This window comes from Marinomonas ostreistagni, from assembly GCF_016461785.1.
Taxonomy (GTDB): domain Bacteria; phylum Pseudomonadota; class Gammaproteobacteria; order Pseudomonadales; family Marinomonadaceae; genus Marinomonas; species Marinomonas ostreistagni_A.
The window spans coordinates 57,672-115,342 of the sequence record NZ_JAEMUH010000004.1; the positions used below are offsets into that span (position 1 = coordinate 57,672).

Consider the following 57,671-nt stretch of genomic DNA (forward strand, 5'->3'; position numbering starts at 1 on the left):
GGCAAATGTCCGATACAAGTGGTGCCAGGGATTTCCAGCATTCATGCGGCGGCTGCTGAGCTTCAGCATCCATTGACGGTATTAAAAGAGTCCTTTTGTGTGGTGAGTGGTCGTCATACAGAGCAGCAACTTGTAGAAGCGCTGCACTTGCATGATTCGGTTGTGATTATGAAAGCAGGCCGTGCCCGCCCAACGATTATGAAAGCCTTAGCTCTCACCGAACGCATAGAAGACGCTAAATATGTGGAATACGTGGGGCGAGATAATCAGTTGGTAGAAAATGATGTGCGCCGCCTGCAGAATGAGTATGGACCATACTTTTCGCTGTTTATTGTTTCACGCAAAGAGCGCGGCACACGATGATTCGTATTATTGCGTTAACTGATGCAGGCCAGGCGCTAGGAAAGCGTCTGGAAGCATTGTTACCAGGCAGCCAATTACATTTTAAGCCCAAGCCATTTACTGAAACCGTTCAAGGCTTTTTTCGCGAAGGCGATCCGCTACTCTTCATTTGCGCTACGGGCATTGTCATGCGTACGTTGGCGCCTGTCATAGAGAGCAAGTTAAAAGACCCACCGGTATTGGTATTAGATGAATTGGGGCGCTTTGTGATTCCTCTATTATCTGGTCATGAAGGTGGCGCTAATCAATGGGGCAGTGAGGTAGCTGAGGCGCTGAATGCAGAGTTGGTGATGACCACAGCTAACGCCTATTTAAACCCGGTCTATGCCCTTGGTATGGGCTGTGAGCGAAACTGCCCACTAGAATATCTGGAAAGCTTGATGCTCGAAGCGCTGGAGATAGTAGGCTTACAGCCAGATCAGATTGCAGGGCTTTACAGTATCGATATTAAAGCTGATGAAATCCACTTGATTGAGTTAGCAAAGAAATATCAGTGGCCTTTTATTACCTATGATGCAAATGCACTTAAGAATGTAGAGCCTTTATTGAGCATGCGTTCTGAGTATGTTTTCAAAACAGTTGGAGTGTATGGCGTGGCTGAGTCGGCGGCGCTTCTGGGTGTTCAGAATTTGACGCACGGGAGCCCAGAACTTTACTTAAACAAGATCAAAAACCCTAAAGCCACCTGTGCGGTGGCTCGGGCGTATCAGGCTTAAATCCTTAGAGAGTAGTAAGGTGTTGCGTCGCTGCACTCAGTGTGCTGGCTTGCTTGGCAAAACAGAAGCGAACCAAACGCATATCTTCAGGAGGCGTTTGGTAGAACACAGAAATCGGAATCGCTGCGACACCAGCGGCTTCAATTAACCAAAGCGCAAACTCAGTATCCGGCACATCTTTGATGGCGCTGTAATCCATTAATTGGAAGTAAGTACCAGGTGATGGAGTGAAAGTGAAGCGGCTTTCACTCATGGCCTTATTGAATAAGTCACGTTTTTGTTGGTAGAAACTTGGCAGCACTTCATCGTGTTCAGGGTGAGCATCTAAGAAATCCGCCAAAGCGAGTTGCATCGGTGTACTGGTACTAAAGGTCAGGTACTGGTGCACCTTACGTACTTCTGCCATAAGTGGCGTCGGCGCAACACAGTAGCCAATTTTCCAACCTGTAGTGTGGTAAGTCTTTCCGAAAGACGATACGACCACGCTGCGCTTCGCGAGTTCTTTGTGGCGCAACACGCTTTGATGTTCAGCACCTTCAAACACAATGTGCTCGTAGACCTCATCGGATAGCACCAACAAATCATGTTGATCAGCAAGACTGTACAGCGCTTCTAGATCATTAGCCGAAAATACTGTGCCCGTTGGGTTATGAGGAGAATTGACAATGATGGCTTTGGTCTGGGGGGTAATCGCGTTCGCGACCGTTTGCCAATCAATCGCAAAACTTGGTGGCAGCAAGGCGATATGCACGGGTGTACCACCATTTAAGCGAATCGCTGGGTCGTAAGAATCGTAGGCAGGGTCAAATACAATCACCTCATCGCCAGGGCGCACAAACGCAGAGATAGTGGCAAACAAGGCTTCGGTGGCGCCAGAGGTAACCGTGATGTCTGTATCAGCATTCGCTTGATAATCATAGCAACGAGCCAGTTTAGCACTGATGGCTTGGCGTAATGATGGTACGCCGGTCATCGGAGCATATTGGTTAGCGCCTTGCTGAATATAGTGATCCACTCGACTTAGCAGCTCGCTTGGCCCGTCAAAATCAGGAAAACCTTGTGATAAATTGATGGCGTGATGCTTGGCGGCCAATTCCGACATTTGCGTAAAAATGGTCGTGCCGGTACTGGGAAGTTTGCTGTCGAACTGGCGCATGAGTGGTTCCTATCTACTGCGTATTAAAATCAAGAGTTCAATCCTAATGCAGTGGCAACACGAGATAAAGATCCAATATGCGTCCGTCAAACAGGTTTTTAAAATCGAAGGTTAGATCATTCTTTTGCTGAATCTGGCGTTTAGCTCTGCTATAACAAACAGATAACTGGAACCAAGAGGTGTATGGATGTCCGACGAAAAAATGCAAACCAAAGGTCGTTTAACAACGCGTACTGTCGCCATGCCTGGTGACACCAACCCTGCAGGGGATATTTTTGGTGGTTGGGTGGTGTCTCAAATGGATATCGCAGCAGGAATTTGCGCTGGTCAGCGTGCACAATCCAGAGTTGTGACGGTTGCGCTGGATAGTATGAGTTTTATTCGTCCCGTGAAAGTAGGGGATATATTAGGTGTATATACCTACGTCGAATCTGTTGGACGCACTTCCATGAATATCCACGTTGAAGCATGGGTTCGCCGTGGTCGCATTGGCAAGCGTGAGAAAGTGACGGAAGGTATCTTTAAATTTGTTGCCATTGATGAAAACGGTAAATCTATGCCTATTCCGGCAGAAGAGGATTTACCCGATTATGTGCATGAAGCTATGAATGAGCTTTATTAGTAAATTAGATTAATGAGCATAAAAAAAGCAGCCAGTTGGCTGCTTTTTCGTAATTAATTACGAGGGCATATTACATCATGCCAATCGCAAGTTGCTCATTGTCTGCGTCAATCATTTTATTTAGATCTAGCAAGATAACCAACTCTTCATCTTTTTGGTATACACCTTGGATGAACATTAGCGCTTCGTCATTACCGACACTTGGACTTTGCTCTATCTCACCTTGATAAAGGTAGAATACTTCTTTTACAGCATCTACCAGCATACCAATTTGCTCACCATCGTGCTCGATAATGATGATACGAGTGTCATCTGAAATAGTGCATTCAGGTAGACTAAAGCGTACGCGAGTATCAATCACTGTAACAACATTACCACGAAGGTTCACGATACCTAAAACATACGATTGTGCACCTGGTACGGGAGCAATCTCATTGTAACGCAGTACTTCTTTAATCTGCATTACGTTAATTCCGTAGGTTTCATCCAAAAGCTTAAAAGTAAGGTACTGTAAAAGTTCACCTTTTTTACTTTCGGTTGGTAAATTTCCTGCTTCTTTGATTGTCGCTAATTCAGACATGGCTCTACACCTATTATCAATCCGGTGATATGCGCATACGCGCTGCTCGTTTATCTAGTAGAATAGACGAATTACAGCGCGATGGCTTGATAAATTAAGTAACAATTAGTTGTCTTGTTGTATGCCAACAATTGTCCAATTGCCACGAGCGTCCTCAAGGTTTTTCTCTAGGTGCCAGATCTCGTTAGTTTCATTGGTTTGATCACCTTCTTTGATCCAACCCGTGAAACGTAGAGAGATAGAAGCGGTAGAGCCGATAAACTCACCTCGCACTAAGTCTACCATCAAGGAGACAACTTCAGTACGTGGTTTATCTGAACCGTATTTCGCTCGTTCTTGACGCAACATATCACAAAGATCTTGACTAAAGTAGTCATCGATCTCATCGAAGTTGTTGTCATCCCAAGCTTTTTGCAAGGTCACGTAGTGATTCTTTGCTTCTGCAATAAATGCTTGCTCGTTGAAGCCAGGTGGTAATTGAATCTCTGGTTGAGCACCAAAACCTGACATACCAGCCATTGGCGACGGTTGTACATTATCGCGAGTTGAATTTGGCATTTCACGGTACATGCCTTGCGCCCCCGCAGCTTGCGCTGCTTGACGTTTCTTGGCGAAGAAAAATTTATAAACCAAGAAGCCAATAAGAGCGAAAAGTAGGATGTCACCAAAAGAGATGCCGTCAAAGGCGCCACTACCCATAAGCGCAGCGAACAGACCACCAGCTAACAAACCACCAAGAAGCCCGCCTGCTAGACCACCAAAAAGCCCTGACTTTTTGTTAGTGCCAGCAGCCGCTGCAGTGTTTGTTTTTGATGTTGTGCTGGTTGCACTAGAACTAGTTGGACTTTTGCTTACAGAGTAGCTTTTACCAAAGCTGCCACCGCCGCCCAATTTTTTAGCGTGAGCATCGGCTGCAAAGCCTCCAGCTCCAATTACTAAAACAAATGCCATTAAAAAGGCATAAACTGCTGATTTCACGTCGTTTCTCCAAAAGTTAGACGAAGTTTACCAAACCTACTGCATTACGAAGGTCAGAGATCAGAGCTCGTGCTCGGGCACGGGCTTTTTCAGCACCGGCCTGTAAAACTGCTTCGATTTCGGCAGGGTTCGCCATAAGCTCAAGATATTTTTCTCTTGGCTCAGCTAGTTGACCATTGATCAGTTCAAAAAGTTCCTTCTTTGCTTCACCCCAAGCGATACCATCAGCAAATTTTTGACGCATTTCTGCGGTTTGCTCGGCTGTTGCAAAGGCTTTATAGATGTCAAAAACCGTAGAGCCATTTGGATCTTTTGGCTCTCCAGGCTCAAGAAGGTTAGTAACGATCTTGTTAATGCCTTTTTTCAGCTTTTTCTCGGTATCGAAAAGAGGAATGGTGTTGTTGTAACTCTTACTCATCTTACGGCCGTCTAGGCCCTTAAGAATTGCGCTGTCATCTTCTGCCACGACGGCTTCAGGCAGTACAAAGTGTTGGCCAAACAAATGGTTGAAACGCGCAGCGATATCTCGTGCCATTTCAATGTGCTGAATTTGGTCACGACCAACAGGTACTTTGTTGGCATTGAACGCAAGAATATCCGCAGCCATAAGTACTGGGTAGCAGAATAATCCCATTGTGACACCGTAATCAGGGTCTTGGCCGTTGTTGACGTTTTCATCAACGCTGGCTTTGTAGGCGTGGGCGCGGTTCATTAACCCTTTACCTGTGACGCAGGTCAGCAGCCAATTAAGCTCTGAAATCTCAGGAATATCAGATTGACGGTAGAAAGTTGCTTTGTCGGTATCAAGGCCGCACGCTAGCCAGGTTGCGGCAATCTCTAGACGAGACTGTTTAACACGCTCTGGATCTTGGCATTTGATTAATGCGTGGTAGTCAGCCAAAAAGAAGAAAGACTCGGTGTCTTCACGACGGCTTGCTTCGATAGCGGGGCGGATAGCGCCTACATAGTTACCAAGGTGAGGTGTGCCTGATGTTGTAATACCGGTTAAAACAATTTCTTTACCCATTTTCCCTTACTCAATCATATAAAAAGGTGTGTGTACCCTACCATAAAAAGTAGGGTATACGTAGCTTAAAAAAAGCCTAATGTACTACTAAGGTGATACGGTTTGAATTTGCCGAAAAGTCAGGTTAATCCTGAGCGAGTTAACCTTTTTTGTTGTGGGTAAAGAATGTAGCCAGTGACTCTGAGTTTCACCTTGCATAACAAGTAAGCTGCCGTGTTCAAGCTGAACGGAATGGGTTTCTTTACTGGACTTATGTTTGAAGGCAAATTTTCGTTCAGCTCCTAAGCTGAGTGACGCTATGGTACCGTTTACCTCCAGCTCTTTTTCTGCGTCACTGTGCCACGACATGCCTTCTGCTCCATCATGGTATAAATTCAGCAAGCACGAGTTGAATGATGTCTTGCAATGCTGCTCGGCCAGAGCTTTTAACTCTAGTAGTAAAAGTGTCCAAGGTTTCGCTACCTTGGTGGTTTTGGAATAGGTATAGCGAAAGGCTTGGTCGGCATACCATGCTACTTTGCGCTTTGTGATAATGTGTTTGCCATAGATAACCGCTTCATCATGTTGCCATTCTATATCACTTAGAAGATCACGGTAGTAGCGATCAGCTTGTGCTGTTGGAATGACTGGGCCATGATAGAGCACCGAACCATCAAAAGGTAATAGTTCCAATACTGGTGCTGGCTGCCCTGCAAACAAATCGTCAATCATTGCTTTGTACCTGAGATGATTCCCAACCCACCATAGCGGTTTTTCTTAAACTGCCCCAGCGGTAGTTACCTAATTCGCCAGTGTTTCGGATCACTCGATGGCAGGGAATGATGTAAGCGATAGGGTTGTTGGCTATGGCTGTACCCACCGCCCGCGCCGCTTTTGGCTGGCCAATACGTTCAGCAATCTGTGCATAATTTAAAAGCTGTCCTGCCTCGATGCTTAATAGGCATTGCCATACTTTCAATTGGAATGGGCTTGCTGCGACATGAAGTTTAATCATCGAAGGTGATTGATCTAGCGACTGAAAAAAACCGAGCCCTTGCTGATGTATCGGATGAGGCTGTTTGAAACACTCGGCGTTCGTAAAAAATGTTGTCAGTTCTTGCTCTGCTTTGTCACGGTCATCATAAAAGGCCATATGGCAAATACCAATATCAGTTGTAGCAATGATAAGGGGGCCAAATAAGGTTTCATAAAAGTCGTAATAGATTTTTAGTCCAGAGCCAGAAGTTTTGTACTGCCCCGGAGTCATGCCCTCGATAGAAACAAAGAGATCATGTAGTCGCCCAGTTCCGGATAGTCCCACTTCAAGAGAGGTCTCTTGTAAGCTTTTATGGTTTTCCAATAACGACTTTGCATGCTCTACGCTGATAAATTGTATGAATTTTTTGGGAGAGACGCCTGCCCACTTTTGAAATAGGCGTTGAAAATGATGTGGGCTAAGATGAATTGCTTGGGCTATTTCATTAAGCGAAGGTTGGTTCGGCCTTGCCAAAATAATGAATTCAATTGCTTTCTGAATACGAAGGTAATCACGAGAGTCAGTCATAAAGATTATTGTATACCAATGAAAACATATGTTCATGGTAGCGAATTCTATTGAAAGATCGACCCGAAAATTGTGAAGTTAAAACTTTACAGGAGGGTGTAACGCATAAGTGGTGAGATGAATTTGGTGGAGCTAAGCGGGATCGAACCGCTGACCTCTTGCATGCCATGCAAGCGCTCTCCCAGCTGAGCTATAGCCCCAAGTGGGCGTATTTTTAATATTTCCTATAGGTATGTCAACAATAAAGTATAGTCTTTTGGCGTTTTTGCATAATATAGCCTTATAAAGCATTAAAATATTGATATTTATGCAATATGTGCGTTAGTTTTGGGGAAAAGAGTAGGCGGGTAATAATCGCCCAAGGCTGGTTTCAGATGAGCTCTAGGAAGTGTTTATGGAGTTAGATGTAAAGGGATACGATGAATTAATGATGGCGCAGCAGCCTATTTTTGATCGTCAAAAAAAGCTTTTTGGTTATGAACTTCTGTTTCGCGGTGATCAAGAAAGTGTTGCAATATTTGACAACCATGAGGTGGCCACTAGTCAAGTTATTGTTAATCTTTGTATTGGAATCAGCAAACTTGAGGCACAAACACGACAACCTTTTTTTATTAACATGACGACAGAGCTTGTCTTATCTGATGCTTTTTTTCCAATTTCTCCAGATACAGTCTACATAGAAATACTAGAAGACCAGAAAATCACCCCTGACTTTGTAGCAGCCGTAAAACGATGGCACGAAAAAGGTTTTCGTTTTGTCCTGGATGATTACCACTTTACTCCCTCCTATGATCCTCTTTTACCCTTCATGTCTATGGTGAAAGTTGATGTTTTAAACACTCCTCCATATACAGTCATTGATGAGATTGAGTCTTTAAAGAGAAGCGGTATTGAGCTGGTTGCTGAGAAAATAGAGACAGAAGTTATGTTCGAGCATTGTGTGGAGCTCGGATTCCATTACTTTCAAGGCTACTATCTAAAGCGACCCGAAATAATAAAGGGTAAGAAAATTGACTCCGATGTTCAGGGGGCACTAAAGATCGTCAATGCTCTTCAGTCCACCTCGATTACCATTGATCAAGTGGCTGATCTGGTAGGGCAAAACCCAACTATTTCTTACCAGATGCTACGTTTATTGAATAGCCCTGTTGTAGGACTTAATCGTAAAGTTGAGTCTATAAAGGAGGCGGTTGTTTATCTTGGTCTAGCACAAATCAAGCGTTGGGCGATGTTAATAACATTGAGTTCTCAACGCTCAAGTAACCCAGAAATGTTAAGGGTTTTATTGATTCGAGCGAAGTGTTGCGAACACCTAGCGTCGAAAGCCAATATGATTTGTTTAGAGCAGGCTTTTACTGTTGGACTAGTATCTGGGCTGGATCAGCTATTACAGATTTCACGTAAAGAGTTACTTTCTCAAATTACTCTAAGTGATGATATTCAGAAAGCGATTTTAGAATTTGGTGGTCCGTTGGGAAGAATTCTGTTTAGTGTAACCTCTATTGAAGATGAGAATTGGGATAGTATTTCTAAGTTGCCAGTCAAAGTAAGAGCGTCTGTCAATGAAGCGTTTTTTGAATCACTAAAATGGGTCAATCAAATAACAGGCGCCATAAAATAAATACAACTAAACCGTTGACACTAAAGTTAAAATCACTAAAATGTGCTCCACAATTTCAAAGCCAGTGTGGTGGAATTGGTAGACACGATGGATTCAAAATCCATTGCCTATAAAGCGTGCCGGTTCGAGTCCGGCCACTGGTACCATATTAAAAAAGCCGACTTCCTCAAGTCGGCTTTTTTATTTCTATCTTGCCCAATAAGCTTGTTCTAAGCTGTCTTCTTTTTCAGGTAATCCTTTTGATAGCCTTGGTGAATGTTGACTAAGAATTTCGTAACTCACGCGATTTGCGTATTTACAGATCTGCGCAAAGGAAGAATAAGCGAGATGGTTCTCGCTGTGTTTACTGCTGTGAGGTACCTGCTGCTGGTGGAAGCTGTTCGCGGCAATGTCGTGTAACAGCGCGGATAGGGCGCCATCGCCTGCACCATTTGTATTGCGAATGCGCTCTGGGCCACCCATGTAAGGGTCAATGTGAGAGTAAACTTTTATAGGGTTTTCACAGTCGTGTTTACGTTGTGGTCGTGAAAACTCCCACTGGTTAAAGTCAGCGATGTCTTGAGATTTTATGGGGTGTGTCGTGCCGCGTTTGAACTGATCATCTGTGTATCCACACAGATACAACCCGATTGGGCCTGCTGTGAGTAACACCATGTCACACCATTCTAGTGTTTTCTCGGCCGCTTTAAGTACTTTAGCTTCACCTGTAAGAGCTTCAGCTTCTTGTTCATTCATGGCGACGACCGACGCGTATTCTTCAATAATTTGCTGGATCTCATCGCGGTACTCTTCTACGAGGTGTTGTGTGCCTAATGTAATAATGACGGGGACGTGATGTTTCTTCGCAAGTTGTAAACATTTCATCAAGGTGGCTTTAATTGGCTTGCCTGCATGGCGCAAAGGGTATGCGCAAGTCACAAAAGCCGCAGCATTGGCGATAACGTCTTCATTGACGCTTTCAGGCTCTACATCGTCCATAGCATTCGGTGCGATAGCGAAAGTGCGTTCACCGTCTTCAGTGATGAGAGTAATACCGCGTCCAATATCACCCGCAACGCCTTGCAAGTGATTCATGTCGACTTTGCTGCTGGTGTCACAAATGTAGTGATACTCTGGTGATTTGAGGCTGATCTGATTTGACATGACACCCAATAGAACAGATTTATCATCCGCTAATACTGAGTAGTTGTGCAAAGTGTTGCCGATGGTGCCGCCTGCGAAATGGTCTGAAATACGCTCTTCTGTGACCAACTCTTGGTAGATCGCACTTGCGGTCTGGGGATCGACTAGGTTTGATAGTCCTTTTCGGATACTATGTCGCGCCAGAAAAGCGTCATCCACCTTAGCGATAACATCGACAATGGTTTCATCTAGGCCCACGATATAAGTGTCTTTAGTGGGTTGGACTTCTGACTTTGGTAAGCCATTGTTTGCCTGTGCAACAGGAAAGTAGTGTTTGATCTTACGGCGACCGGGAAATTTCATCGTTGTTATCCAATGTTTAAGTGTGCGCATTTTAGCAAAAATATTGACCAAACGGGCAGGAAATAAACGGTATGAACGAACAGTCATTGATGCGTTATAGCCGACAAATACTTCTTACCAACTTTGATATTGAAGGTCAGATGAATCTATCTGGCAAGCATGCTGTGGTAATTGGTGCGGGTGGGCTTGGCAACATTGCTGCGACTTATCTTGTTGGCGCGGGTGTTGGGGTGCTTTCTATCATTGATGATGATGAGGTTGAGTTGAGCAATTTGCCACGCCAAGTGCTTTATACTGAGCATGATATAGGTAAAGCAAAAGTACAGGCCGCAGCGGCTCAGTTGCAAGCTCGAAACTCTGATGTGACGATTAAAGCGCATCAGTTAAGGTTAACCACAGACAATATTGATCAGTACTTAGCGGACTGTGATGTTATTTTGGATTGCTGCGATAACTTTTCGACTCGACAAGTGGTGCATCGTTGGGCGCAGCAACATCAGGTTCCTTTAGTAAGTGGTGCCGCGATACGCTGGGAAGGGCAGTTGGTGGTGTTTCGTTATGATGAACAGACAACGCCTTGCTACGAATGTTTATATCCAGATCTTTCTGATCAGCAGTTGAGCTGCAATACCAATGGCATTATTGGGCCTGTGGTGGGGGCAATTGGAGTGCAGCAAGCCTTGTCTGCGATTAAGTTACTCAGTGGTAAAGGCACGGTGAAGCATGGTGCGCTGCAGCTATTTGATGGCTTGAGTGGTGATTGGCGTAGTATGCGTTTATCACAAGACCCTGAGTGCCCTTGTTGTGGCGCTCAAAATTCATAGAATACCTCTATTTTCTTAATTAATTTTCTTCGGTGTCTATTTGTTAGCGGTTTCTTTATCCTATGCCCATAACGAAGCCGTGTTACACCTCGGCTAGGATATCTAATCTAAGGAGCATTCCAAATGAGCGATGTTAAGCACGCTAAATTAATGATCTTGGGCTCAGGCCCTGCAGGCTACACTGCAGCGGTATACGCAGCACGTGCCAACCTAAATCCGGTAATGATTACTGGTATGCAAATGGGTGGTCAGCTGACAACAACGACAGAAGTTGATAACTGGCCGGGTGATGTTCAGGGTGTTCAAGGTCCTGAATTGATGGAGCGTATGCGTCAGCACGCTGAGCGTTTTGAAACAGAGATCGTATTTGATCATGTGAACAAAGTGGATCTTCAGAATCGTCCCTTCCGTCTTGAAGGCGATAGCGGTGTCTATACTTGTGATGCGTTGATCATTGCAACGGGTGCTAGCGCTCAATACCTTGGAATGGAAAGTGAACAGAAGTTCATGGGGCAGGGGGTATCCGCTTGTGCGACTTGTGATGGTTTCTTCTACCGTAACCAAGACGTAGCGGTTATCGGAGGTGGTAACACGGCCGTGGAAGAAGCACTTTACCTAGCGAATATCGCTAAGTCCGTTACCGTTATTCACCGTCGTGACAAATTCCGTTCTGAGAAAATCCTTGCGGACAAACTGCTCGACAAAGCAGAAAACGGGAATGTTAAGATCGAATGGCACAGCGAACTAGATGAAGTGCTGGGCGATGACGCAGGGGTAACCGGTGTTCGTATTAAGAACAACCAAACGGGCGAAACCAAAGAGTTGGCTGTGGCAGGTCTGTTCGTAGCGATCGGTCACAAACCAAACACTGATATCTTTGCTGGTCAGCTAGATATGAAAGATGGCTACCTAACGGTTCAGTCTGGTACACAAGGCAATGCGACTCAAACAAGCATTGAAGGTGTGTTTGCTGCGGGCGACGTAAGCGATCATATTTACCGTCAAGCGATCACGTCTGCAGGCACGGGGTGTATGGCAGCCCTAGATGCGGAACGTTTCTTGGATGGTCTAGAAGGCTAATTTAAGCCAAGCGTTACAAACGAAAAAGCCGATCAATTGGATCGGCTTTTTTATATTCGTTGTAATCGAAAGATTACTGAGCGTTGTAAGCCTCTACGCCTTCAACTAAGGCTTTGCGTGCTTCTTCAGCATTCGCCCAGCCTTCAACTTTAACCCACTTACCTTTTTCAAGCTTCTTGTAGTTTTCGAAGAAGTGCTCGATTTGGTCACGTAGAAGTTGTGGAATGTCGTTCACGTCTTGGATGTGACCGTATTCTTTGCTTAGCTTCTCGTGTGGTACTGCTACAAGTTTAGCGTCCATACCTGCTTCGTCAGACATGTTTAGTACGCCAACTGGACGGCAGCGAATGACAGAACCTGGAACCACTGGGTAAGGAGTGATCACTAGAACGTCAACTGGGTCGCCGTCGTCAGCTAGAGTGTTATTTACGTAACCGTAGTTTGCTGGGTAGAACATAGGCGCAGTCATGAAACGGTCTACTACTAGCGCGTCCATATCTTTGTCTACTTCATATTTAACTGGGTTTGCCTCAGCAGGGATTTCGATGATTACGTTGATATCGTTTGGCACATCGCGGCCAGCAGGGATGTCTTTGAAACTCATTTTTATATTTCCAATTATGTTAAGGAATGGCGCCAATTATAGAAGTTAGCACTTTGGGATGCTAGTCATAGCAAAGTTTAACTGGAAATAATCGATATATAGCCTCAAAAAAACCATGAAAAATAAGGCATTTCTTTCATAAGTTATTGCTTTCTTTCTAAATTTAGCTAGTCTAAAGGTGTGATCAAATTATAGTCGAGAGGGCACTGATGACTAAATCTGAACTGATAGAAATGCTTATAGACCAGCAGCCTCATCTACCAGTTAAAGATGTTGAGTTGGCGGTTAAGGCAATGCTGGAGCATATGTCTGAAGCACTTGCGAATGGTGAGCGTATTGAAATTCGTGGCTTTGGTAGTTTCTCTCTGCATTATCGTGCGCCTCGCGTGGGTCGTAACCCCAAAACTGGTGAGTCAGTAGAGCTAGGCTCAAAATATGTTCCGCACTTTAAACCTGGTAAAGAATTGCGGGAATTAGTCAATTCTGTCGTAGATAGTGAAGAGTTAAGTTAATTTTGTATCGAAATTTTTCTTGCTCAACGGCATAATGAGCTTAATTACGCAGTATATAGGTGTTCTATGCTTAAGTGGCTTAAGCGGGCTATACTTCTTGTTGTATTAGCTTTCTTTTTGTTTGTTGGTCTTTTCTTTGCCATTAGAAACGGTCAAGTCATAACGTTAGATTTAGTGCTTTGGCAAGCTCCTGAGCTCAGTGTTGCTTTGTATATGATCATTGCTTTTGCCGTAGGTGTTGTGCTGGCATTATTATCTTCTGGAGCATTGTTGTTGCGTTTAGAAAGCAGGTTGCGAAAGCAGAGTAAGCGCCTTGTTAGACAGCAAGCGGAATTGGATAACTTGCGTAAGGTTAATCTTTCTTCCGAGTTGGCTGAACGGGAGTAGTCTTTGACCGAGTGGGGCCTGTTTGCAGTTCTGTTTATAGCGCTTTTCGTTGGTTGGCTGTTAGGGCGTCAACGAGGAAGGAAGCCGCATAACATAGAAGAGCTGAAAAAAGTCCCGAATGATTACTTTCGAGGCTTAAACCACCTTTTGAACGGTCAGCAGTCTGAAGCGATTGATGCTTTTGTTGATTCTCTTGAGGTCAATTCCGATACGTTCGATATACACTTAACCTTAGGGAACCTCTTTAGAAAAAAAGGGGAGATCCAAAAAGCAATAAACATTCATCAAAGCTTATTGGCGCGTCCAGATATTTCCCCTCGAGATACTCGCTTAGTTCAATTAGAGTTAGCCAGCGACTTTATGTCGGCTGGGTTGCTGGATCGGGCGGAGCGACTTCTGCTTAACATTGCTTCTAGAAAGACTGAGTTTCAAAAAGAAATTTTCACTCTGTTGGTGGATTTGTATGAATTCGAACAGAGCTGGGATAAGGCTATTAGTATTGCTCATCAATTGCAGCTAGATTTCCCGAATCGCCGGCATGCTCAAAGGCTAGCCCATTTCTATTGTGAATTGGCTGAGGAGGCTGCTAAAAAGGATCAGCTGACACAGGCTTTTCAAAAGTATAAGGCAGCGATAGATGTGGATGTTGACTGTGTTCGTGCCAGTATCGGCTTAGCGGATTTATATATTCACCAAAAACGCTTTCGTGATGCGATAAAAGAGTTAAAATCTGTCGCTGATCAAGATCACGAATTTCTGCCGATTGTTATACCTAAATTGCGTGATTGTTATCAGAAGGTTTGGAGTGGTGGCGGCTATATTAAATTCCTACAAGAGCAGCTAAAAATGCATCCGTCAGCTACTTTGATTCGTGCATTAACAGAGCATTACGCCATAGATGACAAAGAGTTTGCAGAACAGTTTATAATTACTCAACTAAGAGCCCATCCAACAATCAAAGGTTTTCAAGAATTAATTGATATGCAGCGTTCTGACTCTCGCGGCCATGATCAAGAAAACCTGAGTGTGTTGTTTGAGTTGATTGAACAATTAACATCTTCTAAACCGAAACATCGATGTCGACAATGTGGTTTTTCGGGTCATCAACTACACTGGCAATGTCCGAGTTGCAAGAGTTGGGGGACGGTGAAACCAATACATGGTTTAGAAGGTGAATGACTAAATATATAGAAGGAAAATCAATGAGTTGCCAATCTCCTATCGTTGTAGCATTAGACTACCCAACTATTGAACTGGCTACAGCGATGGCAAAACGCTTGGACCCAAAGTTGTGTCGAGTAAAAGTGGGTAAGGAGTTGTTTACTAAAGCTGGGCCTGCGATTTTAGACGAACTTCATAAGCTTGGATTTGATGTATTTTTAGATCTTAAATTTCACGACATTCCAAACACAGTAGCGAATGCTGTATCGGTTGCAGCAAAAGAAGGCGTATGGATGGTAAACGTTCATGCCAGCGGCGGCCGTCGTATGATGGAGGCGTCTGCTAATGCTCTGTCTCAAATTCACGGCCATAATACATTGTTAATTGCTGTTACCGTGTTAACAAGCATGGATGAGTCGGATTTATCAGAGATTGGTATTGATCTGTCCCCGCGTGATCATGTGAAGCGTTTAGCTGCACTAGCTCAGTCTTCTGGCATGGATGGTGTGGTTTGTTCCGCGCAAGAGTCTTCAATGCTTTCTGAAACATTAGGTAAAGATTTCGTGTTGGTTACGCCTGGCATTCGTCCTAAAGGTTCGGATCAAGGAGACCAAAAACGAATTATGACGCCAGCGGAGGCAATGCAGGCAGGTAGCCATTACTTAGTAATGGGGCGACCGATTACCAAAGCAGAAGATCCGATTGCGGTACTAACTCAAGTCAATATTGAGTTAGGTGTTACTGCATAATACTTGAGCAAATTGATTAGTGTGATACCTTAAAAGCCGATCCTAAGTGATCGGCTTTTTTATGGCATTAAGCCAACATTCAGCATAAGGAGAATGCTCATGTTTCATTGTTTAAAAAAATTATTTGTTTGGACTGTTTTAGTGGTTCCTTTATTTGCGCTTGCAGCAGAACCACTTGATATTAATACGGCAACCGCGAATCAGCTGGCATTGGCACTGTCTGGTGTTGGCCAATCAAAAGCGGAAGCCATCATTGCATATCGCGAACAAAACGGTCCTTTCGCATCTATTGATGATCTGACAAACGTAAAAGGAATTGGGCCAGCATTACTAGATAAAAACAGAATAGTCATTCAGGCAAAGCCTGAAAAATGAGCGAGAGTGGCTTTAAATAAAGGGTGATCTTTGATCACCCTTTATTTTGACAAAGGTCTTCGAACGCTTGGTTTTGAGTTAAGTATATATTGCCACTTAAATGTGATATCAAATTGGAACCTTTTAATCGGTCCATGACAGGGCCTTTTACCTCAGACAGATGCATTTTAATTCCAGTGGATTTGAGTCTAGAACAAATCATCTCTAGGCTTTCTAATGCACTTGCGTCAATCATATTCACTGCAGTGCACATTAGCACAACATCTTTTACCTCTTTGTTTTTCGAAACTAACGTTGAGATATTGTCTTCAAGTACGCGTGCATTGGCAAAGAATAAGCTTTCATCAATGCGAACCGTGAGTAATTCATTCATTGTTTCTACTTGAAAGCGTTCAACATTACGAAAATGCTCAGTACCAGCAACACGTCCAACGACCGCGATATGAGGGTGGCTTGCGTGCCAAAGAAACAGTAAGAGTGACAGGCTGACCCCTGTGATGATGCCTGCTTCGACGCCAATTAGTAAAACGACTAAAAATGTAGCGATCAGTGCAGACGCATCTTGTTTTGAATACCGCCAAACTTCAATGAAGCCTTTTAGGTCAATTAGTTGAACAACTGCAACAATAATGGTTGCAGCAAGAACGGCTTTGGGTAAATAGTAAAAAGCGCCAGTCAAAAAGCTTAAAGTCAGTAGGATCAATATCGCAGTGAAAACACCAGTCATTGGGGTTTTAGCGCCTGCATCGAAGCTTACTACTGAGCGAGAAAAGCCTCCTGTCACAGGAAAACCGCCGCTAAGCGCGGAGCTTAAATTTGCAGCACCAAGACCTACAAGCTCTTGGTTTGGGTCAATGCTTTGACGACGCTTAGCTGCAAAGGACTGTGCAACGGATACGGATTCTACAAAACCTACAATGCTGATTAGTATTGCAGCGGGTAGCAGATTCAATGCAAGGTCAATATCCAAACTTGGAAGGGTAAGAGGGGGGAGGCCGCTTGGCACATCGCCTACAATTTTTACGCCGACATTATTTAGCTGAAGGGCTGCTACAGTTAATGTAGCAATGACAACTACTAATACTGGGCCTGCTTTAGACGCTAACTGTGCTTGGTGGTCAGAAAGGCCCAGCCCCATTAGAATGCTTTTCAAATGCTTGCGTAATAAATGAAGGGCGATGATTGCACCGAAACCAATGCCCACTGTTGTAATGTTGGTGGTGCCTAAGTTGTGCCACATGGTTTCCAGCATCTCGATTAGATTATGACCTGATGCTTGTATACCCAATATGTGTTTTATTTGTCCTAGGGCAATTAAAATAGCGCTTGCGCTGATAAAGCCTGAAATCACAGGATGGCTTAATAAATTTGCTAAAAAACCAAGTTTGAAAAGCCCCATGAGCAAAAGGAATAGCCCTGAAATTGCAGCAAGCAATATGACAACTGCTAAGTATTCACCAGTATTGGGAGTGGCAAATTGCAATGCAGCAGTGCCGGTCATCATAGACACTACAGCAACAGGACCTACCGCTAATGTTCGGCTTGACCCAAAAAGAGCGTAAGCTATAAGAGGTAATATACTTGCGTACAGCCCAACTGCTGGAGGCAATCCGGCTAGCATAGCGTAAGCTAGGCTTTGCGGGATCAGCATAATGGTCACGATAATGCTGGCCATCATGTCAGTTTGCATGTCAGCCCGTGTATAGTCTTTAAGCCATACACTTGCAGGGATGAGGCGATTCAAACGGTTCATTACGGCTCCTAGGCCAAGTTGATCGGCGTTTTAAGGTAGCGCATACCATTTTCTTCTGCTGGCGGTAAATCTCCGGCACGCATGTTGACTTGTACAGAAGGCCATATCAAACGAGGCATTGAAAGAGTCGCGTCTTTGCTAGTGCGCATTTCGCAAAAAGCTTCTTCAGTGATGCCTTTATGAATGTGTACATTCGAAGACTTCTGTTCAGCAACGGTTGTTTCCCACACATATTCATTACGCCCAGGGGCTTTGTAATCATGACACATGAAGAGCCTAGTTGTGTCAGGAAGTGCAAAAATTTTCTGAATTGAACGATAAAGAGTAGATGCGTCGCCACCTGGAAAATCGCAGCGAGCGGTACCATAGTCAGGCATGAATAAAGTATCGCCAACAAAAGCTGCATCACCAATTACATAGGTGACACATGCTGGCGTATGGCCAGGCGTATGCAAGACTTGTACTGAGAGTTCGCCAAATGTGAGTTCATCCCCTTCCCGAACCAGCTTATCAAACTGAGATCCATCGCGCGCAAATTGCGGTTCAGCGTTTAGAAGTTTGCCAAATGTTTGTTGAACGGTTGTGATATTGTCGCCAATTACGATCTGGCCGCCTAGATTCGATTTTAAATAGGGAGCCGCAGACAAATGGTCTGCATGAACATGTGTTTCTAAGATCCAGCTAACAGATAATGATTCATCTTTAACGTATTGAATCACTTCGTCTGCTGAAGTGGTTGAAGTATGGCCAGAGGCATGATCGTAATCTAATACTGAGTCAATAATGACGCAGTTTTTACTCGCTTCATCGATAACTACATAAGATACAGTAAAGGTTGCTTCGTCGAAGAAGGCTTTGACAATAGGCTGGAAAGACATTTTTATACCTCTTTAGGTTATAAGGTTATTACTTAATGGTATATGAGGGTTCCTTTATTAGCAACTGCTGAGATAGAGCGATTTGGACTACTCAAGCTTGCTTTTATATTGTTTCTTTCTAATGTCATAGTCGTAGTAAGACCTAGAAGTTGAAATTTGTTACTCTGTTAAACTACCGCTGAATGAAAAGAATAGGGCGTAAAAGTGTCGCAAGAATTTCAAGTTGTTTCGCAATATCAGCCAGCTGGAGATCAGCCAAAAGCTATTGAAAAGCTCGTCCAGGGAGTTGATGCAGGGTTGGCGCACCAGACATTGCTAGGGGTTACTGGCTCAGGTAAGACTTTTACAGTTGCTAATGTAATTGCTCAGGTGAAACGCCCGACTATTATCATGGCACATAACAAAACTTTGGCCGCCCAGCTTTACGGGGAATTCAAGGAGTTCTTTCCGAACAATGCAGTGGAGTATTTTGTTTCCTATTACGACTATTATCAGCCCGAAGCCTATGTTGCAGCGTCAGATACCTTTATTGAAAAAGACGCATCGGTAAATGAGCACATTGAGCAGATGCGTCTTTCAGCAACCAAGGCACTTTTGGAGCGTGAGGATGTAATTATCGTTGCGACCGTATCTGCCATTTATGGTTTGGGTGATCCGCAATCTTATTTAAAAATGATGCTACATCTTGATCGAGGTGATCGTATTGACCAGCGTTCGATTTTACGTCGCTTGGCAGAGTTGCAATACACACGCAATGATATGGTGTTTGAGCGCGGTAACTTCAGGGTGCGTGGCGATGTGATTGATGTTTTTCCAGCTGATTCGGAGGACGAAGCTCTGCGTATTGAGCTGTTCGATGACGAAGTAGATAACTTGGCAGTGTTCGATCCGTTGACCAATCGAACCATCCGTAAAGTGCCGCGAATTACAATTTATCCGAAAACGCACTATGTCACGCCTCGCGAAACCATTCTTGAAGCCATTGAAAAGATTAAAAAAGAGTTAGATGTTCGGCTCGAGCAATTGAATTCATTGAATAAATTGGTGGAAATGCAGCGTCTAGAGCAACGCACTAACTATGACCTAGAGATGATGCAAGAGCTTGGCTACTGTTCGGGGGTGGAAAACTACTCTCGTTACTTATCGGGCCGTCCTGAGGGTGCACCACCACCAACACTGTTTGATTACCTCCCTGCGAATGCGCTTCTAGTGATAGATGAATCTCATGTGACCGTGCCGCAAATTGGTGCCATGTATAAAGGTGATCGTTCGCGTAAGGAAAACCTTGTAGAGTACGGCTTCCGTTTGCCGTCAGCGTTAGATAATCGTCCCATGAAGTTTGAGGAATGGGAGCATATTAAGCCACAGACGATTTTTGTTTCGGCGACACCAGGTAAATACGAAGAGCAGCATCAAGACTGGGTGGTAGAGCAAATCGTTCGCCCAACGGGCTTGGTAGATCCTGAGTTAGAAGTTCGTCCTGTTGCGACTCAGGTGGATGATTTGCTTTCTGAAATCAACTTGCGTCTACCAAAAGGTGAACGTGTTTTGGTCACCACTTTAACCAAACGTATGGCGGAAGATCTAACTGATTATCTTCATGAGCATGGTATCCGTGTGCGGTATCTGCATTCTGATATTGATACCGTTGAACGAGTCGAAATTATTCGAGATTTACGACTGGGTGAGTTCGATGTACTAGTAGGTATTAACTTGCTACGAGAAGGTTTGGATATTCCTGAGGTCAGTTTGGTGGCGATTTTGGATGCTGATAAAGAAGGGTTCTTGCGCTCGGATCGCTCATTAATTCAGACTATTGGTCGTGCGGCCCGTAATGTTAACGGTAAGGCAATTTTGTACGCCGATCGTATTACTGGTTCGATGCAACGTGCGATGGATGAAACCATTCGACGTCGAGCAAAACAAGAGGCCTTCAACGAAGAGCATGGCATTGTGCCAAAAGGCATTAACAAATCGGTAGAAGATATACTTGAGGGTGCTTACAACCCGGGTGCAGGCGGTCGTAACAAAGGCAAGCAGACCCGCAAAGTGGCCGAGAAGGTGAAAGATTACCAAATCGAAAACATGGATGATGTGGCTGAGGTTCGTAAAGCGATAGTTCAGTTGCAGAAGGACATGGTACTTGCTTCCGAAGAGCTACAGTTTGAGCTCGCCGCAGGGTATCGTGATCAAATTCGACTCTTGCAGAAGAAGTTAAAAGAGGTGGGCGAGGGCTAGTTTTACTTTATTCGTCTTTTAAAAACAAATACTTAAATTTTTATTTAAAGTGCTTGAACTGGTAAAAGTGCTGCGTATAATAGCAAACACTTTCTAGGTCTATAGCTCAGTTGGTTAGAGCGCTACCTTGACATGGTAGAGGTCAGCAGTTCGAATCTGCTTAGACCTACCAGAATTTACAAAAAAGCCGAGCGTTTAGCTCGGCTTTTTTGTTTCTGCTATTTAGTATTTTTTACTACAGCTAAATACCTTTTATAGGGTTGAATAGTGGGCTATCTAATACAATACCCTCCAGTCGTTTGGTTGCTTCATTAATATTTTTGGCTGTGAAAAGTGCTACTTCTGTTTCTGGAAGGGGGGGGAGCCCTTTATGTAAGATGACTAAATCATCTTCTAGGGTGTGTAGTGGGATGATTCCTATGCCGATTCCTGCTCTGACTGCTGCAAGCACACCAGCCCGACTTTGGCTTGTGAATGCCACTCTGTATGCAATATCTGCTTCGTCCAGTAAATGGATAGCATGATGTCTGTGATTACAACCTTCATCGAAAACCGCAAGCGGAAGAGGTCGTTGACCGACGAGGTTATGATCCCTTGATCCTATCCATACTAACGCGTCCCTTCTTAATCGAATGCCACCATCGCTATCCGCCATCATTTCAACTAAAGCAATATCAAGTAAGCCTTTTTCTAGTCGTTTTAGAAGAGTCACTGGACTGTGATCGCAAAATACTTCTAGTTCAACCTCTGGGTAACTGAGAACAAACTCTTGTAGTAATGGAGATAAGGTTCTACTTGCGTATTGGTCATGACTGCCTAGGCGAACGGCACCGTTAATTCCCATATTTTGAAATGAGCCAACGATTTGATCATGCAAATTAAGAAGTTGCTGAGCATGAGTTGTTAGCTGAATTCCTGCAGGTGTCAGTCTAACGCCATGTTGACCGCGCTCCATTAGAGGGTTAGATACAAGCTCCTCTAAACGACTTAGTTGCATGCTAATAGTGGAGGGAGCTTTATGAAGACGCTTTGATGCCTCGGTTAAATTTAATGTGTAGGCGACCATTAAAAATGTTCGTAGCAGGTTGATTGGTAAGTCACGCATTAGTGTTGGTGGCCTCAGTTTTAGTTTTCAAAAATATTGAACGTGGTGTTCATTTTATTTCGCTTCTACGAATAAGAGTATTCTACTAAATTCCATCGATCAACAGATTAGAAATCTGTTTCATAACTTAATTGTTGAGAGGTGGATATGGGGATTGCTTTGGTAATGGCGTTTAATCAAGTTGTCAGTCATGGCTTTGGTTTGTTTTTATTTGCAGCACTTTTACCGTCAATGCAATCGGATATTGAAATTGAAGCATGGCATCTGGCGATCATTGGTGCAGGAACTCAGGCATCGTATTTGATGGGAGCCGCCTTGCTTGGAAGCCTTGGCCACAAGGTACGTTCAGAAGTGCTCTTGTTTGGAAGTGGGCTCACGACGGCTATTATTCTTTTTGGGATGTTGTTTTTAAAAATGCCTGAAATGGTTATTGCTGGGTTGTGTTTGATGTCTCTCAGTGCCGCATTATGTTGGGGAGGAATTGTTGAATTAATCTCTAGGTCTTCATCGCCATCCAACAAATCAATGTACTTGTCAATCGCATCAAGTGGAACTGCTTGGGGATATGGTGCAAACGGTCTGATTATGTTGTTGGTGTTGCCTGCATGGGGGTGGCAAGGCGGATGGGTTGTTGCTGGAGGTGTTGCATTAACATGTATTGTTACAACACTCATTGCATTGAGTAAAAAGTCTAAAGTTCAGTTTGTTGCTCCAGAAAATAATACGTTTATTGGGGGGGGGGCTGCGTTAGACACCAGGGGGCTAATAAAAACGATTGTTAACGAACGTGTTGCTAGAACGTCCTGTCTTATCTTGTTTCTTGTGGGGCTATCGACCATGCCTTTTTCTACTTGGCTTAACACGTATCTTGCAGAGCTTGAATTAGCAACAAGTATTGCTGGTGCGGTATGGCTGTTGGTCGGTGTGTCGGGCATGTTATCAGGTTTATGGGTTGGAAAACTATCAGATAAAAAAGGTGCCAGCCTGTCTTTGTTATTGATTTTTTTGTGCTTTTTTATTGGTAATGCCGCGTTTGCATTTGATCCTGTGAATGGTGTTTTGGTTTTGGCTGTGATGTACGGCCTTATGTATTTTCCTGTTTGGGGGGTATTGGCAGGTTGGGTCAATAGATCGTATTCATCAAAAGCAACTATGCAAGTAAACGGTGCAGGGATGATTGCCTTTGGTATAGGGGGAATTGTGGGGAATTTATTTGCAGGTTACGTGCAAAGTCAGTGGTCCAGTGTTGCTGGGTTGTTTGACGGCATTTTGTTGGTTAGCCTGATTTTGGTGATATTAGCAGTAAAATTATTTATGACTGATTTGTCTAAAAAGGTAATAGATATAACCTTGGCGCCTGATGCATAAGCTTGATTTAATGGTCAAGAGTAAGAGCTTATCAGAGTGCAATGCGCGATGTGTTCGTAAAACTGGTCTTCTATACTATGCTTACCGTACAAATGATGGACAAGGCTTGATAAAAGTTAAGTTAAATATAGTGTTAACTATTCAAATGTATACTATAGGAGTAACATACTGTTTTGAATGAATATTTACTTTGACCTATATTGTTAATCCTTATGTATGCATTTGTTGTATAGTGTTATAAGAGCCAATTAAATTGATGTATTGAAATTTGTAATATTTCGTTAGGCAAGGGTGAAATGGAAAGACAAAAGTCTTAGTCTTCATATGTTTAGGCTTCTTGTTGTGGATGGCTGCGTCGAGAGCAGTACTCAAGTTGAACGCTAAGGATTTACTATGCTGAAATTACTCTTAACTCAAGCCTTTGCTGTCGCTGTTGCTGCAATTCTTGCGCTGTCAGGTTTTTTTTGGCCTGCACTGCTTGTATTAGCCTTATCGGGCGTACTGCTTGCTTTTCTTGGAAGACCCAATACCTCATACGTCGCTTCAGCTCACTTGGATGACTCAATTCAAGAAAATATTCTCTCGGCAGAGAAAAAAGAAGCGCAAAAACTATTTCATGACGAACTGGTTCCAATTCTTAATGTTTGTAACGAAGACTTAGATAATGTGTTGACTACGCAACGTAGTGCAATCGAACTACTAAGCAGTTCTTTCGAGGATACGCATCGTCTAATTAGTGAGCAAACTGAGTGCATACACTCATTAATCAATGACAACCAAGACGGTTCACGTTCTTACAGTGAGGTAATGCAAGACTTTGCTGATCAAACCGCCAAAACGCTTGATCGCTTTATTAATACGACCGTCGAAATGTCCGCTGAATCTATGGACCTTCTTAGTAAAGTAAGTGAGATACACGAAGAAATGCCGGTTGTTACTAAAGCTCTGAAAGACATCGATGATATTGCAGAGCAAACTAACTTACTGGCTCTAAATGCAGCCATTGAAGCGGCTCGGGCTGGCGAAGCAGGCCGCGGATTTGCTGTAGTGGCAGATGAAGTAAGAAGCTTATCCAATCGTTCGGCTGGCTTTAGTGTTGCTATACAGACTCAACTCCAGAAAATTCAAGGGCAAGTAACAGAATTGACTAAGTCCATGGAAAGTCTTGCTGCACATGATGTTACCTACATCATGGAGTCTAAGCGAAGTATGCAACAGGTATTAAGTCATATTGTGGAGAAAGCGGAAAGTGATGCGGTCGTGACAGCACGCTTAAATGGTTTGGCTAGTTCAATTGAGGACGCTATCTTTGGCGCTACTAGAGGCCTTCAGTTTGACGATATTAACCGTCAGAACGTTGAATACACTATTGAAACTTTGAGCTTTATTGCTAACCACTTAGAAACATTAAAGCATACCTCTTTTGAAGATTTAGAACATGTTCTAAAAGACAAGCTTGAGCAAATTAAGGTTCGTAGCCAAGAACGTCACAACCCTGTCTCGCAGCAAGATGTAGACAGTGGGGATATTGATTTATTTTAGAGATTAGGACTGAATTATGTCACAGCCTTCAACAGTTATTAGCATTCCCGAACGCTTTGATTTTAGTACGCATAAGTGGTTTACCGAAAACTATGAAGAAGCGTTGTTAAAGTCAAATCAGATTGTACTCGACTTCTCGCGCGTTACTTATGTCGACTCATCTGCGCTAGGTATGATGGTGCTTTTACGTCGTAAAATTAGCTCCGCAGGTGGTAAAGGATACATACGAAATGTTACTGGGACAGCCAAAGATATTTTAGATATGGCTAACTTTAATACTCTGTTTGAGTACGAATAGGTCACTTGATGCCAATTGAAGATAAAGTGCTAATTCTTGAGGATGACTCAAGTACGCGCTTGATTGTTTCAAAGTCTTTGTCAGCCCAAGGTATAGAATCGGTTGTCGTGGGTACACTGGCTGAAGCTGAAACAGCTACTGAAAATCATAGCATTTCGTTATTTTTGCTTGATGTGCATTTGCCTGATGGTGATTCAACTGGCTTAGTGAGAAAGTTAAGGGTCAGTCATCCGTTAGTTCCAATTCTAGTGATGACCGCAGATTATGAGCAGAACAAAGTCTCTGAATTCTTTGATTTAGGGGTTCGTGACTTCATTAATAAGCCTGTTCATCCCATTTTATTGGCCAGCCGTGTACGAAGCTTTATTCGCAATTATGCGACGGAGAGGGCGCTTTTTGAAGCCAATGAAATGTATCAGCGTATTGCTCATGAGAAAGAGCAGGAAGAAGAGCTGGCGCATTACGTTTACAATCATATTTTAAAAGTACATACCTCTAATGTTGATGGATTAGAGGTAGCGATCAAGTCATCAGGACGTTTTTGTGGTGATATGATTTTATCTGCTAAGGCGCCCAATGGTAATTTGATAGTCATGCTGGCCGATGCAACGGGTCATGGTATGGCTGCTGCTCTCACTATTTATCCCATGGTATCAACCTTTGCTGCCATGGTAGCAAAAGGACTGTCTCTTGGTGCAATACTGAAAGAGCTAAGCGTCAAGCATAATCAATGTATACCGCAGAATCGCTTTGTTGCTGCTATCCTGCTTGAACTTTCATTGTCGGATAACTCTATTCGAATCTGGAATGGGGGTATGCCTGCTTTGCTTATGTTCGACCAAAACGGTGAGTTGAGTAAAGTAACCTCTAAGAACTTAGCAATTGGTATTCTTCCAGACGACCTAATCAGTACAAAAATGGAAACTTTTGAGCTTGATAAGGTTTCTAAAATGGCAATGTTTAGTGATGGGTTAATCGAGAATAAAGTCGTTGATGGGCGTACGATTTCATTTAATGAAGCTTACGACATGATTGCTGAACGTGTTGATGATCCGAAAACTCTGCTAGAGCAAATGTACGGGTATGAGCAATTTGCTAATGACTTAAATGATCATGATGATATGACTTTAGCAGTACTCGATTTAGAACGTTTGAAAAATGAGCTAAAACCTGTTGAAAGCGAAGATCTGTCACTTCCAGGATCATTTAAGTTTGATTTTGACTTGACGGGGGCAGCTCTTAATAATGAGAAGTTTGTATTTAGTTTATCTGAACTGTTGTCGTCGTATGGTTTCAGTAAAGAGTTTTGTCAGCGAGTATTTACGGTTGTAACAGAGTTGATGATTAATGCTGTGGATCACGGTATTTTTAATATCCCATCAAATCTAAAAGAAGAAGATTTTATTGCTTATCTTTCCATGCGCGAAGAAAAGCAAGAAAGCATTACGTCAGATGATCGAGTGACAGTATCCGTTGATTGGAATGAGTCGCTTCGAACATTAACTGTATGGTTATCTGATAGTGGTGACGGTTATGAATTAAAGGCTAAAAAGATCGATGATGTTGGTGCTGATGAATTAGCTTATGGACGTGGTCTACAATTAATATCATCGCTTTGCCAATCTTTTGATTATAGTAAACAAACAAACACTACCCATGTGACTTTAGAATATTAGAGGATTTTATGAGCAAGAAACTGCTTATTGTTGATGACTCGCCATCTGTTCGACAAATGGTAGAGATGACTTTAAAAGGGGCAGGGTACTCAGTTAAAGCTGCCAAAGATGGTCAAGAGGCTTTGAATTTCTGTAAAACAGAGCGTTATGACTTTGTCCTTACAGATCAGAATATGCCAAATATGGATGGTATTACTTTAATTAAGTCTCTTCGTGCAATGCCTTCATACGCTCGTACACCATTGATCGTTCTGACTACGGAAGCGAGCGATATGATGAAGCAGAAGGGTAAAGCGGCTGGTGCAACAGGCTGGATGGTTAAGCCGTTCGACCCGAAAAAGCTACTTGAAGTCGTATCGAAGGTTCTCCGCTAACCTGAAAAACTTCTCACAGACTTTCGGAGTGTAGGATGGATAATCTAAGTCAGTTTAACGAAGCGTTCTTTGAAGAAGCTCAGGAACATCTTGAGACCATGGAAACCATGTTGTTGGACTATGACGTGGATTATCCTGACATCGAAGACTTAAATAGTGTTTTCCGAGCGGCACACTCAATTAAGGGTGGCAGCGCTATTTTTGGCTTCAATGCTATGACTGGTCTAACTCATGTGATGGAAAACATGTTGGACCAAGCTCGAAATGAAGAGCTGGCCTTAACAAATGAGCTCATCACGGTTCTACTTGAAACGGTTGATGTCCTAAAAGATATCTTGCATAGCTATCGAAATGATGAAGAGATTGATTGGGATACCGTCGAGACCAGTAAAGCTCGTTTGGAGTCTGAGCTTGAAGAAGCCTCGAGTGGCGTCATCGAGAATCCTTCAGAGTCTCAACTTCAGGAGCAGGGTGACACTTTAACGGAAGTAGAAGATGAAGGCTTCGGCTTTTTTGATGATGAGCCTGTTGCGGAAAAGTCGGAAGATGACCAAGGTTTTGGTTTTTTTGATGATCCTATTGATACTCCGATTGTTAACGATCCAGAAGAAGACGAGCAAGGCTTTGGCTTCTTTGATGATGCTCCTGCAGCCCCAGCGAAACAGGAATCATCCGATGAAGACGAAATAGAAGGATTTGGTTTCTTTGATGACGCTCCTGCAGCGCCAATGAAGCAGGAAATATCAGATGAGGGTGAGATAGAAGGATTTGGTCTGTTTGATCATGAGACTGAAGAAAATAGTCCTAAGACCGTCTCCAGTGAAGAAGCTTCCGATGATTCTCAATCTGAAGAAGATTCACACCAGAATATTTCTAAAGAAAGTTCTGGGCTTTCTGATAATGAAGGATATGGCTTCTTTGATGAGTCTATGAAGGCACGTCAAGAGCAAGATAAGATCGATAATAGAAAAGGGTATGGTATTTACCCGAAAGATGAAAATGTGGCTGTGTCGAATGCCTCTGCTAAATCACCTAAAGCCAAACCAAAAAATACAGCGGCTACAAAAACCTCTGAATCGAAGAGTTCAGAAGCAACCAGTATTCGAGTTGAAACTGTCAAAATTGATAAATTAGTCAACCTAGTGGGTGAGCTGGTTATTACTCAATCAATGCTTAACTTAATTGGTAATGAAGTCCAAGAAAGTGTGGCTGAGAAAATGATGGGGGCTTTGGCTGAATTAGAGCGTAATACACGTGAAATCCAAGAAGCCGTTATGTCTGTTCGGATGCTGCCAATATCATTTGTATTTAATCGCTTTCCACGTCTGGTGCGTGATTTATCCACCAAAATGAATAAGCAGATTGAGTTAGTAATAGAAGGGGCGAGTACCGAGATCGACAAAAACTTGGTCGAAAAAATCTCAGACCCGCTTACTCACCTAATTCGAAACAGTGCCGATCACGGGATTGAAACACCTGATGTTCGTAAAGCAGCAGGTAAATCGGAAAAAGGTACAGTACGTTTATCGGCGGTTCAAAAAGGTGGCGAAATTGTTATCTCCATTTTAGATGATGGTGCGGGTTTAAATCGCGAACGTATTATTGCTAAAGCAGAAGAAAAAGGTATCGATTTACCGGAACCATTAACGGATGAAGCTGTTTGGCAGCTTATTTTTGCACCGGGGTTCTCGACGGCAGCAGAGATTACGGATGTATCCGGCCGTGGTGTTGGTATGGATGTTGTGCGACGCAACATTGAGTCTTTAGGTGGACGGGTAGATATTCAATCTGCACAAGGTATTGGAACAGAGTTCATCATTAGTCTACCACTTACTTTAGCTATTTTAGATGGCATGTGTGTCGAAGCTGAGAAACAAATCTTCGTGGTGCCATTAGTGAACATTGTTGAAAGTATTCAGCCTATGTCAGATCAAATTCGTGTCATTAAAGGCAGTAAAATTTTGTGGGCACGAGAAGAATATTGGCCTCTTGTCGATATAGGTAAGGTGTTAGGTGGTCGTGCGCAAAGTATCGATACTATGGATCTATCTGAATCAATTATTGTTTTAGTAGAGACCGCAAAAAGCCGTTTCGGATTGGTGGTTGATACATTAGTTGGGCAACAACAAGTGGTTATTAAGAGTTTAGAGCGCCATTATCGTAGGGTTGATGGTGTGGCTGGTGCAACCATCATGGGGGATGGTGGCGTCGCGCTTATTCTGGATGTCGATTCATTGACTCAGTTTATTAGTTCAGATTTGGGAGGGGCATCGTATGCCGTCAGAGCAGCAGGGTAACGCTTCAACTATGCCAACACGTGAGTTTTTAACATTTGTTCTTGGCGATGAAACATACGCTTTAGACATTATGACCGTCAAAGAGATTCGAGGCTACGAGGCCACGACTAAAATAGCAAATGCTCCTGACTTTATTAAAGGTGTTATCAATCTTCGAGGCGATATTGTTCCCATCATTGATTTAAGGATTAAGTTTGGGATCGGTGAGCCTACATACAATGAATGGACCATTGTTATTATGTTGAACATCCAAGAGCGCATAGTTGGCATTGTTGTCGATGGTGTCTCGGATGTCATGAATTTAGAAGATGAAGAAATTAAACCTGCGCCTGAGTTTGGTGTTGCATTTGATAGTAAATATCTACATGGCTTAGCTGCATTAGATGACCATATGGTTATCATCGTAGATATTGAAGAGCTTATTTCCAGTGATGAGTTAGGGATTTTTGAATCTGCCTAGTCAGCAATTAGATTGCCGCTTGGTGTTTACCTCCTTCATGTCAATGAAATGAAGGTGTCATACAAAATTAGGTAGGAAGGCGAAAAGTTATGTTTAAAGGCTTATTTGCAAAACCATTAGAAGAGGGGCAGGTAGTTGTCTCTCAACAAGAGCTCGTTAACTTACGCGGTCAGCTTGAAGCGTTGTCGAAATCTCAGGCTATCATTGAGTTTGATTTAAAAGGTAACATTCTTTTTGCCAATGAGAATTTCCTGAATGCGTTGGGCTATACTCTTGATGAAGTAGTCGGTAAGCATCACTCCTTATTTGTTGATGATAAAACACGTAACAGCACACAGTATCATGATTTTTGGACTAACCTAAATCGAGGGGAGTTCCAAGCAGGTGAATTTCCGCGTATCACTAAACAGAATAAGCGTATTTGGATTGAAGCAAGCTATAACCCTATCTTCGATGAAAACGGTAAGCCTTTTAAGGTCGTTAAGTTTGCTACGGATATAACGGCAAAGAAAAACCAAGCGGCCGACTTTTCAAGCCAGCTAGAAGCGATTTCCAAAGCACAAGCAGTCATTTCTTTTAACCTAGAAGGTGTTATTTACGACGCAAATGAAAATTTCCTAAATGCATTAGGTTATTCGATTGAGGAAGTGCGTGGTAAACATCACAGTATGTTTGTTGACTCCGAGTTTCGACAGTCTGAAGAGTATCGAGACTTTTGGCGTAAGCTGAATGCTGGTGAGCACTTTGTAGGGCGCTTTCCACGAGTTCGCAAAGACGGAAAAACGATTTGGATTCAAGCCAATTACAGTCCAATACGTGACGCCTTAGGAAATATCTACAAAGTTGTAAAATACGCCACTGATATCACCGCACAGGTTGAGGCCGAACAACAATTACAGTTGGCTGTTGATCAGGTAAACGACGCTATTGAGGCCGCAACAGCGAATGACTTAACGAAGCGTGTTTCTTTGGATGGCAAAAGTGGTTCGCTATTAGGGCTATGTCAGGGTGTCAATGCTCTGCTTGTTACTATGACGGATGTGATTACTCAAATTAAGAGTGCATCTGATGCCGTATATGTTGGTGCGCGAGAGATTTCAAATGGTAATACGGACCTATCTCGACGTACAGAACAGCAGGCGGCTAACTTAGAAGAAACTGCATCGAGCATGGAGCAGTTGACGAGTACAGTTAGGCAAAACTCTAACAATGCAAAACAAGCGACCAGCTTAGCATCAAATGCGGTAACGGTAGCAAGTGATGGCGGCGAACTGATTGAGCAAGTAGTTGTAACGATGGCTTCTATCAATGAATCGTCACAAAAAATCTCCGATATCATAGGTATGATTGATGGTATTGCTTTCCAAACCAATATCCTTGCATTGAATGCTGCAGTAGAGGCTGCACGCGCGGGTGAGCAGGGTAGAGGGTTTGCGGTGGTTGCATCGGAAGTTCGTACTTTAGCTCAACGTTCGGCTAACGCTGCGAAAGAAATTAAAGATCTTATTTCAGAATCTGGTGCGAAAATTTCAACTGGTAATGATCTGGTTAACAAGTCTGGTGAAACGATGAAGGATATCGTAGACGCCATCAAAAAAGTGAACAGTATCATGAATGATATTTCGTCTGCGTCTTCTGAACAGTCATCGGGCCTCGATGAAATAGGCAAAGCTGTTACACAAATGGATGAAATGACTCAACAAAATGCTGCCTTAGTAGAGGAAGCTGCCGCGGCATCGGAGAGTCTTTTAAATCAAGCTGATCAATTAGCAACCAACATGAGTCAGTTTATTGTTGATGAGCACAGTTCAGGTCAATTAAACAGTCGCCCTGCTTTGTCGGCACCAAAACGAAACGTTAATATGACGACATCTCGTCCAGCTGCTCCGACTAAGAGCTCTGCTCCTACTAAGTCTTCGGCACCAGTGAAATCAAAGCCGCTTCCAAAGCCCAAAGTGGAAGATGATGACGGTTGGGAAGAGTTCTAACCTATTAAGAGATGAATAGTGGCAAAGAGTTAAAAAGCCATTTGCAATTGTAACTAGTTAAAAGGAATAAAAGCGTGAACACTAAATTGTCAGTAAAGTTTTTTTTATTGGTTTTGGTAACGCTCTTTGCAGTCGGCTTACCTTCGTTGTCACTGATCATTCAATCGGATTCCTCAACGAGTACAGTAGATAAGAATCGACTTGAAGAGCTTGCATTGACCTCTCAGCTTGTTACTTCGCGAGTGGAGACTGGTGCACTGTCTCTTGCCGAAGGGTATCAACAGCAGGCAGATATCATTGAAAGCTTGCTTCAAGCCTCTCTCTCTGCCACAAATGAAGTGCCAAAAAGTTCAGAGAATACAGCAGTAGTATGGGCGATGGCGGCGGGCGTTGTGGCCATTCTGCTTATCCTTTGGATTGCTTCTAGCATTAAAACGGCTGCAAGCCAGCTTTCCACAATTGCTTTGGCTATATCCTCTAATCGTTTTAGTGATGTCACAAAAATCAACTCGGATGGCGTTTTCGAGAGTGTCGTTGTTTCTTTAAAAGGTATCGCTAAAGAGTTGAGTGTCAAACAAAAAGAAATGAATGACGAGGTTGAGTTAACGCAGAATACCTCTGTAGAAGCATTACGTATTGCTCAGGCTCTAAATGTCACTTCAACGAATGTCATGATCGCAGATGAAAATCGCACCATTGTCTACATGAACCGTTCAGTTGAGAAAATGCTGCGATCTGTTGAGTCAGAACTTCAGAAAGTTCTTCCTCAGTTTAAAGTAGATACTATTGTTGGCTCCAAAATGGATATCTTCCATAAGAACCCACAGCACCAAGCTGACTTATTAGCGGCGTTGGAAGCACGTCACCAGGCACAGATTCAAGTTGCTGGTATGTTTTTCAGGTTGACGGCTAATCCTATGTTCGCTGATGACGGTACTCGTATTGGCACGGTAGTCGAATGGCTAGATAGAACAGCAGAAGTACTTTCAGAAAAAGAGATTGGTGAGATTGTAAGTCAAGCGGCTGCCGGCAACTTTACTGTGCGAGCGAAAGAAGACAACAAGAAAGATTTCATGCTGTTTATGTCGAAGTCTTTAAATCAGTTGATGTCTACAGCTGATCACGGACTAGCGGATGTTTCTCGGGTTCTAATGGCAATGTCTGAAGGTGATTTAAGCCAACGTATTACAGAAGAATATCAAGGCCAGTTTGATAACCTTAAACGTTACTGTAATGAAACCTGTGAAAACTTGACCAATATGGTGCGTGATATTCAAGAGGCGGCCGAAACTATCAATCATGCTGCCTCTGAAATCGCTCAAGGTAATGCTGACCTCTCTTCTCGTACGGAAAGTCAAGCGTCAAGCCTAGAGGAAACCGCTTCCAGCATGGACTTAATGACTGGTAATGTGCGCCAGACTTCTGAAAATGCCCGTGATGCAAGTACACTAGCTAATGACGCTGCAAAAGTTGCCCTACAAGGTGGCGATCAAGTAAAACAAGTTGTTGCGACCATGTCTTCTATTAACGAAGCCTCTCGAGAAATTGCCGATATTATTAGCATTATTGATGGTATTGCGTTCCAAACGAATATTCTTGCCCTGAATGCTGCGGTTGAGGCTGCAAGAGCTGGAGAGCAAGGACGTGGTTTTGCTGTCGTTGCATCAGAAGTTCGAACTCTTGCGCAGCGTTCAGCTAATGCGGCGAAAGATATTAAGGAGTTGATTTCAGACTCTGTATCCAAAGTTGAAGAAGGTAATCGTTTGGTTAATCAGTCTGGTCAAATCATGGAGCAGATTGAAGGGGCCATTAAACGAGTTAACGAGTTGATGTCTCAAGTTGCTTCTGCATCAACAGAGCAGGCAACGGGGCTAGATGAAATTAACCAAGCAGTTGTGCGAATGGATGAAATGACACAACAAAATGCCGCCTTAGTTGAAGAGGCTGCTGCATCGGCAGACAGTATGCGCTCTCAAGCGTCGCTGTTACAGCAAAACGTACAACGCTTTAATATTGATAGTCAGCATCGATCCACTTTAATGTTAACCAGTGGTCGCTAACAGTAAGATTATTTTTGATTTGCAAATAGGTTAGTGTGCCATGGATAGAGAGTTTGCTTATACCGATGCTGATTTCAATAAAGTACGTTCAGAGCTCCGAGCCTTAGCAGGGATAAATTTAGCGGACAGTAAAGTATCTCTGGTATACAGTCGGCTTGCTCCTCGTGTTCGCAAGCTTGGTCTGAAAGCTATCAAACAGTATCTTACTTATTTGGAAACACACCCAGACGAACAAGAACATTTTATAAATGCTCTAACAACGAATTTAACGTCCTTTTTCAGAGAACCACATCATTTTGATTTGTTGAATGAGTTTATTCAAAGTGGCGAGCGATGTGAGCGAGTGTGGTGTGCTGCTTCGAGTACAGGCGAGGAGCCTTACTCCATCGCAATGACTCTTGTCAAAGCGTTTGGGCAGTTTGATATTTCAAGCAGAGTCATTGCTTCTGATATTGATAGCAATGTTTTGAACAAAGCGAGTTTGGGGATTTACCCATTAGATAAAGTTGATCCTATTGAAAATAAGAAAAACTTTTTTCTACGTGGTAAGGGCCCTAATAAAGGCCAAGCTAGAGTTGTTCCTCAATTGCGTCACCTTATAGAGTTCCGACAGGTTAACCTTCTTGATACTCAGTATCCTATTCAGGAAGGGTTAGATGTGATTTTTTGTCGGAATGTAATGATTTATTTTGATAAAGAGACGCAAGTACAAATCTTAGAAAAGCTTCTGCAAAAGCTCCGTCCAGGAGGGCTTTACATCGCAGGCCACTCCGAGAATTTTAATCACTTAGGGCACTTAATTACGCCAGTAGGACGAACAGCTTACAGGAAGGTTTAGTAGGAGGTATTTATGGCATTACGAGACGCTGCGCAGGAGCATCTTGCCACAAAAAAATACTTTGATCGGCAGTTTGAAACGGATGCCATGAAAGTACTGCCAGGTGAATATTATGCAACGGCTGATGACATTATGATTACAACCTTATTAGGGTCATGTGTTGCAGTATGTTTATATGATCCTGTTTCCAAAGTTGGAGGGATGAATCATTTTTTACTTCCCGAAGGGGATCCGAATGACTTGTTGTCTGCGTCGGGACGTTATGGCGTATATGCGATGGAGTTGTTGATCAACCACTTGGTGAAATTAGGCGGCCGCCGTGATCGCTTCCGCGCTAAAATATTTGGTGGCGGTGCTGTAATCAAAGGCATGACTCATAATAATGTAGGAAAAAACAATGCAGAATTTATTCAGCTGTTTCTGAATAATGAATGTATTCCTATTGATGCATCTGATTTGCTTGATATCTATCCGCGCCGAGTGAATTTTTTTCCTGTATCGGGAAAAGCAATGATGAAAAAGCTAACCAAGCATTACGATAATGAATTGATAGATAACGAGATTCGCTACAAAAAAGCTGTGGTGGAGAGTAGTCAAGTTGATTCTGGTGACATAGATCTTTTCTAAACAAGGTATCATATTAATGAGACATCAACCTATTCGAGTATTAGTGGTCGATGATTCCGAAATAATTCGAAGATTGTTAACAGAAGTCCTTAACTCAGACCCAGATATCAAGGTTGTTGGAGCGGCAAAAGATGCCTTTGAGGCTAAGAAACTCGTAAATTCTGTTCGACCAGACGTGATTACGCTAGATGTCGAAATGCCCGAAGTTGATGGTATTCGTTTTCTGGAAGTCTTAATGAAAGCGCGTCCTACTCCGGTGATTATGATTTCGACATTGACGCGTTCAAAAGCAGAAGTAACGTTGCGGGCCCTAGAGTTAGGGGCTGTTGATTACATTGCAAAACCTGTTGTAGACGATCTTTCAATGTTCCATCGTTACTCTAATACCGTCATCAATAAAGTAAAAATGGCAGCTCAGTCTCGAGTCGGTAATGTTCGTTCAATGAGCCAGCCAGTTGCGGCTTCTTCAATCAAGACCAATAGGGTTCTAGCTATAGGTGCTTCGACTGGTGGTACAGAGGCAATAAATAGTGTTTTGCAGCAATTGCCTGCACAAAACTTTGCTATTGTTATGACTCAACATATGCCTGCGGGCTTTACGACAACCTATGCCGAAAGATTAAACCGAACAACAGATTTTTCAGTCATTGAAGCGAAAGGTGGTGAAAGAATTCGTCCTGGATATGCATATTTGGCACCTGGAGGCCTTCATATGAGAGTCGTTAGAAAAGGAAACGACTTGTTTACGGACGTATTTGATGGTGAAAAAGTTTGTGGTCATCGGCCATCCGTGGATGTTTTGTTCGAGTCGGTTGCGACACAGGTAGGAAAGTATGCGGTAGCCGCATTGCTGACTGGTATGGGTAAAGATGGAGCTATAGGCTTGCAAAAAATTCATCAAACAGGCGCTTATACTATTGCTCAAGACGAACAAAGTTGTGTGGTTTATGGTATGCCTAGAGCAGCAGTGGAGCTTAAGGCTGTTGACGCCATTGTCCCATTAGAAAAAATTGGCGAGAAACTTATAGAAGGACTATCTGTTCGAAGTGGTTCCCCAGTTTAAGCTTTAAAGTTCTGAGTTATTTAAGCCTTGCTATATATCGCAGGGCTTTCTTAAGAAGTTGCTTCTATTATAAGTGGAATTTATAGTCTCGGGCTGAGTTTATAGAAATCGACGAATTTATTTTTATTTTTAATGTGCCATCATTTTTTCTTCGATAAAATAGAATGTATTCATAATGTTTTTATCATCATGATGCGATTTAAACTTTTATGGATACACGTTTTAAGAATTAAACAGTGAGCATTTAATGCCCTTCCTTCGATATTTAGTTCGCACCGACCTACGTCGCTTAATTCTGTTGTTAACTATCGGTAGTGTCCTAGTGACGTTAGGAAATAGTTACCTAGCTATTTACAATGTTCAGCGACAGCTTTTGATGAGCAATACGCTGGAGGCAAATCAGCGCTACGCTGCGAAAGTAGCAGAATCTGCTCAAATGCTCCTAACGTCTGCCCAACATAGTGTTGCCTTTAGTGCTAATTTGTTAGCTAATAATCTAGGTTCTTACTCTCCTGATGAGGAAGTCCAAAGGTTAGTTCTACAATCAGAAGTATTTAACTCGGCCATTGTGGTGAATCAAGATGCTGAAGTGGTTGCAGTGTATCCTGAGGGTACGATCTCGAAAGGTTATGTCTTGCCAGAAAATACTAGGCAGTCTTTTTACGAAAGAAAACCACTGATCACCAATCCTTTCCACTCTATTTCAGGTAATGTCTTAGTAAGTATTTCGCACCCTATCTTTGACAATCAAGGTCAATACCTTGGCTACATATCAGGTACTATTTACCTAAATAGAAACGGTTCTATATCTCGCCTAATGAGAGAGCACTTTTTCACAGATGCGACTTATCTTTACGTAGTAGATCAATACGGCGAGCTGCTTTTTCATGCTGATTCGAAGCGAATAGGTGAAAATGTTTCCCAAATGCCGATTGTTCAGCAAGCAATGAGTTTGGCCGAAGGCAGTCGAGAAGCGAAAAATTCTCTCAACATTAATATGCTTGCGGGCTATGCACCGGTTCCTGCGTCAAATTGGGGTGTGGTTGTCCAACGACCAAAAGAGCTGGTGATGAGTGCTCTTAACAATCAAATGATGAATGTACTTTGGCGTAGTCTACCCATCGCGGTGATTACCTTAATGATTATTTGGGTGATGGCATATTTGATTTCGAAGCCATTACGTCAGCTTGCAAAAAATGCTGGAAACGTAAACGATGAAAATGTTCAGGGTCAAATTGTCTCTATCCGCTCCTGGTATTTTGAAGCATCCCAATTAAAAATGGCTGTTTTAAATGCGATTGGGTTACTTAACGAGCGTATTCATAAATTAGATGTTGATAGCAATACTGATCCCTTAACACAGTTATGTAATCGTCGAGGAATGCAGCGCTGGCTTGATAAGTTTGAAACGACGGGACAAAAATTCTCTGTGTTGGCACTCGATATAGACCACTTTAAAGCCGTGAATGATCGCTTTGGCCACGATGTGGGTGATCAAGTGATTAAATTATTGGCAAATAATATGTCTGCCTTTATTCAGGAGAATGATTTAGCATGTCGTGTGGGTGGTGAGGAGTTTCTCATCTTTTTACCTGATACACAGTGTGACAAGGCTGTCGATATAGCGAACTCTCTTTGTGAACGCATCGCTTGTATGCCAATACCTAAGGTTAAACAAATCACTGTTTCAATCGGAGTTGGCTGTGTGCAGGAAGAAGTGAGTGCGCGAACAATTGATTTGGCAATAAAACAAGCTGATACAGCTCTTTATCGAGCAAAAGAGGCAGGTCGCAATTGCGTTCGCTCAGAAGATAATTAATTGCGCTCAAAACGTAAATCTTCTTGGGCTTGCTTTTCTTGGTATATGAATGAGCTGCAAGCCATAGTGCTTCGCTTGGTGAACAGCCAGGGTGCTCGGTGAGGCAAGGTGCCCAAGACTTGAAACTTTCGCCCTTACTGCTTTAAGAATGAGTTCAGTACTGCATCGACTGCTCATTAGTATATGATTGCCTTCGAGAGTATGACCTTCCATCATAGCCTTACCAATCAACTTATCTAGCGCATTATGTCTGCCTATGTCCTCGGCGAAATAGCAAAAATCACCGCTTTTGTCTAATAGCATTGCCCCATGTATTGCTCCTGAAACAGAGCCGATTTCTTGATGTGATACAAAGGCTTCTTTAGCCGCGATCCAATACTGATCAGAAAGAGAGGGGTGTTCAATGAGTTTATTGAGAGGGGGGAAAGCTTGTTCTATAGCCTCAATACCACATAAACCACAACCGCTATTCCCTTTTCTTCGGCGCATGATATCTCTGCTACGCTGTTGAGCACGATTGGTAAGCGCCAAGTTAGCGATTAGGTGCTCAGGTAGATGTTCTGTCGCACTTTTTTGGTCCAGTTGTATTTCTAGGACTTCACTTGCTGTATTGATCAGCCCTTCAGAAAAAGCAAAACCAACGACAAAGGCTTCAATATCGATATCGGTTACCATGATCACAGCATAATTCAGATCATTAATGCTGATTGCGATTGGGACTTCTCGAACTAATTCAATTTCACTGGAACCTTGTTGATCTGAAAAGTTTATGGATGACGTTCCTTGAGTGCTCATATTTTTGCTCAGTAAATGGCAGGTTAGACGTTTGTTGATTACTCTACTCTAAATTTAATGTATGCACATGACTATTTAAGACAGCCATCTTACTTTGGCAACACAGCAGTCAAACCCAAGCTTTATAAGCTGTTCAAGCCAAAGCTGTTGCTGAATTTGTAAGCGGTCATTTGGTGCTTTCACTTCAATAAAGGCTGTTGTATTAGTGACTAAATTGAACTGTATTAAGTCAGGTAATCCTTTTTTATGTTGGCGTAAGTCTTGTTCTAAATACTTAAAAATGCCTTTAATTTGCTCTTTTGAAATGGAATCTAAAGCCTGTTCAATCATTTCAACACTGAGCACTGGCCAGTACACGAAAGGACAGCGTAAACCATGTTTGGCATGGTAGTTTTCCAGAATTACTTGTTTATAAGTGTCTTCATTCAGAGAGGATTCTAAAGAGTCTACATAATGCTTGCGAACTGCTAGAAAGTCTTGGGAATACAGGTCGGCCGGAGCCGCTTGAAAAGGGTGGAAGAATGCGCCTTTAATAGGAGCGTAAATAGCTTCCCAATAAAGAAGTCCCCACAATGCAGGTATTAAACGGTTTTCTATATAGTAAACCGGTGAGTTGGTTTCAGTTAAAAATGTCGCCACCGCTTTTTCAACACTTTGTGGGGCATTGCTGAAGGTAATTTCCTTCTCAGTAATATGGATAATTGAGGGGAGAGAAAGGGTGGCACCCCCAACTTTTTTATACTGTCGCTTAAGAATCCGGTAAATAAGAGTCCTAGTTTCACCATGAACTGTAACGTTTAATAAATCCTCTGCTAAAGCAATTGTGTTCTTAGGATGGCATTGCTTTTCCATAATACGTAGTAAACGTATATTGGCCTCGTTGCTACCTATACTTTTATACGCCTTCATTGCTTGTGTAAATTGCCCTCTTTTTTCGAGTGTTTGGGCAGCACGAAAGCACACATTTTTGCGTTTGGCCTCAAGCCACCTACTGGGATTAGTAGAGAGCAATGAATCATCGAGTGTTAATGTCGATTCAGTAGACGTTAGCTCTAATTGATCCAATACCGAATCTAATTGAAGGTAATTAGTGATGTCCTCTCTGCTTTTAAACGCCCTCAATGTGGCACTGTATGAGATAGCTTCGTAGTGTATAAGGCCTAGCTCAGTGATGATGAATTCGGACCAATCTTGATGAAGATTGCCAAAAAACATCAATTGAATGCGTTTGAAAAAGCTTCTATCGGTTAATTTAAGCCAAGTGCGATTATCTCCCCAATCTGAAAAGCGCTGAAGGCGGTCACTTTGTGTCAATTGTTTAAGCAGTACAACTAACTCTGCTTTTCGGGTGTTTTTCTTGGGGGCGTTTGTTAGGCGAGTTTGACAGTAAGCCCAGAGAAAATCTTTGTTGAGTTTGTTAGTTGCTTCATCAAATGAAACGTGTGGGTCGATTTCAATCAGTTTTGCTTCTGATAGCAATGTCGTAGCCGTTTCGAGAGCTCTAATCTCTGTATAGTTGAGATCCGATAGACAAAAAAGTTCTCCTTTGCGCATGTTCAGTCTGACCAATAAGGCTTTAGCCTCTTTTGGAAGAGATATAATTGCTTGCAAGTTTACTACCTCCTCATGCGAAAGGCAGTCCCTGTGATGCTGTAGTACCCAGCGCCAAATGGTTTGTGCATTCTCAAGGTAATAGAAGGGGTTTTCTAAAGAAGCTGTTTTGATCAGATCTGAATCATTCATATCAAGATTGCGTAAGAGGTAGTATTTTGTAATATAGCTTGATCTTATAGACTGTCATTTTTTAAAAGACTCAGGCAAGATGGGACAGTCTTTTTACTATATATCAATATGATGCCTTTTGTGAGGTATCATAAATCTCAAGATGGCAGCAGAGAGCTGCCCTGGAAAGAAGTTTACTCTCTATGGTTCAACCGAAAAGAAAACTGCGTTGGCTGCCTCGTGGCCCAAGACTTTGGGTGTTATTGATTGTTTCAGTCTTTGTATTGTTTTTGATGATTTATGAAGGCACTGTTGAAGATGATCAGCGTGCTGAAAACTACCAGGCTCTACCTAACAATCGAATAGAGCTGACTCCTATTACCACGCAACTTGCTAACGCCCCGCAGCCCCCATCACTGGATGCGCTGGCACCGCCAATGAATATGGTGCCTACGACTGAAGGAGAATCAATTGTTGATCAAGTAACGCAGTCTGCCCCGAAACCTAGAGTTGTTGAGCATCTAATAAAGTCGGGTGACACTTTAGAAGCAATATTTCTGCAATATGGCTTTACGGTCAATACTTTATATAGCGTCCTAGAAGCAGATCAAGAGTACTTAGTTTTAGAGCCGTTGCAGGTAGGCGATCGGTTGCGCTTTGAAACGAATGATAAAGATGAATTGGTACGTATTTCTCGTAAGATTGATGCCAGTAAAACCATCGCTTATGTTCAGCATGACAATGGAGGGTTTGTTTATAAAGAAGAGCTGAAGCCTATTTCATGGAGCCAATTTACTAAGCATGGTTCCGTTGAAGGTAGTTTTTACTTATCTGCAAAACGTAGTGGCTTGTCCGATGCTAATATTATGACAATTAGTGATTTGCTAAAGGGGCGTTTAGATTTCAGACGAGACATTCGTGCGGGAGACCCATTTGACGTGGTGTTAAAGCAAGGTGATGTAGACGGTGAATCGGTAGGGAGTGAGCAGGTGGAGGCTGTCCGAATAAAAGTTCGGGGGCAATATTACCAGGCTTTTCTGAACAGCTCTGATGGACGATTTTATGATGAGTCTGGCAATAGCCTGACACCCGCCTTACGTCGTTGGCCAACGTCTGTGACCTATCGTGTGAGCTCTGGTTTTAATCCAAACCGTATGCATCCTGTTACTGGTCGACCTTCCCCTCATAATGGTACGGATTTAGCGACACCAAGTGGTACGAAAGTTCTAGCGACAGGTGACGGAATTGTCACTCGAACTGCTAATCACCGCTACGCAGGTAAATATATTGATGTAGATAATATTGGTAAATACAGCACGCGTTTCTTGCACCTAAGTAAAATCCTTGTGAAAAAGGGACAGCGTGTGAAGCGTGGACAAGTCATTGCATTATCCGGTTCAACTGGACGTGTGACCGGGCCCCATTTGCATTACGAACTTCATATTAATGGTCGTCCAGTTAACCCAATGAAAGCTAAGATACCAACGTTACAATCTATTGCTAAGGCGGAAAGGCCAGAGTTCGATAAAGCCATCGCAGCCTGGACAGAAATGATGGATGCTAAAGATACACTTTAGTTGTTAGACAATAAAAAACCTGCCTAGGCAGGTTTTTTATTAAAATCACTCAGATATGCTATGTTTTCGTGCCCTTGCCTCAGAGTGAGCGCTACGATGAAATTTATCGTGTGGCTTTGACTTCTGGTTTGAGTCATCTTCACCATAAAAGTGTGAGCGCTTGAAAGCTTTGACTCGTTGTTCGTCCAACTCGCCTTCTTCAATAGCCTTTCGTACATTACAGCCAGGTTCGTTGTTGTGGCTGCAATCATTGAAACGACACTTTTCCGCGAACTTTGTAACAAGTTCAAAGCCTGAAATTGAGCTTTGTGCCTCGTTCGCTTGAAGTTCTCTTAACGCAGGTGAATCTAATAGCACAGCGCCGTTAGGTAATCTGAATAGGGCGTCTTGAGCTACAGAGAAGTGAGTCAAGTCTGAGTCTAGTGTTATCAGGCTACGAACCAAGCGTGATTTTCCTGATCCTGGCGCTCCAAGAATAGCAATTGTTCTACCTTTCTTGAAAAAGTCTTGCAGTGCCTGCAACGGCTCATCTGATTTAGTGTTTACCGTCTCGATCAAAAGTAAAGGGTCAAGTCGTTGTACTTGCTCACGCTTTTCATCGACAGTATCACAAAGGTCCGCTTTCGTTAGAACGACGATAGCATCGGCTTCTGCATCGTGAACCAGTTCTAGGTAACGTTTGATAAGTTCTATATTAAAAGATTCATCCAAAGCGCTAACAATCAAAACTGTGTCTATATTAGAAGCAATCAGGTGAGCGTCTTGATTGAATAATGCACTTCGATCAAGTTTGCGTACAAATTTGTTATCACCGTCAACAACTACCCAATCACCAATAGTCATATTTGGCTGAGAGACATCTTTTGATAGGTGAATCAAACCGCTTTCTGAAAGCAGGTTATACCTAGACGGTTCTACTTGGCAAACTCTTGCTACGCTATGGGATTCAAGGTCATCCAATGACAACTGTTGCTGGAAGTAGGTTTGCCAGCCTAATTCGAACAATGAAATAGATGCATCCATTAGGAAAACTCCAGGTGCAAAGGCACCAACAAACGAGATAAAGAAAAGCCACTAGAATGCAAAAGTCGCTTTTCCCGTGAGCAACTGACTATCGTTAAAGTATGGACGATAACAATGAGTCAATCGTATTCGAGATTAGCACAGTGTTTCTTCAGGAAAAATGCCTTTTTTGTGTTTTGATGTTTTACTAATGTGTAAGTTAGTGCATATATATAGGCATATAAGCAGTATTGATTTACGAATTGAAGTGTTCTCGATATGGTTGTTCTAAAGGGATATAAACATTCAGCAAAACTTAAAGTGCTTCGATCTGTAGGGAGTCGTACGTATGTTGTTACAAACAAATGTGTATTTATTACTCGCGTTAGTGTTTGTTTTCTTAAGTATTAGTACAGCAGATGTTTACTTTAGAAGCGCTTGGATTTGGGCATCTGCATCATTTTTCGCAGTGAGTCTTGCATACTTGCTAAATAAGCCAGCTATTTTTCGAAAGCGTGCAAATGGAACCATACCAATTTCAATTCGTTGGCTTCTGTGGCCTTTTCTTTGGGCAACCCAGCTCTACAATGCCATTGCTCGTAGAAAAGACAAAGTGCCAGCTATACAGGAAGTTGAACCTGGTCTTTTCTTGGCGAGGCGCCTCTTTCCATCCGATATTCACTTTTTACGTTATCACGATATAGGAGCTGTTCTAGATGTTACAGCTGAGTTTGATTCATTAAATTGGACTCTTTTAGGGGAAGAGATTGATTATCTAAACGTTCCTATTCTAGATCACTCTGTGCCAACTGAAGCTCAAGTAGAGCGTGCGCTGAACTGGATTCATACACATAGAAAAGATGGCAGAAGTGTCATCGTGCATTGTGCATTGGGACGAGGGCGCTCAGTATTCATGATGGCTGCTTACTTGTTGAGTCAACATCCTGATAAGACGCCTGTAAGTGTCTTAAAACAAATCAAATCTATTCGAAAGAGCATTTTTCTGAATAAAAAGCAATTGCATCACTTAACAACGCTTCATCATGAAAGAAAGCTACGTGTGAAAAACAGTGCTTGGTTAATTGCAAACCCAGTTGCTGGGACAATGCAATGGAAGGAGAGTAAGGGACAGATTCTTGAGTCACTCAGCCCATATTACGATATTACGCTAAGGACAACATCAGAGAGTCACAATGGTCGATATTGGGCTGAAAAAGCATTAGCTACAAAACCTGATCTCGTGATTGCTTGTGGTGGTGATGGAACGGTTGCTGAAGTGGCTCAAGTGCTCGTAAATACTCAAGTGAAGCTCGGGATCATACCGTTGGGAACAGCCAATGCACTGAGTTATGCTTTGTGTGGTATAGGAATAAAGATCAATCCAATTGATACAGCATGTATGGCGCTTATTGAAGGCGTTGAAAGTCGTATCGATACTGCTAAATGCAATGATGAAGTGATGCTGATGTTGTGTGGTGTAGGTTTTGAGCAGCAAATGATTGAAAAAGCTGACCGATCTAAAAAGAACAACAGCGGTCAATTAGCATACTTGCAGGGACTATCTGAAGCGGTAAGTGCTAATCAGACTAGAACTTATCAGCTATGCATCAATGATCATGAAACCATTGAGATTAATACTCCTAGTTTGACAATCGCTAATGCTGCCCCTGTAACAACTTTATTGGCGCAGGGCAAAGGGGCGCCTGACATTACAGATGGGAAGATGGATTTGACTTGGTTGTCAGCCGATAGAGCACAATTGTTAAATTTATTGGAGTTGGTCGGTCACGGTTTAACGAGTCGTTTGCAGGATCATGTATACGAAGGCGTGAATCACACCACAGCAGCTCGTGTTAATTTGAAATCAAACGGAAGGATTGATTATGTGCTAGATGGTGAAAACCGAAGTGCAGAGCAAATAACGATTGAAATGATTCCAAAGTCCTTATCTGTGATGGTCCCTAGGCGTTTAGAAAAATTCAGAAGCGAAATGGAGGAGAAGCTAACTAGCCACTCCTCTTAAACACTCATTACTCACTTTCTAAGCGGATCTTTAAAGTACCTGAAACAGTACCTGAAGAATCTGCAGTTGGTGCATCAAATTCAAGCTCATATTTGCTTCGAGTCGGTGCGAATGTACCGATGAGCTTACCGTTAATAATAATTTGATAAGACTCAGTAAACGTGACATTGAGTGGTTCAGAAACGGCATTTTCAACCAAAAAGTTTTCTGTCAACTTAACTACTCTTGATTCACCACGTACCCAGTTGCCGACCAATGCAGGCGCTTTAAAAGACTTTTCTTTTTTGATGTTAATTGCAGACAAATGTAGTTGAAGAATGTCGCCATTACTAGGATGGTCACGACGGTTTTCAACACGTTTATCTAGCTCAATGATTTCTTTTGTGAGCATTGTATTGAAAGATTCATATTGATTAACAGTCGCTTGTAGTTCTGTGCGAGCTTGGTTGCTATTAAGCGGCAATTCAAGCTTCTCAATCGAGTGACCAAGTCTTGTTTCTAACTCTTCTACATTTTGCTGTGCGAGTTGATCGAGCTTCTGCAATTGACTCATTAGCTCATCCTGACTAAGTTCCTCTGTTACTTGAGGCTTCGCGTCAAGATTCTTTGTCGAGAGATCTACCTGCTCTGTCGTAACAACTTCTTCAGTCTTCGTTGTTTCAGAAGACGGTTCTTGTTCCGGTAGCTGCTGGCTGCTGGTTGACGTGGTAGTAGTGGTAAAGGAACACGCTGATAACAACAAAGGTAAAACGATAAAGCTGGTGCGTAAGATCCTCATACTCTTAAAAATTCCTAAGGTGAATAAAAATATTTGCCAAGTATGAGGCAATGGGCTGTCGATGTCGAGATAAGGAATGCGCAAGAAATCGAAGGAGCGTCAAGTTCCCCCGATATTCAAAAAGATTGCGCTATTGGCCGCTATTCCAAGAAATGCATTCCTCTAAAGAAACGCCTTTTCCACCGAAGATATCTAAAGCGCTACCAATGGTTAAATCAACCAACCCATTTGATAATTCATGAACACGTTTTAAGTCATTCAGTGAACGTGCGCCGCCTGCATAAGTGACATCAATAGGGCAGCCTTGACCTAGTAGCATCACTAGCTTCTCATCAATTCCAGCCTGAAGACCTTCAACATCAGCAGCATGTATTAAAAACTCATCACAGTGATTAGCAAGTTCAGTCAAATTTTCATGATTTACTTCCGTTGAAGTCACTGTTTGCCATCGATCTGTTGCAATAAACCAACTCTCGCCGACGCGACGGCAGCTTAGGTCGAGTACTAAACGGTCAGTGCCAGTTTCTCGTTTGATATGATCGAGACGATCCCATGAGAACTCCCCGTCTTCAAAAAGGTAAGACGTAACAATGACGTGAGAGGCACCTGCTTCAAGATATTCAGCGGCATTTTTTTTAGTAACACCGCCACCATATTGTAAGCCGTTTGGGTAGGCTCTAAGTGCGCTTAAGGCTTCAAGCTTGTTTTCTTTGTCTTTGCCAAGAGCTATAACGTGCCCGCCTGTGAGGCCGTGTTCTCGATAGAGGCTTGCATAATAGGCTGCATCATAGTCACTTATGAAGTTCTCTTTTGCGCCAGTGTCATTCAAACTTCCCCCTACAATTTGCTTTACTTTGCCTTGGTGTAGGTCGATGCATGGACGAAATAGTGTCACTGATGGCTCCAGTTTCCAATCAAAAAGGAAGGTGATTGTAACGAACTTGTCAAAAGATGCGAAGTAAGATTATGAAACCTTTTGCTACTGTTACAATGAGCTTCAGACAATTTGATGTGAAAGTGACATGGTTATAAAAATCTCCAATACAGTTGAAATTCCTGATTATGAAATCGAAATGACGGCTATTCGTGCCCAAGGAGCTGGTGGTCAGAATGTCAACAAGGTCTCAAGTGCCATTCATTTAAGGTTTGATATCCTTCAATCTTCTCTTCCTGAACGAATCAAAGAACCACTACTAGCTCTAAAGGACAGTCGTATATCTAAGGATGGGGTCTTAATTATTAAAGCGCAGCAGTTTCGAACTCAAGAAGCCAATAGAGAAGACGCACTCAATCGTTTGCAGAACTTGATCCTAGAAGCAATTCGTCCGCAGAAAGAACGTCGTCCGACTCGGCCAACTAAAAGCTCACAACGAAAACGATTAGACATAAAAAAACAGCGAGGAGCCATTAAAAGTCAAAGGCAAGCGAAATGGTAACTATAATGAATTCTTATCACTCAAAGCTATATAAAAAAATGACATAGTCCAAAATGATATAAGCTTATTACTTTTTGTGTTGACTCGTGTAAATAATAGGCATCTAATATGCACCGTAGCGGTGCTTAGAGTTGACTAATTGATCAAATCAAATGCCCAAGCTCTCTTTCTTCATGTAAAGAATGTGTAAGTTAGAATTGAGTTAAGCCATTAGTAACATTTATTGATCTAACGCAATGACCCATAAGCAACGCTAATAAATAATTCACACGTATGCTAACCATACATTTAGTGAATGATGAAGCATTTGTTGGCGACCAAAAGAAATAAGAGCATTAAAGTGCCTAGGAAGAGCCGCCGTTTTCTTACGTTAGACATGGGTTAAGATCATGATTAATGAAGCAGTTGTAGAGCTCTCGCGGTTCCAGTTTGCGCTAACGGCCATGTACCACTTTTTGTTTGTACCTCTGACCCTCGGCCTTTCTTTCTTACTTGCGATTATGGAGTCCGTGTACGTCATTACTGGCAAACAGGTGTACAAGGACATGGTGCGCTTTTGGGGTAAGTTGTTTGGGATTAACTTCGCCCTAGGTGTCACAACCGGTTTGACTATGGAGTTCCAGTTCGGAACAAACTGGTCTTACTACTCACATTACGTAGGTGACATCTTCGGTGCGCCATTGGCAATCGAAGGCTTGATGGCCTTCTTCCTTGAATCAACACTAGTTGGTTTGTTCTTCTTCGGTTGGGATCGTTTAAGCAAAGTTAAGCACTTAATGGTGACTTGGCTGGTAGCGCTAGGTTCTAACTTGTCTGCACTGTGGATCTTGATCGCCAACGGTTGGATGCAAAACCCTGTAGGGTCTGAGTTCAATTACCAAACCATGCGTATGGAATTAGTGGACTTCGGTGCATTGTTATTTAACCCTGTGGCGCAGGTGAAATTTGTTCACACTGTTTCTGCGGGTTACGTAACGGGTGCCATCTTTGTCTTGGTGATCTCAAGCTATTACCTGCTTAAAAATCGTGACTTAGCCTTTGCGCGTCGCTCGTTTGCCATCGCTTCTGCGTTCGGTCTAGCGGCTACTTTAAGCGTTATCATCCTAGGTGATGAGTCTGGTTACGAGCTAGGTGAAGTACAGCGCGTGAAACTGGCGGCGGTCGAAGCTGAGTGGGAAACCCACGAAGCACCAGCACCGTTCACGATCATTGGTTTCCCGAATCAAGAGCTAGAAGAAACAGAATATGCGTTGCGTATACCTGGCTTGATGGGGTTGATTGCCACGCGTTCTCTTGATGAAGAAGTGGTCGGTATTAAAGAGCTAAAAGAATACCACCGCCAACGCATTATCAACGGTATCTATGCTAACCAGTTATTGGCTGAGCTACGTTCTGGCAACGAAGACCCTCAATTGATCGAAAACTTCGAAAAAGTAAAAGACGATTTGGGTTACGGCTTATTGGTGACAGCTTTTACAGATGACATCAATAACGTCACGCCAGAGCAGCTTGATATGGCAGTGGATTACTCTATTCCTAAAGTGGCACCACTGTTCTTCGCGTTCCGCATCATGGTGGCAGCAGGCTTCCTAATGCTGGTGACTTTCGCAGTGGCTTTCTACCAGAATGCTCGTCGTCGTATTGGTCAAAACCGTCTGTTCCTAAAAGCCATCATGTTCACGCTACCGTTGCCATGGATCGCCTGTGAGACAGGTTGGTTTGTTGCCGAATACGGTCGTCAGCCTTGGGCCATTGGTGAAGTACTACCTGTTCACGTGGCGGTATCTAACCTGACAACAGGTCAAATTTGGTTATCACTAGGTCTTATGACTGCTTTATACACTGTGTTCTTGATTGCAGAGATGTACTTGATGATTCGTTTCGCGAAGAAGGGTCCTTCAAGTCTGCATACTGGCCGCTATGCGCTAGAAAAAGAAACAGACCAGCTTAAAGCGCAGGAGGTTTAAGATGGATTACGAAATGCTGAAAGTCATCTGGTGGGTATTGGTTGGCGTATTGCTAATCGGTTTTGCCATCACGGACGGCTTTGATATGGGGGTCGGCTCACTTTTGAACGTTATTTCAAAAGACGACTCTGAACGCCGTATTATGATCAACTCGATTGCCCCACACTGGGACGGTAACCAAGTTTGGTTTATCACAGCAGGTGGTGCGCTGTTTGCGGCTTGGCCAGTAGTATACGCGACCTCGTTCTCAGGCTTTTACATGGCGATGATTCTAACCTTGGCGGCTTTGTTCTTCCGTCCAATTGGCTTTGATTACCGTTCTAAGCTTGAAGGTACAAAATGGCGTAAAAACTGGGATTGGGGCATCGGCTTTGGTTCAGCAGTTCCACCCATCATTTTTGGTGTGGCGTTTGGTAACCTATTGCAAGGCGTACCATTCCAGTTTGATGAATACCTACGCGTGACCTACACAGGCTCATTCTTCGCACTGCTTAACCCGTTTGCGATTCTTTGTGGCCTAGTGAGCTTGCTAATGCTTGTGACGCAAGGTGGTGCTTGGTTGCTAATGAAAACCGAAGGCAACTTATTTGCCAAAGTACGTAAAGCAACCATGGTGTCGGGTGTTCTTACTGCTGTGTTGTTCGCTTTAGCAGGTGTTTGGTTAGCTTATGGTATTGATGGTTACGTGATTACGAGTGAGTTCGATGGTAACTCTGCTATGACGCCATTGATGAAAACAGCTGAGGTTCAAGCTGGAGCTTGGTTAGCGAACTACAGTGTTTTCCCTGCTCTAATGCTTGCTCCGATTGTCGGTATTGGAGGTATGTTGCTAGCGGGGCTGATGGGGGCTGCGGGTCGTGGTGGCATGGCTTTCCTTCTATCATCATTGGGTATCGCTGGAATCATCATGACTGCTGGCGGTTCTATGTTCCCATTCCTAATGCCGTCTTCTTCTTTTCCAAGCATGAGTCTGACTATGTGGGATGCGACATCAAGTGAAACCACTATGATGATCATGTTCGTGGTGGCGTGTATCTTCGTACCGATTGTATTGTCCTACACTGTGTGGAGTTACTTCGTGATGTTTGGTCGTCTCTCTAAAGAGCACATCGCGAAAAACTCACATTCACTTTACTAAGATGCAATGGGGTAGGGGAACCTGCCCCGATATAAGGAGTCATTATGTGGTATTTTGCTTGGGTGTTGGGTGTTCTACTAGCGTGTTCATTTGGCATTATCAATGCTGTCTGGCTTGAGTTTTCTGGCTACGACGGTGAGTCTCCAGAAGATTCAATGTAATAAAAAACTAAGGTTTCGACCTTATGATGTAAGGCTTTCGTGATGCGTGAACGGGTTAAGACACCAGAACAGCAATTTCTTTCTGATTTACAACAAGCGGAAAAGAAGCGCTTTCAAACAGTCAAATGGTTAGGTGTCTTAATCGCGTTGATGATTGTAGCGCAAGCCTTAGGTCTGGCAAAAGTTATCTCTGATTTAGTGCTTGAGGGGAGCTTTCCCCTCAGTGCCGCATTGCTTGCCGGTGGCGCATTTCTTTTAAAAGTCGTTGTGCAATTTGTGCGTGAACAAATGTGTGCCAGTGCCAGTCGTAATATTCGCTTTTCACTTCGTAAACGTTTAATCAGTCACTTAACGAGATTGGGGCCTAATCGTCTAAAACTAGATGAAGATGCGGGGCTTTCGACTCGTGTATATGAACAAGTCGACGCATTAGATGACTACTACAGTCGCTATGTGCCACAGGTTTTCCTTGTTACCTTTATTCCTTTGACAATAATGCTGGCCGTGTTACCAGTGTCATGGATTGCTTTTTTTATCTTTGCTTTTACAGCTCCCTTAGTGGTGTTCTTTATGATACTCGTTGGTCATAAAGCGGCAAGCGCCAATCGTAAGCAGTTTAAGGTGTTATCTCTGCTCTCCAACCAGTTTATGGATTTGAACCAAGGCATGGCGGAGCTGAAGCGTCTTGGTCAAACACAAAGCGCCCGTGAGCGCTTATCACTCACAGCTTCTGAGTACCAGAAGACCACCATGGGCGTATTACGTTTGGCATTTCTATCAACAGGTACGCTTGAACTTTTTTCTTCCGTGGCGATTGCTATGGTTGCACTTTATTTGGGGCTTGGCCTTTTAGAGCAGCTTCCGTGGCAGACTGGCGTGTCACCGGTCAGTTTGTTTGCTGCGTTTTATCTATTATTGCTTGCTCCGGAGTTCTATTTGCCGTTACGTCAGCTTGGCAATGATTACCACGCAAAACAAAAAGCAGAAGCGGCTGCGACAGATATTCAAGCCATTCTCGATATGGCACTAAGCACATTTAGCGAGCATGAAAAAGAGAAGTTTTCAGAAACCACGGTTCATCAATCAACGCCAATTATTCAGTTTGTCGATTTACATTGGCAGCAAGATGGTCGAACTCGTCTTGCTAACATCTCGGTTTCTATTCAGCAAGGCGAGCGAGTTTGGCTAAGAGGAGAGTCTGGAGCAGGTAAGACAAGCTTAATGTCTATCCTGCTTGGCTTCGAACAGCAATACCAAGGATCAATCTTAATTGAGGGGACATTACTTTACCCAGAGGATATTCAAGCTTGGCGTCGCCGCTTGGCTTGGATACCACAACAGCCAGAATGGGTTCAAGGCACGATTCGTCAAAATCTAGAATTAGGACTTGGGAAATGCAACGACGATGATTTGCGCATGGCGTTAATGAAAGCACAATGTTGGGATTTCGTCGGTCAGCTTAGATTTGGCTGGGATACCCCTATCAGTGAAGCGGGGACAGGTCTATCTGGTGGGCAAATGCAGCGTTTGTCTATCGCGCGTGCTTTGCTTAGTAAGGCAGATATTTGGTTATTAGATGAACCCTGCTCTGGGCTTGATTTAGAGACAGCTGAACAAGTTTTGAATACCTTAGACGAAGCTAGCTTCGGTAAAACCGTATTGATCATCAGTCATGATACGCATCCTGTTGTGTGGGCAAATCAACAATGGGTAATGACAAAAGAAGGTGTGCATGTCGCAACGCAAACCCCAATCTCTTACGTTTAAATCGCTGTTGCTAGAAAACCCTTTTGGGTTACTGGTAGCGGTCTTAGTCGGTATTATCTCAAGTCTAGCGGCCGTTGCCCTGCTGGGAATTTCTGGTTGGTTTTTATCCGCTGCTGGTCTTGCTAGTGCAATGGGCACAGCGCTCGTTTTTAATTTTTTTACGCCAGGTGCACTAGTACGTCTGATGGCTATCCTGCGAACAGCAGGTCGCTATGGTGAGCAAGTGTTTTCCCATGATCATTTATTAGGCTTATTACGCAGCCTTCGTTTATGGGTATGGGATCAGCGTATTAATACGCCGCAAGCTAAGGTGAATAAACAAACCAAAGGCGACTTGTTACAGCGCCTAGTTGGCGACTTGGATCAAATCATCAAGTGGCCATTAGCCGTCATCATGCCATGGGTATATGGCTTAGTAGCATGTCTTGGCTTGTTTGCATTGGGAGCATTTGTATCGCCAACGCTGATGTTGCCCATTACCTTATACAGTGTGGTGCAGTTATGGATGATTCCTTGGTTAGCCAACAGAGCGGCGTTGCTATCTGTATATAGAATGCAAGCTTTATCGGTACACCGGCGAAGCCGTTTTATGTCGGTGTTTTCGGCGTTGATTACGTTGACCATTCGTGGACACTGGCAACATTACAGTGAGCGCTTGGACAATTTAGATGAGCGTCAACGTAAGCTTCAAGCTTGTTTGCAGCGCAGCACGTCAAAGACAAAATTGATCAGCCAACTAATGAGCTTTTTGTTAATTGGTAGTTTCTTTATTTTATGTTTAGAGATTACGGATCAAGGCATCAGCATTCAAGCCGAGGTTGAAGCAACGTGGTTGGTGGCATTGGTGTTGGCTGCATTAGGTGTCAATGAGCTAATGCAACCCATTTCTAATGCTGTGTTGGCTCAGGGTCAATCTAAAGTAGGTTTAAAGCGTTTGAATCAGCTTGCGATTTCAGCTCCTTTAGAAAGAGAAGACGATGCGCCCAGACTAGCGCCTTTTCAGAACATTACTCTGCGTGGTTTTACAGGTCGCTATGAGACTTCCCCGACGTCAGCTCATTTACCTAAAGTGAATATTTCCATTTCCTGCGGCGGAGCGATGCGCCTTGTGGGCGCCAGTGGCTCAGGCAAGAGCACTTGTTTGGCTGCGTTAGCAGGAGACATAAATTATGACGGAGAAGTTTTACTGGACGACCAGCGCTTTATCCAGCTTGACTCACCCTCATGGCGTAGTCAACTTGCCTTTTTATCGCAGCAGTCCGTTATTTTTCAGCAAAGTTTAAGAGCAAATCTGTGTCTTGGGAATGCTGCTGCAAGCGATACGGAACTGTATAAAGTACTTCATACATTAGGTCTCAAAGAGTGGGCAGAAGCTTTACCTAACGGATTAGATACTCTTTTAGGTGCTCAGGGGCGAGATATCTCCGGTGGTCAAGCCCGTCGTATATGTCTTGCAAGAGTATTGTTACGGAGCTCACCAGTGTTGATCTTAGATGAGCCTTTTGATGGATTAGACAGCTCTAGTATTGAGCGTATATGCGGTGCTTTGCTAGAGGGGCCATATAAACCTGACTTCTTAATTTATGCTAGTCATGTTGATACCGCTCTAGACCGTTGCTCACATACTGTGATGCTCTAAAACTTATAAGGTAAATGTTCGTAAGGACTGTGTTTCTAAATCCCTCGTCGCGTTAGCATTATTTTTTTCTTTTATGGAGTTTAATAATGCAAAGAATGCTGTCTGTAAGTGTCTTAGCAGCTGCAGTGTTGTTGTCTGGCTGCAGTCAAAATGTCATGCAAGGTGGAGGACGTGGCGGTAGTATCGATAAGTCCTATGATACCAAGTTGATTGAAGAAAGAGCGGCGCTGTCTTCAAAGTTTCAGAAGTTGACTTTTAGTGATCCTGTTAATGGCAATCAGATGTCATATAACTTGTTTGTTCCAGATAACTACGATAGCAGTAAATCCTATCCATTGGTTGTGTTTATGGCCGACGGAAGTACGACAGGTAAGGGTATTGAATCACCTTTAATACAAGGGTGGGGTGGGATCATTTGGGCCTCTGATCAAGAGCAAGCTAAGCATGAAAGCTTTGTTCTAGTGCCAGCATTTGTCGGTCCTGAAAATGTTGTAAACGATCGATCAGAAGTTACAGACGAAGTAGATACAGCGATGCGCTTACTTAACGCTGTGAAGTCTCAATACACTATTGACTCAGATCGTCTCTATACCACCGGTCAATCCATGGGGGGAATGATTTCTTTTTATTGGAATGCAACGTATCCTGACTTATTTGCAGCGTCTTTATATGTTGGTAGTCAATGGGATATCAATGTATTGCAACCACAACGTAAGCAAAAATTTAGTTATGTGGTTTCCGCTGGAGATAAGAAGGCATCAGCAGGCATGACTAGTTTGAAAGCTGATTTTGAGAAATATGGGGTCGAGTTCGGACAAACAAAATTCTCTGCAAAACTCTCACAAACAGAACAAAACCGTGAAGTGAGTGAGCTTATTGAAAAAGGTTACGATCGTAACTTTATACAATTTGATGCGAATACGGTTACACCTGATGGCGTTTCGGGTGGAGGCGCTGAGCATATGTACTCATTTGATTATGCGTATAAGCTTGAACCCGTTAGAGATTGGTTGTTTGAGCAATCGAAATAACGCGAAATAATAAGCCCACTAGTTGTGGGCTTATTATTTTTTATGACTAATTATGCAGTTTCTTGTTCTGCTTTCGCTTTACGCAGCATGTCGAGTAGAGAGTCCTTAAGATGTAAGCGGCGTTTCTTAAACTCTTCTTCCTCTAGTGTGCTAGCCAGCACAATTTCTTTTTCAATATTTTCAATTTCATTAGTTAAGAAATGATACTCATCGAATAAGCGTCGGAAATGAGCATCGTGCATTTTTAATTCATGAATTTGTTCTTTGTATTCAGGTAATTCATTTACCAAGCTGTGGTTTTCGATTGGCATTTCAATTCTCCTTGATTGTTCTCTTAACCTTTATCTGTAGATTACGCTTCTTTTGACTCAGGTAAATTGATTTCGGTCATTTGTAGAATAAATGCATAATTTTGGCGTTTTCAGGAAACTCTTACTTATTTGAACAATATTACACTGCCTGCTTAGCACAGCTTGATGTCAAGTGTGCGTCATTCAAAAGAGCAATGATCTGTTGGGTTGGAGAGCACCTGACCTCGTCGAAATAGGCGTGGGCTGGGTGAAGAGCAGATGCGCTATTGAATTAACGATAAGAATAAATACGCCAGTACGTATAACGTTTAACTATCTTGCAGGTAATAAATTTATGACTTCAATTGAGCAACTTAAAGCCGCTCGTGAAAGCGCGCTTTCTCTCACTCAACATGGCGCTCCACAAGCAACAAGCAATCAGTTTTTTGGTGTTGGTCCAATCACCGACATGGCATTAAATGAAGTTGATGCTCGTCAACTTCGTTTTGAGTTCGACGCGTGGTTAGAAGAGAACTACCCTAAGTTGGATGACAAAGGGAATCGTATTGGCAGCTTTACAACGGCTGAAATTGGTCGTGGTATGCACCGTGGTTACCCTGCAGATAAAGTCCTAAACGACATGATGCGTGAAATTCACCGCTACTTTGGCTTCCCTAAAGCGAATAGCATGGCGGTTGGTCTGGGTGGCGGTCACAGTGGCTTCACTGCCGCAGCGCTTCACCTAATGACGGCAAACGATCCTTCTCAAATCGTTTACGTTGATACACCAAAGCCTGAGTCAGAAGAAGGCAAAGCAGGTGGTTTCTTCCGCCAATCATGGGGTACTCAGTTAACTGAACTTCAGCGTTACGCCGCGAACGGTGATGAAAGCCGTATCCTTTTTGCTGAGGGCGAAGGCGCGATCCCAAGTGCTTCTTTCTTACTTGAGAAAGGCGTTAAACTATTCTTCGGTGTAGGCCACGAAACAACGGGGGCGACCACTTACACGGAACAAGAAATCCGCAACCTCCTAGAATGGGTTGATGCAAACCCAGAAGCGCACCACGCGGTAATTGACGCAACATCTCTTCTAGGCGCGATGCCTTGGTCAAAAGACCTAGTAGATGGCGTGTTGACGAAATGTAACATGTTCATGCCATTTCAGAAGGCCATCGGTGGTATCTCTGGTTACTTCATCGTATCGCTCACTAAGCCAGCACTAGCTCGTATCAATGCGAACCAAAAAGATCCAGCATGGGCTATCCCACGTCAGCTGAAAATTGCTGTGCCACGTGATGCAAAAGCACCTCTATCAAGCGAAAAAACAACGGATCTTGGTCCAATCTACGACGCTGAAAAAGATCAAATGCTGGGTGGTATCATCAATACATTCAGTACACTAGCGTTCGCAGAAACAACGTTCGCAGTTCTACGCAACGAGCGCATGATCGGTGATGTCTACACTCTAAACGCACGCTCTAAAGCAAACCGTGATCTAGTAAATCAGTGGATCGACAACAGCGAACTGTTCGAACTAGGCGTATCTAACACTGATTCTCGTGGCGCAGCGGTTACACTTCTTAAAGTCACTGACAAAGACATCACTGATGCTGACGTACACAATCGTATCATCGTGAAATCTAAGCAAATGCTAGGCTACGAAGGCATCACTCACACTGATGGTGCGCACGAGAAAGGTCTGGACGTTGCACGTTACGTGAACGCATTCCCAGGTTCTCCAGGTGACTATCGTGCTTGGATCGGTGGCATCCGTCCAAACGAAGATATCACTGCACTACTGGACAACATCCAGTACTGCTACCAACGTGCGAAAATCGCGGTTCTGGAAGAACTTCTAGCTGAGCAAGGCGAAACGGTTGAAAGTGCCGTATCTGCTTCTGCTGGCGCTGATGTTCGCCTAGACGACGCTGACCGAGCATACAAAGTACTGATCGCAGACCTAGTAGGTATGGTTTTTGATGCCGATGGACAAGCGGATTGTCGTGAAGTAGCTGCCTACATCAAATCTCAAGGTGGTAAGTTCCACTTCGGTTCTGTTTCAGAAGCAGGCGATCTAGAAAAAGGTAAAGTACATTTCTTTTACCAGCCAAGCCTAAGCCGCGAAGACGAGTTACTGGC

The 57,671-nt window shown here is 43.1% G+C and carries 51 protein-coding genes, 3 tRNA genes and 1 pseudogene (2 of these 55 cut by a window edge); 37 read left to right on the forward strand and 18 right to left on the reverse strand.

The genetic code is table 11. The features are described from left to right. Window positions 1–363: the 3' portion of a precorrin-2 C(20)-methyltransferase gene (gene cobI / locus JHD44_RS04745; RefSeq protein ID WP_233401760.1), read on the forward strand. The gene continues 354 nt to the left of window position 1, outside the view; 363 of the gene's 717 nt are visible here — the last part of the coding sequence; its start codon lies off the left edge, out of view; its stop codon occupies window positions 361–363. Beyond that, entirely contained in the window at window positions 360–1,118 is a 759-nt protein-coding gene (locus JHD44_RS04750) for a cobalt-precorrin 5A hydrolase (RefSeq protein ID WP_199461588.1), read from the forward strand. The genes cobI and JHD44_RS04750 overlap by 4 nt, the downstream gene beginning before the upstream one ends. 4 nt (window positions 1,119–1,122) lie before the next feature. Here the strand turns inward: JHD44_RS04750 and JHD44_RS04755 are convergent, their stop codons facing one another. Then, on the reverse strand, window positions 1,123–2,274 hold the full coding sequence (locus JHD44_RS04755) for a methionine aminotransferase (RefSeq protein ID WP_199461590.1): 1,152 nt from the start codon (window positions 2,272–2,274) through the stop codon (window positions 1,123–1,125). A 187-nt stretch (window positions 2,275–2,461) separates the two neighbouring features. Between JHD44_RS04755 and JHD44_RS04760 the strand changes: the two genes are divergently transcribed. After that, window positions 2,462–2,896, forward strand: coding sequence for an acyl-CoA thioesterase (locus tag JHD44_RS04760; protein ID WP_199461592.1), 435 nt, complete (start codon window positions 2,462–2,464; stop codon window positions 2,894–2,896). Between the two features lie 70 nt (window positions 2,897–2,966). Here JHD44_RS04760 and JHD44_RS04765 read toward each other — a convergent pair whose 3' ends face one another. The 6 genes from JHD44_RS04765 to JHD44_RS04790 all read right to left on the reverse strand — a co-directional run bounded on the left by JHD44_RS04765 (window position 2,967) and on the right by JHD44_RS04790 (window position 7,224). Then, a complete protein-coding gene (locus tag JHD44_RS04765; protein ID WP_228191194.1) occupies window positions 2,967–3,476 on the reverse strand; it encodes a chemotaxis protein CheW in 510 nt (169 codons plus the stop codon). Between the two features lie 105 nt (window positions 3,477–3,581). Continuing rightward, a complete protein-coding gene (locus tag JHD44_RS04770; protein ID WP_199461594.1) occupies window positions 3,582–4,454 on the reverse strand; it encodes a Tim44 domain-containing protein in 873 nt (290 codons plus the stop codon). A 16-nt stretch (window positions 4,455–4,470) separates the two neighbouring features. Then, window positions 4,471–5,481, reverse strand: coding sequence for a tryptophan--tRNA ligase (locus JHD44_RS04775; protein ID WP_199461596.1), 1,011 nt, complete (start codon window positions 5,479–5,481; stop codon window positions 4,471–4,473). Between the two features lie 87 nt (window positions 5,482–5,568). After that, window positions 5,569–6,192 carry an alpha-ketoglutarate-dependent dioxygenase AlkB family protein gene (locus tag JHD44_RS04780; RefSeq protein WP_199461597.1) on the reverse strand — a complete coding sequence of 208 codons (624 nt, stop codon included), beginning with the start codon at window positions 6,190–6,192 and terminating at the stop codon, window positions 5,569–5,571. After that, window positions 6,185–7,024 (reverse strand): methylated-DNA--[protein]-cysteine S-methyltransferase, encoded by an 840-nt coding sequence (locus JHD44_RS04785; protein ID WP_199461599.1) that lies wholly within the window; start codon window positions 7,022–7,024, stop codon window positions 6,185–6,187. Before JHD44_RS04785 ends, JHD44_RS04780 begins: the two co-directional genes overlap by 8 nt. 124 nt (window positions 7,025–7,148) lie before the next feature. Next, window positions 7,149–7,224: transfer RNA gene (locus JHD44_RS04790), tRNA-Ala, on the reverse strand. Window positions 7,225–7,418: 194 nt separating this feature from the next. On the opposite strand from JHD44_RS04790, the gene JHD44_RS04795 reads away from it, so the two are divergent. Continuing rightward, window positions 7,419–8,645, forward strand: a complete 1,227-nt coding sequence (locus JHD44_RS04795) for an EAL and HDOD domain-containing protein (RefSeq protein WP_199461601.1) — start codon at window positions 7,419–7,421, stop codon at window positions 8,643–8,645. 60 nt (window positions 8,646–8,705) lie between these two features. Beyond that, window positions 8,706–8,791, forward strand: a tRNA-Leu gene (locus JHD44_RS04800). A gap of 40 nt (window positions 8,792–8,831) precedes the next feature. Here JHD44_RS04800 and JHD44_RS04805 read toward each other — a convergent pair. Beyond that, window positions 8,832–10,130 (reverse strand): inosine/guanosine kinase, encoded by a 1,299-nt coding sequence (locus JHD44_RS04805; protein ID WP_199461603.1) that lies wholly within the window; start codon window positions 10,128–10,130, stop codon window positions 8,832–8,834. Between the two features lie 71 nt (window positions 10,131–10,201). Here JHD44_RS04805 and JHD44_RS04810 point away from each other — a divergent pair, with 71 nt between their 5' ends. Both JHD44_RS04810 and trxB read left to right on the forward strand, forming a co-directional pair. After that, a complete protein-coding gene (locus JHD44_RS04810; protein WP_199461605.1) occupies window positions 10,202–10,954 on the forward strand; it encodes a HesA/MoeB/ThiF family protein in 753 nt (250 codons plus the stop codon). A 123-nt stretch (window positions 10,955–11,077) separates the two neighbouring features. Further along, complete coding sequence (gene trxB / locus JHD44_RS04815; RefSeq protein WP_199461606.1) at window positions 11,078–12,034, forward strand: thioredoxin-disulfide reductase; 957 nt, start codon at window positions 11,078–11,080, stop codon at window positions 12,032–12,034. Window positions 12,035–12,107: 73 nt separating this feature from the next. Here the strand turns inward: trxB and ppa are convergent, their stop codons facing one another. Then, entirely contained in the window at window positions 12,108–12,638 is a 531-nt protein-coding gene (gene ppa / locus JHD44_RS04820; protein WP_055463314.1) for an inorganic diphosphatase, read from the reverse strand. 209 nt (window positions 12,639–12,847) lie between these two features. On the opposite strand from ppa, the gene ihfB reads away from it, so the two are divergent. The 5 genes from ihfB to JHD44_RS04845 all read left to right on the forward strand — a co-directional run bounded on the left by ihfB (window position 12,848) and on the right by JHD44_RS04845 (window position 15,822). Then, window positions 12,848–13,150: an integration host factor subunit beta gene (gene ihfB, locus JHD44_RS04825; RefSeq protein WP_199461608.1), complete on the forward strand. Its 303-nt coding sequence runs from the start codon at window positions 12,848–12,850 to the stop codon at window positions 13,148–13,150. A gap of 66 nt (window positions 13,151–13,216) precedes the next feature. After that, entirely contained in the window at window positions 13,217–13,537 is a 321-nt protein-coding gene (locus tag JHD44_RS04830) for a lipopolysaccharide assembly protein LapA domain-containing protein (RefSeq protein WP_199461609.1), read from the forward strand. Window positions 13,538–13,540: 3 nt separating this feature from the next. Next, a complete protein-coding gene (gene lapB / locus JHD44_RS04835) occupies window positions 13,541–14,716 on the forward strand; it encodes a lipopolysaccharide assembly protein LapB (RefSeq protein ID WP_199461611.1) in 1,176 nt (391 codons plus the stop codon). A gap of 23 nt (window positions 14,717–14,739) precedes the next feature. Continuing rightward, window positions 14,740–15,447, forward strand: coding sequence for an orotidine-5'-phosphate decarboxylase (gene pyrF, locus JHD44_RS04840; RefSeq protein WP_199461613.1), 708 nt, complete (start codon window positions 14,740–14,742; stop codon window positions 15,445–15,447). Between the two features lie 99 nt (window positions 15,448–15,546). Then, window positions 15,547–15,822 carry a ComEA family DNA-binding protein gene (locus tag JHD44_RS04845; protein WP_267905809.1) on the forward strand — a complete coding sequence of 92 codons (276 nt, stop codon included), beginning with the start codon at window positions 15,547–15,549 and terminating at the stop codon, window positions 15,820–15,822. 34 nt (window positions 15,823–15,856) lie between these two features. Here the strand turns inward: JHD44_RS04845 and JHD44_RS04850 are convergent, their stop codons facing one another. Next, entirely contained in the window at window positions 15,857–17,575 is a 1,719-nt protein-coding gene (locus JHD44_RS04850; protein WP_199461617.1) for a SulP family inorganic anion transporter, read from the reverse strand. Between the two features lie 8 nt (window positions 17,576–17,583). Continuing rightward, window positions 17,584–18,453, reverse strand: coding sequence for an MBL fold metallo-hydrolase (locus JHD44_RS04855; RefSeq protein ID WP_199461619.1), 870 nt, complete (start codon window positions 18,451–18,453; stop codon window positions 17,584–17,586). 204 nt (window positions 18,454–18,657) lie between these two features. On the opposite strand from JHD44_RS04855, the gene uvrB reads away from it, so the two are divergent. Then, the gene (gene uvrB, locus JHD44_RS04860; RefSeq protein ID WP_199461621.1) at window positions 18,658–20,691 is read left to right on the forward strand and encodes an excinuclease ABC subunit UvrB; all 2,034 of its coding nucleotides are present in this window, start codon (window positions 18,658–18,660) and stop codon (window positions 20,689–20,691) included. Window positions 20,692–20,786: 95 nt separating this feature from the next. Continuing rightward, window positions 20,787–20,863 (forward strand) — tRNA-Val (locus JHD44_RS04865). A gap of 69 nt (window positions 20,864–20,932) precedes the next feature. Here the strand turns inward: JHD44_RS04865 and JHD44_RS04870 are convergent. Continuing rightward, on the reverse strand, window positions 20,933–21,796 hold the full coding sequence (locus tag JHD44_RS04870; RefSeq protein WP_199461623.1) for a LysR substrate-binding domain-containing protein: 864 nt from the start codon (window positions 21,794–21,796) through the stop codon (window positions 20,933–20,935). A 147-nt stretch (window positions 21,797–21,943) separates the two neighbouring features. Here JHD44_RS04870 and JHD44_RS04875 point away from each other — a divergent pair, with 147 nt between their 5' ends. The 13 genes and pseudogenes from JHD44_RS04875 (at window position 21,944) to JHD44_RS04935 (ending at window position 38,206) form a co-directional block, all read left to right on the forward strand. Continuing rightward, on the forward strand, window positions 21,944–23,164 hold the full coding sequence (locus JHD44_RS04875) for an MFS transporter (RefSeq protein ID WP_199461625.1): 1,221 nt from the start codon (window positions 21,944–21,946) through the stop codon (window positions 23,162–23,164). Between the two features lie 393 nt (window positions 23,165–23,557). Next, window positions 23,558–24,706 carry a methyl-accepting chemotaxis protein gene (locus tag JHD44_RS04880; RefSeq protein ID WP_199461627.1) on the forward strand — a complete coding sequence of 383 codons (1,149 nt, stop codon included), beginning with the start codon at window positions 23,558–23,560 and terminating at the stop codon, window positions 24,704–24,706. A gap of 16 nt (window positions 24,707–24,722) precedes the next feature. After that, the gene (locus tag JHD44_RS04885; RefSeq protein ID WP_199461629.1) at window positions 24,723–25,004 is read left to right on the forward strand and encodes an STAS domain-containing protein; all 282 of its coding nucleotides are present in this window, start codon (window positions 24,723–24,725) and stop codon (window positions 25,002–25,004) included. An 8-nt stretch (window positions 25,005–25,012) separates the two neighbouring features. Next, window positions 25,013–26,680: an ATP-binding SpoIIE family protein phosphatase gene (locus JHD44_RS04890; RefSeq protein ID WP_199461631.1), complete on the forward strand. Its 1,668-nt coding sequence runs from the start codon at window positions 25,013–25,015 to the stop codon at window positions 26,678–26,680. An 8-nt stretch (window positions 26,681–26,688) separates the two neighbouring features. Then, a complete protein-coding gene (locus JHD44_RS04895; RefSeq protein ID WP_199461633.1) occupies window positions 26,689–27,054 on the forward strand; it encodes a response regulator in 366 nt (121 codons plus the stop codon). Window positions 27,055–27,089: 35 nt separating this feature from the next. After that, window positions 27,090–29,351, forward strand: a complete 2,262-nt coding sequence (locus tag JHD44_RS04900) for a chemotaxis protein CheA (RefSeq protein ID WP_199461635.1) — start codon at window positions 27,090–27,092, stop codon at window positions 29,349–29,351. Beyond that, window positions 29,329–29,811, forward strand: coding sequence for a chemotaxis protein CheW (locus JHD44_RS04905; protein ID WP_199461637.1), 483 nt, complete (start codon window positions 29,329–29,331; stop codon window positions 29,809–29,811). The genes JHD44_RS04900 and JHD44_RS04905 overlap by 23 nt, the downstream gene beginning before the upstream one ends. A gap of 89 nt (window positions 29,812–29,900) precedes the next feature. Next, window positions 29,901–31,799 (forward strand): methyl-accepting chemotaxis protein, encoded by a 1,899-nt coding sequence (locus tag JHD44_RS04910; RefSeq protein WP_199461639.1) that lies wholly within the window; start codon window positions 29,901–29,903, stop codon window positions 31,797–31,799. A 644-nt stretch (window positions 31,800–32,443) separates the two neighbouring features. Further along, a pseudogene (locus JHD44_RS19060) lies at window positions 32,444–33,859 on the forward strand (methyl-accepting chemotaxis protein); the annotation flags it as partial. A 40-nt stretch (window positions 33,860–33,899) separates the two neighbouring features. Next, complete coding sequence (locus JHD44_RS04920) at window positions 33,900–34,697, forward strand: CheR family methyltransferase (protein ID WP_199461643.1); 798 nt, start codon at window positions 33,900–33,902, stop codon at window positions 34,695–34,697. 12 nt (window positions 34,698–34,709) lie between these two features. Then, window positions 34,710–35,324 (forward strand): chemoreceptor glutamine deamidase CheD, encoded by a 615-nt coding sequence (cheD, locus tag JHD44_RS04925; protein WP_199461645.1) that lies wholly within the window; start codon window positions 34,710–34,712, stop codon window positions 35,322–35,324. A 16-nt stretch (window positions 35,325–35,340) separates the two neighbouring features. Next, a complete protein-coding gene (locus JHD44_RS04930; protein WP_199461647.1) occupies window positions 35,341–36,387 on the forward strand; it encodes a protein-glutamate methylesterase/protein-glutamine glutaminase in 1,047 nt (348 codons plus the stop codon). 247 nt (window positions 36,388–36,634) lie between these two features. Further along, window positions 36,635–38,206, forward strand: a complete 1,572-nt coding sequence (locus tag JHD44_RS04935) for a sensor domain-containing diguanylate cyclase (protein ID WP_199461648.1) — start codon at window positions 36,635–36,637, stop codon at window positions 38,204–38,206. Window positions 38,207–38,212: 6 nt separating this feature from the next. On the opposite strand, the gene JHD44_RS04940 is transcribed toward JHD44_RS04935, so the two are convergent. Together JHD44_RS04940 and JHD44_RS04945 are read right to left on the reverse strand one after the other, a co-directional pair. Then, window positions 38,213–39,001, reverse strand: a complete 789-nt coding sequence (locus tag JHD44_RS04940; RefSeq protein ID WP_199461650.1) for a formate dehydrogenase accessory sulfurtransferase FdhD — start codon at window positions 38,999–39,001, stop codon at window positions 38,213–38,215. A gap of 75 nt (window positions 39,002–39,076) precedes the next feature. Next, window positions 39,077–40,744 (reverse strand): VRR-NUC domain-containing protein, encoded by a 1,668-nt coding sequence (locus JHD44_RS04945; RefSeq protein ID WP_325097046.1) that lies wholly within the window; start codon window positions 40,742–40,744, stop codon window positions 39,077–39,079. Window positions 40,745–40,926: 182 nt separating this feature from the next. Between JHD44_RS04945 and JHD44_RS04950 the strand changes: the two genes are divergently transcribed. Next, complete coding sequence (locus JHD44_RS04950; protein WP_233401762.1) at window positions 40,927–42,300, forward strand: peptidoglycan DD-metalloendopeptidase family protein; 1,374 nt, start codon at window positions 40,927–40,929, stop codon at window positions 42,298–42,300. Window positions 42,301–42,345: 45 nt separating this feature from the next. Here JHD44_RS04950 and rsgA read toward each other — a convergent pair whose 3' ends face one another. Further along, window positions 42,346–43,323, reverse strand: coding sequence for a GTPase RsgA (rsgA, locus tag JHD44_RS04955; protein ID WP_199461654.1), 978 nt, complete (start codon window positions 43,321–43,323; stop codon window positions 42,346–42,348). Window positions 43,324–43,651: 328 nt separating this feature from the next. On the opposite strand from rsgA, the gene JHD44_RS04960 reads away from it, so the two are divergent. Then, on the forward strand, window positions 43,652–45,325 hold the full coding sequence (locus JHD44_RS04960) for a diacylglycerol kinase family protein (protein WP_199461656.1): 1,674 nt from the start codon (window positions 43,652–43,654) through the stop codon (window positions 45,323–45,325). A 7-nt stretch (window positions 45,326–45,332) separates the two neighbouring features. Here JHD44_RS04960 and JHD44_RS04965 read toward each other — a convergent pair whose 3' ends face one another. Further along, window positions 45,333–46,103 (reverse strand): hypothetical protein, encoded by a 771-nt coding sequence (locus tag JHD44_RS04965; RefSeq protein WP_199461658.1) that lies wholly within the window; start codon window positions 46,101–46,103, stop codon window positions 45,333–45,335. 130 nt (window positions 46,104–46,233) lie between these two features. Further along, window positions 46,234–46,998 (reverse strand): phosphoribosylformimino-5-aminoimidazole carboxamide ribotide isomerase, encoded by a 765-nt coding sequence (hisA, locus tag JHD44_RS04970; protein WP_199461660.1) that lies wholly within the window; start codon window positions 46,996–46,998, stop codon window positions 46,234–46,236. Window positions 46,999–47,125: 127 nt separating this feature from the next. On the opposite strand from hisA, the gene arfB reads away from it, so the two are divergent. The 7 genes from arfB (at window position 47,126) to JHD44_RS05005 (ending at window position 55,242) form a co-directional block, all read left to right on the forward strand. Beyond that, the gene (gene arfB / locus JHD44_RS04975; RefSeq protein ID WP_199461662.1) at window positions 47,126–47,539 is read left to right on the forward strand and encodes an alternative ribosome rescue aminoacyl-tRNA hydrolase ArfB; all 414 of its coding nucleotides are present in this window, start codon (window positions 47,126–47,128) and stop codon (window positions 47,537–47,539) included. A gap of 389 nt (window positions 47,540–47,928) precedes the next feature. Next, window positions 47,929–49,506, forward strand: a complete 1,578-nt coding sequence (locus tag JHD44_RS04980) for a cytochrome ubiquinol oxidase subunit I (RefSeq protein WP_199461664.1) — start codon at window positions 47,929–47,931, stop codon at window positions 49,504–49,506. A gap of 1 nt (window position 49,507) precedes the next feature. Next, on the forward strand, window positions 49,508–50,644 hold the full coding sequence (cydB, locus tag JHD44_RS04985) for a cytochrome d ubiquinol oxidase subunit II (protein WP_199461666.1): 1,137 nt from the start codon (window positions 49,508–49,510) through the stop codon (window positions 50,642–50,644). 44 nt (window positions 50,645–50,688) lie between these two features. Beyond that, window positions 50,689–50,805, forward strand: coding sequence for a cytochrome bd-I oxidase subunit CydX (gene cydX, locus JHD44_RS04990; RefSeq protein WP_055463284.1), 117 nt, complete (start codon window positions 50,689–50,691; stop codon window positions 50,803–50,805). A gap of 42 nt (window positions 50,806–50,847) precedes the next feature. After that, on the forward strand, window positions 50,848–52,572 hold the full coding sequence (gene cydD / locus JHD44_RS04995) for a thiol reductant ABC exporter subunit CydD (RefSeq protein WP_199461667.1): 1,725 nt from the start codon (window positions 50,848–50,850) through the stop codon (window positions 52,570–52,572). Further along, window positions 52,538–54,211: an amino acid ABC transporter ATP-binding/permease protein gene (locus tag JHD44_RS05000; protein ID WP_233401764.1), complete on the forward strand. Its 1,674-nt coding sequence runs from the start codon at window positions 52,538–52,540 to the stop codon at window positions 54,209–54,211. The genes cydD and JHD44_RS05000 overlap by 35 nt, the downstream gene beginning before the upstream one ends. A gap of 86 nt (window positions 54,212–54,297) precedes the next feature. Beyond that, complete coding sequence (locus tag JHD44_RS05005) at window positions 54,298–55,242, forward strand: alpha/beta hydrolase-fold protein (RefSeq protein WP_199461669.1); 945 nt, start codon at window positions 54,298–54,300, stop codon at window positions 55,240–55,242. A gap of 50 nt (window positions 55,243–55,292) precedes the next feature. Here the strand turns inward: JHD44_RS05005 and JHD44_RS05010 are convergent, their stop codons facing one another. Then, window positions 55,293–55,553 (reverse strand): YdcH family protein, encoded by a 261-nt coding sequence (locus JHD44_RS05010; protein ID WP_199461670.1) that lies wholly within the window; start codon window positions 55,551–55,553, stop codon window positions 55,293–55,295. A gap of 334 nt (window positions 55,554–55,887) precedes the next feature. Here JHD44_RS05010 and JHD44_RS05015 point away from each other — a divergent pair, with 334 nt between their 5' ends. After that, window positions 55,888–57,671, forward strand: partial view of an NAD(P)-dependent oxidoreductase gene (locus JHD44_RS05015; RefSeq protein WP_199461671.1) — the 5' portion only. It continues 1,192 nt past the right edge of the window; only the first 1,784 of its 2,976 coding nucleotides appear in the window; its start codon is at window positions 55,888–55,890; the stop codon falls past the right edge of the window.

Excerpts from the sequence above, each read along its gene's own strand:
- JHD44_RS04935 (WP_199461648.1), top strand. The coding sequence starts at position 36,635 with ATGCCCTTCCTTCGATATTTAGTTCGCACCGACCTACGTCGCTTAATT.
- cydX (WP_055463284.1), top strand. The coding sequence starts at position 50,689 with ATGTGGTATTTTGCTTGGGTGTTGGGTGTTCTACTAGCGTGTTCATTT.
- JHD44_RS04775 (WP_199461596.1), bottom strand. The coding sequence starts at position 5,481 with ATGGGTAAAGAAATTGTTTTAACCGGTATTACAACATCAGGCACACCT.
- JHD44_RS04875 (WP_199461625.1), top strand. The coding sequence starts at position 21,944 with ATGGGGATTGCTTTGGTAATGGCGTTTAATCAAGTTGTCAGTCATGGC.
- JHD44_RS04855 (WP_199461619.1), bottom strand. The coding sequence starts at position 18,453 with ATGTCTTTCCAGCCTATTGTCAAAGCCTTCTTCGACGAAGCAACCTTT.
- JHD44_RS04780 (WP_199461597.1), bottom strand. The coding sequence starts at position 6,192 with ATGATTGACGATTTGTTTGCAGGGCAGCCAGCACCAGTATTGGAACTA.
- JHD44_RS04980 (WP_199461664.1), top strand. The coding sequence starts at position 47,929 with ATGATTAATGAAGCAGTTGTAGAGCTCTCGCGGTTCCAGTTTGCGCTA.
- JHD44_RS04920 (WP_199461643.1), top strand. The coding sequence starts at position 33,900 with ATGGATAGAGAGTTTGCTTATACCGATGCTGATTTCAATAAAGTACGT.
- JHD44_RS04785 (WP_199461599.1), bottom strand. The coding sequence starts at position 7,024 with ATGACTGACTCTCGTGATTACCTTCGTATTCAGAAAGCAATTGAATTC.
- JHD44_RS04895 (WP_199461633.1), top strand. The coding sequence starts at position 26,689 with ATGAGCAAGAAACTGCTTATTGTTGATGACTCGCCATCTGTTCGACAA.
- JHD44_RS05010 (WP_199461670.1), bottom strand. The coding sequence starts at position 55,553 with ATGCCAATCGAAAACCACAGCTTGGTAAATGAATTACCTGAATACAAA.
- JHD44_RS04910 (WP_199461639.1), top strand. The coding sequence starts at position 29,901 with ATGTTTAAAGGCTTATTTGCAAAACCATTAGAAGAGGGGCAGGTAGTT.
- JHD44_RS04830 (WP_199461609.1), top strand. The coding sequence starts at position 13,217 with ATGCTTAAGTGGCTTAAGCGGGCTATACTTCTTGTTGTATTAGCTTTC.
- ppa (WP_055463314.1), bottom strand. The coding sequence starts at position 12,638 with ATGAGTTTCAAAGACATCCCTGCTGGCCGCGATGTGCCAAACGATATC.
- JHD44_RS04870 (WP_199461623.1), bottom strand. The coding sequence starts at position 21,796 with ATGCGTGACTTACCAATCAACCTGCTACGAACATTTTTAATGGTCGCC.
- JHD44_RS04885 (WP_199461629.1), top strand. The coding sequence starts at position 24,723 with ATGTCACAGCCTTCAACAGTTATTAGCATTCCCGAACGCTTTGATTTT.
- JHD44_RS04765 (WP_228191194.1), bottom strand. The coding sequence starts at position 3,476 with ATGTCTGAATTAGCGACAATCAAAGAAGCAGGAAATTTACCAACCGAA.
- JHD44_RS04950 (WP_233401762.1), top strand. The coding sequence starts at position 40,927 with ATGGTTCAACCGAAAAGAAAACTGCGTTGGCTGCCTCGTGGCCCAAGA.
- cydB (WP_199461666.1), top strand. The coding sequence starts at position 49,508 with ATGGATTACGAAATGCTGAAAGTCATCTGGTGGGTATTGGTTGGCGTA.
- trxB (WP_199461606.1), top strand. The coding sequence starts at position 11,078 with ATGAGCGATGTTAAGCACGCTAAATTAATGATCTTGGGCTCAGGCCCT.
- JHD44_RS04755 (WP_199461590.1), bottom strand. The coding sequence starts at position 2,274 with ATGCGCCAGTTCGACAGCAAACTTCCCAGTACCGGCACGACCATTTTT.
- cheD (WP_199461645.1), top strand. The coding sequence starts at position 34,710 with ATGGCATTACGAGACGCTGCGCAGGAGCATCTTGCCACAAAAAAATAC.
- JHD44_RS04940 (WP_199461650.1), bottom strand. The coding sequence starts at position 39,001 with ATGAGCACTCAAGGAACGTCATCCATAAACTTTTCAGATCAACAAGGT.
- JHD44_RS05005 (WP_199461669.1), top strand. The coding sequence starts at position 54,298 with ATGCAAAGAATGCTGTCTGTAAGTGTCTTAGCAGCTGCAGTGTTGTTG.
- JHD44_RS04795 (WP_199461601.1), top strand. The coding sequence starts at position 7,419 with ATGGAGTTAGATGTAAAGGGATACGATGAATTAATGATGGCGCAGCAG.
- JHD44_RS04960 (WP_199461656.1), top strand. The coding sequence starts at position 43,652 with ATGTTGTTACAAACAAATGTGTATTTATTACTCGCGTTAGTGTTTGTT.
- JHD44_RS04750 (WP_199461588.1), top strand. The coding sequence starts at position 360 with ATGATTCGTATTATTGCGTTAACTGATGCAGGCCAGGCGCTAGGAAAG.
- JHD44_RS04845 (WP_267905809.1), top strand. The coding sequence starts at position 15,547 with ATGTTTCATTGTTTAAAAAAATTATTTGTTTGGACTGTTTTAGTGGTT.
- arfB (WP_199461662.1), top strand. The coding sequence starts at position 47,126 with ATGGTTATAAAAATCTCCAATACAGTTGAAATTCCTGATTATGAAATC.
- JHD44_RS04965 (WP_199461658.1), bottom strand. The coding sequence starts at position 46,103 with ATGAGGATCTTACGCACCAGCTTTATCGTTTTACCTTTGTTGTTATCA.
- JHD44_RS04905 (WP_199461637.1), top strand. The coding sequence starts at position 29,329 with ATGCCGTCAGAGCAGCAGGGTAACGCTTCAACTATGCCAACACGTGAG.
- ihfB (WP_199461608.1), top strand. The coding sequence starts at position 12,848 with ATGACTAAATCTGAACTGATAGAAATGCTTATAGACCAGCAGCCTCAT.
- JHD44_RS05000 (WP_233401764.1), top strand. The coding sequence starts at position 52,538 with ATGTCGCAACGCAAACCCCAATCTCTTACGTTTAAATCGCTGTTGCTA.
- JHD44_RS04805 (WP_199461603.1), bottom strand. The coding sequence starts at position 10,130 with ATGAAATTTCCCGGTCGCCGTAAGATCAAACACTACTTTCCTGTTGCA.
- JHD44_RS04890 (WP_199461631.1), top strand. The coding sequence starts at position 25,013 with ATGCCAATTGAAGATAAAGTGCTAATTCTTGAGGATGACTCAAGTACG.
- JHD44_RS04760 (WP_199461592.1), top strand. The coding sequence starts at position 2,462 with ATGTCCGACGAAAAAATGCAAACCAAAGGTCGTTTAACAACGCGTACT.
- JHD44_RS04900 (WP_199461635.1), top strand. The coding sequence starts at position 27,090 with ATGGATAATCTAAGTCAGTTTAACGAAGCGTTCTTTGAAGAAGCTCAG.
- JHD44_RS04930 (WP_199461647.1), top strand. The coding sequence starts at position 35,341 with ATGAGACATCAACCTATTCGAGTATTAGTGGTCGATGATTCCGAAATA.
- JHD44_RS04810 (WP_199461605.1), top strand. The coding sequence starts at position 10,202 with ATGAACGAACAGTCATTGATGCGTTATAGCCGACAAATACTTCTTACC.
- cydD (WP_199461667.1), top strand. The coding sequence starts at position 50,848 with ATGCGTGAACGGGTTAAGACACCAGAACAGCAATTTCTTTCTGATTTA.
- JHD44_RS04880 (WP_199461627.1), top strand. The coding sequence starts at position 23,558 with ATGCTGAAATTACTCTTAACTCAAGCCTTTGCTGTCGCTGTTGCTGCA.
- JHD44_RS04850 (WP_199461617.1), bottom strand. The coding sequence starts at position 17,575 with ATGAACCGTTTGAATCGCCTCATCCCTGCAAGTGTATGGCTTAAAGAC.
- JHD44_RS04945 (WP_325097046.1), bottom strand. The coding sequence starts at position 40,744 with ATGAATGATTCAGATCTGATCAAAACAGCTTCTTTAGAAAACCCCTTC.
- rsgA (WP_199461654.1), bottom strand. The coding sequence starts at position 43,323 with ATGGATGCATCTATTTCATTGTTCGAATTAGGCTGGCAAACCTACTTC.
- pyrF (WP_199461613.1), top strand. The coding sequence starts at position 14,740 with ATGAGTTGCCAATCTCCTATCGTTGTAGCATTAGACTACCCAACTATT.